The 56,264-nt window shown below is 64.3% G+C and carries 58 protein-coding genes (2 of these 58 running past the window's edge); 39 read left to right on the top strand and 19 right to left on the bottom strand.

Annotated elements, in window-relative coordinates; translation table 11 throughout:
• The 18 genes from NGB94_RS03280 to NGB94_RS03195 all read left to right on the top strand — a co-directional run.
• On the top strand, positions 1-284 hold the final stretch of the coding sequence (locus NGB94_RS03280; RefSeq protein ID WP_325789059.1) for an HAD family hydrolase. Its footprint begins 439 nt before the window's first position; only the last 284 of its 723 coding nucleotides appear in the window; its start codon lies off the left edge, out of view; it ends in the stop codon at positions 282-284.
• Positions 281-1,438 carry a site-2 protease family protein gene (locus NGB94_RS03275; protein WP_325789058.1) on the top strand — a complete coding sequence of 386 codons (1,158 nt, stop codon included), beginning with the start codon at positions 281-283 and terminating at the stop codon, positions 1,436-1,438. Before NGB94_RS03280 ends, NGB94_RS03275 begins: the two co-directional genes overlap by 4 nt.
• A gap of 63 nt (positions 1,439-1,501) precedes the next feature.
• Positions 1,502-2,563, top strand: a complete 1,062-nt coding sequence (locus NGB94_RS03270; RefSeq protein ID WP_325789057.1) for a tRNA (adenine-N1)-methyltransferase — start codon at positions 1,502-1,504, stop codon at positions 2,561-2,563.
• Positions 2,564-2,732: 169 nt separating this feature from the next.
• Positions 2,733-4,445, top strand: coding sequence for a proteasome ATPase (arc, locus tag NGB94_RS03265; protein ID WP_325789123.1), 1,713 nt, complete (start codon positions 2,733-2,735; stop codon positions 4,443-4,445).
• Positions 4,446-4,459: 14 nt separating this feature from the next.
• Positions 4,460-6,052 carry a depupylase/deamidase Dop gene (dop, locus tag NGB94_RS03260; protein ID WP_325789055.1) on the top strand — a complete coding sequence of 531 codons (1,593 nt, stop codon included), beginning with the start codon at positions 4,460-4,462 and terminating at the stop codon, positions 6,050-6,052.
• Positions 6,053-6,102: 50 nt separating this feature from the next.
• Positions 6,103-6,309, top strand: a complete 207-nt coding sequence (locus tag NGB94_RS03255; RefSeq protein WP_325789054.1) for a ubiquitin-like protein Pup — start codon at positions 6,103-6,105, stop codon at positions 6,307-6,309.
• Positions 6,310-6,312: 3 nt separating this feature from the next.
• Positions 6,313-7,137 carry a proteasome subunit beta gene (gene prcB / locus NGB94_RS03250; protein WP_325789053.1) on the top strand — a complete coding sequence of 275 codons (825 nt, stop codon included), beginning with the start codon at positions 6,313-6,315 and terminating at the stop codon, positions 7,135-7,137.
• A 3-nt stretch (positions 7,138-7,140) separates the two neighbouring features.
• Positions 7,141-7,917 (top strand): proteasome subunit alpha, encoded by a 777-nt coding sequence (gene prcA, locus NGB94_RS03245; protein WP_325789051.1) that lies wholly within the window; start codon positions 7,141-7,143, stop codon positions 7,915-7,917.
• Positions 7,917-9,278, top strand: coding sequence for a Pup--protein ligase (gene pafA, locus NGB94_RS03240; RefSeq protein WP_325789049.1), 1,362 nt, complete (start codon positions 7,917-7,919; stop codon positions 9,276-9,278). Before prcA ends, pafA begins: the two co-directional genes overlap by 1 nt.
• Before the next feature lie 154 nt (positions 9,279-9,432).
• Positions 9,433-10,314 (top strand): FKBP-type peptidyl-prolyl cis-trans isomerase, encoded by an 882-nt coding sequence (locus NGB94_RS03235; protein WP_325789048.1) that lies wholly within the window; start codon positions 9,433-9,435, stop codon positions 10,312-10,314.
• Between the two features lie 49 nt (positions 10,315-10,363).
• Positions 10,364-10,759 (top strand): FKBP-type peptidyl-prolyl cis-trans isomerase, encoded by a 396-nt coding sequence (locus NGB94_RS03230; protein WP_325789046.1) that lies wholly within the window; start codon positions 10,364-10,366, stop codon positions 10,757-10,759.
• A 102-nt stretch (positions 10,760-10,861) separates the two neighbouring features.
• On the top strand, positions 10,862-12,862 hold the full coding sequence (locus NGB94_RS03225; RefSeq protein ID WP_325789044.1) for a helix-turn-helix transcriptional regulator: 2,001 nt from the start codon (positions 10,862-10,864) through the stop codon (positions 12,860-12,862).
• A gap of 74 nt (positions 12,863-12,936) precedes the next feature.
• The gene (locus tag NGB94_RS03220; protein ID WP_325789042.1) at positions 12,937-13,269 is read left to right on the top strand and encodes a hypothetical protein; all 333 of its coding nucleotides are present in this window, start codon (positions 12,937-12,939) and stop codon (positions 13,267-13,269) included.
• A 32-nt stretch (positions 13,270-13,301) separates the two neighbouring features.
• A complete protein-coding gene (gene tatA / locus NGB94_RS03215; RefSeq protein WP_325789041.1) occupies positions 13,302-13,595 on the top strand; it encodes a Sec-independent protein translocase subunit TatA in 294 nt (97 codons plus the stop codon).
• 47 nt (positions 13,596-13,642) lie between these two features.
• Positions 13,643-14,428, top strand: coding sequence for a twin-arginine translocase subunit TatC (gene tatC, locus NGB94_RS03210; protein ID WP_325789040.1), 786 nt, complete (start codon positions 13,643-13,645; stop codon positions 14,426-14,428).
• 107 nt (positions 14,429-14,535) lie between these two features.
• On the top strand, positions 14,536-17,385 hold the full coding sequence (locus tag NGB94_RS03205) for a DEAD/DEAH box helicase (protein WP_325789038.1): 2,850 nt from the start codon (positions 14,536-14,538) through the stop codon (positions 17,383-17,385).
• 64 nt (positions 17,386-17,449) lie between these two features.
• Positions 17,450-19,090 carry an amidohydrolase gene (locus NGB94_RS03200; RefSeq protein WP_325789036.1) on the top strand — a complete coding sequence of 547 codons (1,641 nt, stop codon included), beginning with the start codon at positions 17,450-17,452 and terminating at the stop codon, positions 19,088-19,090.
• A gap of 468 nt (positions 19,091-19,558) precedes the next feature.
• Positions 19,559-20,287 (top strand): polyprenol monophosphomannose synthase, encoded by a 729-nt coding sequence (locus NGB94_RS03195; RefSeq protein ID WP_325789034.1) that lies wholly within the window; start codon positions 19,559-19,561, stop codon positions 20,285-20,287.
• A gap of 93 nt (positions 20,288-20,380) precedes the next feature.
• Here the strand turns inward: NGB94_RS03195 and NGB94_RS03190 are convergent, their stop codons facing one another.
• From NGB94_RS03190 to NGB94_RS03175, 4 genes are all read right to left on the bottom strand, one after another.
• Positions 20,381-20,728, bottom strand: coding sequence for an RNA polymerase-binding protein RbpA (locus tag NGB94_RS03190; protein WP_066297768.1), 348 nt, complete (start codon positions 20,726-20,728; stop codon positions 20,381-20,383).
• Between the two features lie 207 nt (positions 20,729-20,935).
• Positions 20,936-21,949: an SPFH domain-containing protein gene (locus NGB94_RS03185; protein WP_325789032.1), complete on the bottom strand. Its 1,014-nt coding sequence runs from the start codon at positions 21,947-21,949 to the stop codon at positions 20,936-20,938.
• A 108-nt stretch (positions 21,950-22,057) separates the two neighbouring features.
• Complete coding sequence (locus NGB94_RS03180; protein WP_325789030.1) at positions 22,058-22,579, bottom strand: NfeD family protein; 522 nt, start codon at positions 22,577-22,579, stop codon at positions 22,058-22,060.
• Between the two features lie 190 nt (positions 22,580-22,769).
• Entirely contained in the window at positions 22,770-23,636 is an 867-nt protein-coding gene (locus NGB94_RS03175; protein ID WP_325789028.1) for a putative RNA methyltransferase, read from the bottom strand.
• A gap of 84 nt (positions 23,637-23,720) precedes the next feature.
• Between NGB94_RS03175 and NGB94_RS03170 the strand changes: the two genes are divergently transcribed.
• Complete coding sequence (locus NGB94_RS03170; protein ID WP_325789026.1) at positions 23,721-25,793, top strand: S9 family peptidase; 2,073 nt, start codon at positions 23,721-23,723, stop codon at positions 25,791-25,793.
• A gap of 74 nt (positions 25,794-25,867) precedes the next feature.
• Here the strand turns inward: NGB94_RS03170 and NGB94_RS03165 are convergent, their stop codons facing one another.
• Complete coding sequence (locus tag NGB94_RS03165; RefSeq protein ID WP_325789121.1) at positions 25,868-26,449, bottom strand: peptide deformylase; 582 nt, start codon at positions 26,447-26,449, stop codon at positions 25,868-25,870.
• 167 nt (positions 26,450-26,616) lie between these two features.
• On the bottom strand, positions 26,617-26,922 hold the full coding sequence (locus tag NGB94_RS03160; protein WP_055241061.1) for a DUF4193 domain-containing protein: 306 nt from the start codon (positions 26,920-26,922) through the stop codon (positions 26,617-26,619).
• A gap of 798 nt (positions 26,923-27,720) precedes the next feature.
• Here NGB94_RS03160 and NGB94_RS03155 point away from each other — a divergent pair.
• The 3 genes from NGB94_RS03155 (at position 27,721) to NGB94_RS03145 (ending at position 30,682) form a co-directional block, all read left to right on the top strand.
• Entirely contained in the window at positions 27,721-28,872 is a 1,152-nt protein-coding gene (locus NGB94_RS03155) for a tyrosine-type recombinase/integrase (RefSeq protein WP_325789025.1), read from the top strand.
• 8 nt (positions 28,873-28,880) lie between these two features.
• Positions 28,881-29,222, top strand: a complete 342-nt coding sequence (locus NGB94_RS03150; protein ID WP_325789023.1) for a helix-turn-helix transcriptional regulator — start codon at positions 28,881-28,883, stop codon at positions 29,220-29,222.
• Positions 29,223-29,404: 182 nt separating this feature from the next.
• Complete coding sequence (locus NGB94_RS03145) at positions 29,405-30,682, top strand: hypothetical protein (RefSeq protein WP_325789022.1); 1,278 nt, start codon at positions 29,405-29,407, stop codon at positions 30,680-30,682.
• Positions 30,683-30,711: 29 nt separating this feature from the next.
• Here the strand turns inward: NGB94_RS03145 and NGB94_RS03140 are convergent, their stop codons facing one another.
• Both NGB94_RS03140 and cmtR read right to left on the bottom strand, forming a co-directional pair.
• Positions 30,712-31,386, bottom strand: a complete 675-nt coding sequence (locus NGB94_RS03140; protein WP_325789020.1) for a cation transporter — start codon at positions 31,384-31,386, stop codon at positions 30,712-30,714.
• Complete coding sequence (gene cmtR / locus NGB94_RS03135) at positions 31,383-31,736, bottom strand: Cd(II)/Pb(II)-sensing metalloregulatory transcriptional regulator CmtR (protein ID WP_325789019.1); 354 nt, start codon at positions 31,734-31,736, stop codon at positions 31,383-31,385. Before cmtR ends, NGB94_RS03140 begins: the two co-directional genes overlap by 4 nt.
• 230 nt (positions 31,737-31,966) lie before the next feature.
• Between cmtR and NGB94_RS03130 the strand changes: the two genes are divergently transcribed.
• Positions 31,967-32,116, top strand: a complete 150-nt coding sequence (locus NGB94_RS03130) for a hypothetical protein (protein ID WP_325789018.1) — start codon at positions 31,967-31,969, stop codon at positions 32,114-32,116.
• Positions 32,117-32,226: 110 nt separating this feature from the next.
• Positions 32,227-33,018 (top strand): SDR family oxidoreductase, encoded by a 792-nt coding sequence (locus NGB94_RS03125; protein ID WP_325789016.1) that lies wholly within the window; start codon positions 32,227-32,229, stop codon positions 33,016-33,018.
• 81 nt (positions 33,019-33,099) lie between these two features.
• Here NGB94_RS03125 and NGB94_RS03120 read toward each other — a convergent pair whose 3' ends face one another.
• On the bottom strand, positions 33,100-34,155 hold the full coding sequence (locus NGB94_RS03120; RefSeq protein WP_325789015.1) for an alpha/beta hydrolase: 1,056 nt from the start codon (positions 34,153-34,155) through the stop codon (positions 33,100-33,102).
• Positions 34,156-34,419: 264 nt separating this feature from the next.
• Between NGB94_RS03120 and NGB94_RS03115 the strand changes: the two genes are divergently transcribed.
• The 4 genes from NGB94_RS03115 (at position 34,420) to NGB94_RS03100 (ending at position 36,970) form a co-directional block, all read left to right on the top strand.
• Positions 34,420-34,566, top strand: coding sequence for a hypothetical protein (locus NGB94_RS03115; protein WP_325789014.1), 147 nt, complete (start codon positions 34,420-34,422; stop codon positions 34,564-34,566).
• A gap of 238 nt (positions 34,567-34,804) precedes the next feature.
• Positions 34,805-35,263, top strand: a complete 459-nt coding sequence (locus NGB94_RS03110; protein WP_325789012.1) for a glycosyltransferase family 2 protein — start codon at positions 34,805-34,807, stop codon at positions 35,261-35,263.
• Positions 35,264-35,351: 88 nt separating this feature from the next.
• Positions 35,352-36,524 carry a glycosyltransferase family 2 protein gene (locus NGB94_RS03105; RefSeq protein WP_325789010.1) on the top strand — a complete coding sequence of 391 codons (1,173 nt, stop codon included), beginning with the start codon at positions 35,352-35,354 and terminating at the stop codon, positions 36,522-36,524.
• Between the two features lie 98 nt (positions 36,525-36,622).
• Complete coding sequence (locus NGB94_RS03100) at positions 36,623-36,970, top strand: UBP-type zinc finger domain-containing protein (protein ID WP_325789008.1); 348 nt, start codon at positions 36,623-36,625, stop codon at positions 36,968-36,970.
• Here NGB94_RS03100 and NGB94_RS03095 read toward each other — a convergent pair.
• Complete coding sequence (locus NGB94_RS03095) at positions 36,967-38,034, bottom strand: lysylphosphatidylglycerol synthase transmembrane domain-containing protein (RefSeq protein ID WP_325789006.1); 1,068 nt, start codon at positions 38,032-38,034, stop codon at positions 36,967-36,969. The two genes, NGB94_RS03100 and NGB94_RS03095, sit on opposite strands and share 4 nt — an antisense overlap.
• Before the next feature lie 165 nt (positions 38,035-38,199).
• Here NGB94_RS03095 and NGB94_RS03090 point away from each other — a divergent pair, with 165 nt between their 5' ends.
• From NGB94_RS03090 to NGB94_RS03070, 5 genes are read left to right on the top strand one after another with little or no spacing between them, the layout of a single operon-like run.
• Positions 38,200-39,345: an ABC transporter permease gene (locus NGB94_RS03090; protein ID WP_325789004.1), complete on the top strand. Its 1,146-nt coding sequence runs from the start codon at positions 38,200-38,202 to the stop codon at positions 39,343-39,345.
• Complete coding sequence (locus NGB94_RS03085) at positions 39,342-40,043, top strand: ABC transporter ATP-binding protein (RefSeq protein ID WP_325789002.1); 702 nt, start codon at positions 39,342-39,344, stop codon at positions 40,041-40,043. Before NGB94_RS03090 ends, NGB94_RS03085 begins: the two co-directional genes overlap by 4 nt.
• A 24-nt stretch (positions 40,044-40,067) precedes the next feature.
• Entirely contained in the window at positions 40,068-40,670 is a 603-nt protein-coding gene (locus NGB94_RS03080; RefSeq protein ID WP_325789001.1) for a TetR/AcrR family transcriptional regulator, read from the top strand.
• Positions 40,667-41,071: a DUF3054 domain-containing protein gene (locus NGB94_RS03075; protein ID WP_325789000.1), complete on the top strand. Its 405-nt coding sequence runs from the start codon at positions 40,667-40,669 to the stop codon at positions 41,069-41,071. Before NGB94_RS03080 ends, NGB94_RS03075 begins: the two co-directional genes overlap by 4 nt.
• Before the next feature lie 34 nt (positions 41,072-41,105).
• Positions 41,106-41,387: an Lrp/AsnC family transcriptional regulator gene (locus NGB94_RS03070; RefSeq protein ID WP_091604742.1), complete on the top strand. Its 282-nt coding sequence runs from the start codon at positions 41,106-41,108 to the stop codon at positions 41,385-41,387.
• Positions 41,388-41,552: 165 nt separating this feature from the next.
• Here the strand turns inward: NGB94_RS03070 and trpD are convergent, their stop codons facing one another.
• On the bottom strand, positions 41,553-42,599 hold the full coding sequence (gene trpD / locus NGB94_RS03065) for an anthranilate phosphoribosyltransferase (protein ID WP_325788999.1): 1,047 nt from the start codon (positions 42,597-42,599) through the stop codon (positions 41,553-41,555).
• A 159-nt stretch (positions 42,600-42,758) separates the two neighbouring features.
• On the opposite strand from trpD, the gene NGB94_RS03060 reads away from it, so the two are divergent.
• From NGB94_RS03060 to NGB94_RS03045, 4 genes are all read left to right on the top strand, one after another.
• Positions 42,759-43,397, top strand: a complete 639-nt coding sequence (locus tag NGB94_RS03060) for a cytochrome c oxidase subunit 3 (RefSeq protein ID WP_082413525.1) — start codon at positions 42,759-42,761, stop codon at positions 43,395-43,397.
• Between the two features lie 76 nt (positions 43,398-43,473).
• Complete coding sequence (locus NGB94_RS03055; protein ID WP_325788997.1) at positions 43,474-44,259, top strand: cytochrome c; 786 nt, start codon at positions 43,474-43,476, stop codon at positions 44,257-44,259.
• Between the two features lie 85 nt (positions 44,260-44,344).
• Entirely contained in the window at positions 44,345-45,370 is a 1,026-nt protein-coding gene (locus tag NGB94_RS03050) for a ubiquinol-cytochrome c reductase iron-sulfur subunit (protein WP_152227889.1), read from the top strand.
• 2 nt (positions 45,371-45,372) lie between these two features.
• The gene (locus NGB94_RS03045; RefSeq protein WP_325788996.1) at positions 45,373-47,067 is read left to right on the top strand and encodes a cytochrome bc complex cytochrome b subunit; all 1,695 of its coding nucleotides are present in this window, start codon (positions 45,373-45,375) and stop codon (positions 47,065-47,067) included.
• A 92-nt stretch (positions 47,068-47,159) separates the two neighbouring features.
• On the opposite strand, the gene NGB94_RS03040 is transcribed toward NGB94_RS03045, so the two are convergent.
• From NGB94_RS03040 to NGB94_RS03010, 7 genes are all read right to left on the bottom strand, one after another.
• A complete protein-coding gene (locus NGB94_RS03040; protein ID WP_325788994.1) occupies positions 47,160-47,717 on the bottom strand; it encodes a hypothetical protein in 558 nt (185 codons plus the stop codon).
• A 23-nt stretch (positions 47,718-47,740) separates the two neighbouring features.
• Positions 47,741-48,535 carry a GntR family transcriptional regulator gene (locus NGB94_RS03035; RefSeq protein WP_325789120.1) on the bottom strand — a complete coding sequence of 265 codons (795 nt, stop codon included), beginning with the start codon at positions 48,533-48,535 and terminating at the stop codon, positions 47,741-47,743.
• A 216-nt stretch (positions 48,536-48,751) separates the two neighbouring features.
• The gene (locus NGB94_RS03030) at positions 48,752-49,153 is read right to left on the bottom strand and encodes a cytochrome c oxidase subunit 4 (protein WP_325788992.1); all 402 of its coding nucleotides are present in this window, start codon (positions 49,151-49,153) and stop codon (positions 48,752-48,754) included.
• Entirely contained in the window at positions 49,150-50,877 is a 1,728-nt protein-coding gene (ctaD, locus tag NGB94_RS03025) for a cytochrome c oxidase subunit I (RefSeq protein WP_325788991.1), read from the bottom strand. The genes NGB94_RS03030 and ctaD overlap by 4 nt, the downstream gene beginning before the upstream one ends.
• Before the next feature lie 18 nt (positions 50,878-50,895).
• Complete coding sequence (gene coxB, locus NGB94_RS03020; RefSeq protein ID WP_325788990.1) at positions 50,896-51,741, bottom strand: cytochrome c oxidase subunit II; 846 nt, start codon at positions 51,739-51,741, stop codon at positions 50,896-50,898.
• A gap of 185 nt (positions 51,742-51,926) precedes the next feature.
• Entirely contained in the window at positions 51,927-52,316 is a 390-nt protein-coding gene (locus NGB94_RS03015) for a HesB/IscA family protein (RefSeq protein WP_055241041.1), read from the bottom strand.
• A gap of 108 nt (positions 52,317-52,424) precedes the next feature.
• Positions 52,425-53,831, bottom strand: coding sequence for a dipeptidase (locus NGB94_RS03010; protein ID WP_325788989.1), 1,407 nt, complete (start codon positions 53,829-53,831; stop codon positions 52,425-52,427).
• Positions 53,832-53,960: 129 nt separating this feature from the next.
• Here NGB94_RS03010 and NGB94_RS03005 point away from each other — a divergent pair, with 129 nt between their 5' ends.
• Positions 53,961-54,563 carry a DUF3043 domain-containing protein gene (locus NGB94_RS03005; protein WP_325788988.1) on the top strand — a complete coding sequence of 201 codons (603 nt, stop codon included), beginning with the start codon at positions 53,961-53,963 and terminating at the stop codon, positions 54,561-54,563.
• A 93-nt stretch (positions 54,564-54,656) separates the two neighbouring features.
• Here the strand turns inward: NGB94_RS03005 and NGB94_RS03000 are convergent, their stop codons facing one another.
• The gene (locus NGB94_RS03000) at positions 54,657-55,730 is read right to left on the bottom strand and encodes a quinone-dependent dihydroorotate dehydrogenase (RefSeq protein ID WP_325788986.1); all 1,074 of its coding nucleotides are present in this window, start codon (positions 55,728-55,730) and stop codon (positions 54,657-54,659) included.
• A gap of 78 nt (positions 55,731-55,808) precedes the next feature.
• On the opposite strand from NGB94_RS03000, the gene NGB94_RS02995 reads away from it, so the two are divergent.
• Positions 55,809-56,264: the 5' portion of an alpha/beta hydrolase gene (locus tag NGB94_RS02995; RefSeq protein ID WP_325788985.1), read on the top strand. Its footprint extends 600 nt past the window's final position; 456 of the gene's 1,056 nt are visible here — the first part of the coding sequence; it begins with the start codon at positions 55,809-55,811; its stop codon lies off the right edge, out of view.

Here is a 56,264-nt window from a genome sequence, read left to right as displayed (position 1 = left end):
GGGAGATGGTCGAGCGAGGGAAGCCGCATCCGGACCCCTACCAGCTGGCCTTCGAGCAGCTGGCCGCCGGTGTCCCAGGTCTTGAGAAAGAGCGCTGCGCGGCCCTGGAGGATTCCTTCCCCGGTTATACCTCCGCCCACGCAGCGGGGTTGTCCGCCGTGGCAATTCCGCATATCACGGCACTTCCGGCAGATCCGCAGCGCGTCCAGTGGGAAACCCTGGCCGGCCGGACCATCCGGGACCTCGAAGCCCTGGTTTCGGCAGGGGAAGGAGCCGCACGTTGAGCCAGGACCCAACACGGACCCGGCGCAGCGAAGGCATCCCCCTGGGCAGGATCGGCGGGGTACCGGTCACCTTGGCCTGGTCCTGGTTCGTCATCGCGGCAGTCATCGTCTTTCTCTTTGGTCCGCGGGTCGCCGCGGCGGTCCCCGGCCTGGGCACCGCGTCTGCCTACGCCGTCGCACTGGGTTATGCCCTGCTCCTGCTCTTTTCAGTCCTGGTGCACGAGCTGGCCCATGCGCTGACCGCGAAGGCATGGAACTGGCCCACCCCCAGGATCGTCCTGACCCTTTGGGGCGGCCATACCCAGTTCGGCGACGTGCGTGCCACCCCCGGGAAGTCACTCGTTGTGGCGCTGGCCGGACCCGCCGCCAACTTCCTGCTCGCACTGGCCGGGCTTGGGCTCCTGGTGTTCCTGGATCCCGGTACCGTGGGCCGGCTGCTGGCAGACATCTTCGTTTGGGCCAACCTCCTGGTCGCCATCTTCAACGTCCTTCCCGGACTGCCGCTGGACGGCGGCAGGATCGTAGAGACAATTGTCTGGAAAGCCACCGGGAGCCAGGACCGCGGAACGCTAGCCGCCGGCTGGGCCGGGCGCATCATCGCCGCCGCCCTGGTGGCGGCAATCGTCATTCCGCCGTTCCTCCAGGGCAGGACTCCGGACTTCAGCCTGCTGCTCATCACCGCCCTGGTGTCCGGATTCCTCTGGATGGGGGCCGGAGCGTCCATCACCAATGCCCGCATGCGGCTGCGGCTTCCGGCTGTCTCCGCCGCAGCACTCATGGAGCCTGCGGTACAGGTTCCCGCGGGTACGCCCGTCACTGACGTGCGGCAGGCCGCGGCAGCAGCCGGCCCCGGAACCGCACTGGTTCTGACTGCACCCACGGGGCAGCCGGAGGCGATAGTCGATCCCGGTGCGCTTTCCGCCGTACCCGAACATCTCGCCCCGCAGACCCCCGCCCACGCCGTCGCCCGCGCCCTGGCTCCCGGCGCCTACATTCCCGACGCCGCCAACGGCCAGGAACTCGTCGCCTACCTTTCAAAGCTGGAGGGCAGCGAGTACGCCGTAATCAACCGCGAGGGCACGGTCGTGGGACTGCTCCGGCAGGAAACCGTGGTTGCGGCCATCACCGGCAGGACCCCGCGCCGCCGTCCCTGACCGCCCCGGGCGGACAAACCAGATAAACCAGACAAACCCGTCAGACACGAAGGACAGCCACTCATGAACAACCCGGGTACCCCCGAAACACCAGCTGCGCACGGCGCGGAGATGCGCCGCGGCCCGCTGCGGCCCGGCGAACGCGTCCAGCTCACCGATGAAAAAGGACGCCGCAACACCATCACCCTGACCGAGGGCGGCGCGTTCCACACCCACCGCGGCTACCTTCCGCACGAGTCGGTCATCGGTGTTCCCGAAGGCACAATCGTCACGAACACGACCGGCCACCAGTACCAGGTACTGCGCCCCCTGCTCTCCGACTTCGTGCTTTCCATGCCCCGCGGCGCAGCGGTGGTGTACCCGAAGGATGCCGGCCAGATTGTGACGATGGCCGATATCTATCCCGGAGCCCGGGTAGTGGAGGCCGGCGTCGGTTCGGGCGCACTGAGCATTTCCCTGCTCCGCGCCGTGGGCGACAACGGATCGCTGCACTCCTACGAACGGCGCGAGGAGTTCGCTGATATTGCCCGCGGGAACGTGGAGACCTTCTTTGGCGGTCCGCACCCCGCGTGGGACATCACGCTCGGTGACTTCCAGGAGGAAGTTGTCCGGAACCAGGAGCCGGGCAGCGTAGACCGGGTGGTGCTGGACATGCTGGCGCCCTGGGAGTGCACCGACGCCGTCGCAACCGTCCTGGCCCCGGGCGGCGTGTGGATCTCCTACGTCGCCACCGTCACCCAGCTTTCCCGCACTGCCGAAGCCATCCGCGCCGACGGCCGCTTCACTGAGCCGGAGGGCTGGGAATCAATGGTCCGCGGCTGGCACCTTGAAGGCCTGGCTGTCCGCCCCGACCACCGCATGGTGGCCCACACCGGCTTCCTGCTCTCCGCCCGGCGGCTGGCAGAGGGAGCCACCGGACTGGTGGCCAAGCGGCGCGCCTCCAAGATGGACTTCAGCCAGGAAGACCTCAATGCCTGGACTCCCGCCGCTGTGGGGGAGCGCGAAGTCTCCGACAAGAAGCTCCGCCGGGCCGCCAAGGACGCCAGCTCCACCATCCAGCGCGGCGCACTGGCCAAAGCCGAACGGTTCCAGGAGGAGCACGGCAGCACCGGTCCGCAGGACTAGCCCGGCCTTACCCCGCCCCCTTATCCAGGCCGCGGCGAAACACAAGATGCCTCGCCCGGTGTATTGCGTGCGTCACTGCGTTATCGTCAAACGAAGGGACCAAAGCGATAAGGGTGGTCGAAAAATGGTTGATGCGGAAAACACCAGCGGGGCCTCAACGGGCGGCGGAATGGACGGCGGATACGGTAATGACGGCACTGAATCGCGGCAGCTGAACGTCCTTCGGGACAAGCTGCGGAACCTTGACCGCCAGCTCGCGGCGCTGACCCACAACAACGCCCGGCTGGTGGCCATGCTGGAGACGGCCAGGGCGGAGATTGTCCGCCTCAAGGACGCCCTCGAAAAAGAGGGGGCTACACCGTTCAGCTTTGGAACAGTGATTGCCGTCAATCCGCGGACGGAAGCGGCTCCGGGGGTGACCACCGCGGCCACCGTGCAGGAAAGCGTGGACATCATCCAGTCCGGACGCAAGCTGCGGGTGTCCGTGAGCCCCCTCCTGGACCTGGGGCAGATTGTCCCCGGCCAGGAAGTGCTGCTGAACGAGTCGCTGACCGTCGTCGCCGGACTCGGGTTCGAGAAGGCCGGGGAACTCTTCACCGTCCAGGAACTGCTGGAGGGAGACCGCGCCCTTGTAGTGGGGCGGGCCGACGACGAGCGGGTGGTCAGGCTCAACGGCCCGCTGGTCAAGGAAAAGGTGCGCGTAGGGGATGCCCTCACCGTCGATACGAGGATCGGCTACGCGCTGGAGAAAATCCCGCGCAGCGAGGTGGAGAACCTGGTCCTGGAAGAGGTCCCGGACATCTCCTACTCGGACATTGGCGGCCTCGGCCCGCAGATCGAACAGATCCGCGACGCTGTGGAACTCCCGTTCATGCACCCGGACCTCTACCGGGAGCACGGGCTCAAGGCACCGAAGGGCATTCTGCTGTATGGTCCTCCCGGCTGCGGCAAGACCCTGATCGCCAAGGCCGTGGCCCATTCCCTGGCCGCCCGGGTGCTGGAACAAACCGGGATGCCCGGCACACGCAGCTACTTCCTGAACATCAAGGGCCCGGAACTGCTGGACAAGTACGTGGGGGAGACCGAGCGCCACATCCGGCTCATATTCTCCCGGGCACGGGAGAAGGCTTCGGACGGAAGTCCCGTAGTGGTCTTCTTCGATGAAATGGACTCACTGTTCCGCACCCGCGGCACCGGTGTCTCCTCCGACGTCGAAACCACCATTGTTCCGCAGCTGCTCAGCGAGATCGACGGCGTGGAGAAGCTCGAGAACGTGATTGTGATCGGTGCCTCCAACCGGGAGGACATGATCGACCCCGCGATCCTCCGCCCGGGCCGGCTGGACGTGAAGATCAAGATCATGCGGCCCGACGCCGAAGGCGCGGGAGAGATCTTCGCCAAGTACCTCACGCCGGACCTGCCGCTGCACCGTGACGACCTCGCGGAGCACGGGTACGACCCGGTCGCCACGGTCAAGGAGATGATCCGCCGGACCGTGGAGAAGATGTACGCCGAGGACAAGTCCAACGAGTACCTGGAAGTCACCTACGCCAACGGCGACACGGAGATGCTCTACTTCAAGGACTTCAACTCCGGCGCCGTGATCCAGAATGTGGTGGACCGCGCCAAGAAGTACGCGATCAAGGACTTCCTGACGCTGCACCAGCGCGGCCTGCGCATTGAACACCTGATGCGCGCGGTGGTGGATGAATTCCGTGAGCACGAAGACATGCCCAACACGACCAACCCGGACGACTGGGCACGCATCTCCGGCAAGAAGGGCGAACGCATCACCTACATCCGGACGATCATCCAGGGCAAGGCCGGCCAGGAACCCGGCAGGACCATCGAAACTGCAGCCAACCCGGGACAGTATCTGTGACGGTCCGCAGGGTAATGGGCACGGAGACGGAGTACGGCGTGCTCGCTCCGGCCCTGCCGAACGCGAACGCCACGGTGCTCTCCAGCCAGGTAGTCAACGCCTACGCCGCCAGCGTCCGTGCCGGACTGGGCAACCTCACCGGCACGCGCTGGGACTACACGGACGAGGCACCCCTGAACGACGCCCGCGGGTACACAGTGCCCCGCACAGCGGCCGACCCTACCCAGCTCACGGACGCCCCGCCGGTGCTGGACGCCGAGCAGATTGCCATGGAGGGCGGAGGACCGTCGGCCCTCTACGGAGAGACGGAGGACAACTCCGTCCTGATGAACATGGTGCTGGGAAACGGCGCCCGGCTGTACGTGGACCATGCGCATCCCGAGTACTCCTCGCCGGAGACTACCAATCCGCATGACGCAGTGCTCTGGGACAAGGCGGGCGACGCCGTGGTGCTGACGGCAATGCGCCACATCGCGGCCACTCCCGGGTTCGCTCCCGTTCATCTGTACAAGAACAACACTGACAACAAGGGTGTTTCGTACGGCGCCCATGAGAACTATCTTGTCCCGCGCAGCGTGCCGTTCACCCGGCTTGTTGCCGGGCTGCTGCCGTTTTTCGTCTCCCGCCAGGTGATCTGCGGTTCCGGCCGCGTCGGGATCGGGACCAGCAACCAGCGCCAGGGCTATCAGCTGAGCCAACGGGCGGATTTCTTCGAAACCGAGGTGGGCCTGGAAACCACGATCCGGCGGCCCATCATCAACACCCGCGACGAACCGCACGCCGTCGCGGAGAAGTACCGCCGCCTCCACGTGATCATCGGCGACGCCAACCTCAGCGAGGTCTCGGCGCTGCTGAAGATGGGAACGACGTCGGCGGTCCTGTCCATGATCGAGGACGGCGCCGCGCCGCAGATCGAACTCCGCGATCCGGTAGGTTCCCTTCAGGCAATCAGCCACGACCCGACCCTCACCGCCCTGGTCGAGCTGAAGGACGGCAGGACCGTCACTGGGCTGGACCTGCAGGAAATGTACCTGGAGGCAGCGGCCGCCCACGCACGCAGGGAAGGCGGAGCCGACGCCGCTACGGAGGACATCCTGAGCCGCTGGACGTCGGTGGTGGGAACCCTCAAGAGGGATCCAATGTCCGCTTCCGCCCAGGTGGACTGGGTGGCCAAGCTGAGGCTGCTGGAGGCCTACCGGGACCGCGACGGCCTGGCGTGGAACGATGCGCGGCTGAACCTGATTGACCTGCAGTATTCGGACATGCGGCCGGAGAAAGGCCTGTACTACCGGCTGGCGGCCCGCGGACAGATGGAACGCATCCTGACCGACCAGCAGATCGCCGCCGCGGTGGCCCACCCGCCCGAAGACACCCGCGCCTACTTCCGGGGCCGGTGCATCACGCGTTTCCCCGCCGAGGTTATCGGGGCAAGCTGGGACTCGATTATCTTCGAGCTCCCGTCCCGCCGGCGGCTGCAGCGCATCCCCACCAGGGAACCGCTCCGTGGAACCAAGGAGCTTACGGGGGAGCTGTTCGATGTTTCCGCCGACGCGGAGGATTTTGTGACCCGTCTCCTGACCGGTCCGGAACCTACCGTGGCACCATAGGACCTAGGACACATTCCTCAGCACGGCGTCAGCCGGAAAGGGCAGGCATCATGGCAACCCAGGACCGCAGGAATACCGGATCACGTCCGCAGGAGGTGGAGGAGACCGAAGAGACCGCGCCTCCCGCCGCAGAGCCGGCGGAGCAGTCATCGGCCCAGACCGAAGGTGTTGACGACCTGCTGGATGAGATTGACGGCGTGCTGGAGAACAACGCCGAAGAATTCGTCCGCGGGTTCATCCAGAAGGGCGGTCAGTAGCGGATGGTGCCAACGGATCCTGCACGCACGGTGGCCGCAGAGGCGGGGTCATCCTTCAGCGAACACCTTAGCCGCCACCACCCCGAGCTGCTGCCTTCAGCCCGCAGGCTCGGAACAGCCCCCGCAGGATCGGCGTCGGCGGCAGCGCCGCAGGCCACCACCATCGTCTCGCTGACGTACGCCGGCGGTGTGCTCATGGCGGGGGACCGGCGGGCGACCATGGGCAACATGATCGCCAGCCGGCATATCCGCAAGGTCTTCCCCGCGGACAGCTATTCAGTTCTGGGCATCGCCGGAACCGCAGGCCTGGCCCTGGACATGATCCGGCTCTTCCAGGTCGAACTGGAGCACTACGAGAAAATCGAAGGCACGCCGATGAGCCTGGACGGCAAGTCCAACCGGCTCGCCGCCATGGTCCGCCAAAACCTTCCGCTGGCGCTGCAGGGCCTGGCGGTCATTCCACTCTTCGCCGGGTTCGACCTCGAACGGCACATCGGACGCATGTTCTCCTACGACGTCACCGGCGGACGCTACGAGGAGTATGAGCACCACAGCGTCGGCTCCGGCTCGGTCTTCGCCCGGGGAGCGCTGAAGAAGCTCTGGCGCCCCGGGCTGGACCAGGACGAAGCGGTCCGGATCGCCGTCGAATCGCTGTATGACGCCGCCGACGACGACTCCGCCACCGGAGGTCCGGACCTGGTCCGGCAGCTCTGGCCGGTGGTCTACGTGGTCAACGCTGCGGGCATGCGCGAGATCCCCGAACGGGAGCTGCACCAGCTCGCGGAGGACCTGGTCTCGCGCCGGTCAATCGCAGGACGGGAGGCGTAGGAGATGACACAGCAGTTCTACGTCTCGCCCGAACAGCTGATGAAGGACCGGGCCGATTTTGCCCGCAAGGGGATCGCCCGGGGACGGTCTGTGGTGGTGCTCACGTGCCGTGACGGGATCGCGTTCGTCGCCGAGAACCCCTCGCCGTCACTGCACAAGCTCGGTGAGATCTATGACCGGATCGGCTTCGCAGCGGTGGGAAAGTACAACGAGTTTGAGAGCCTGCGGCAGGCGGGCGTGCGCTACGCCGACGTCCGCGGCTACTCCTATGCGCGCGAGGACGTCTCCGCCCGCGGCCTGGCCAGTGTCTACGCACAGAGCCTTGGGTCCGTCTTTACCGCTGAGGGCAAGCCCTTCGAGGTGGAACTCGCCGTTGCGGAGGTGGGCGCGGAACCGTATTCCGACCACCTGTACAGGCTGACCTATGACGGGTCCATCGCGGATGAAAGCAACTACGTGGTCATGGGCGGCCAGGCGGAGATAGTCAACGACTCCCTGGCCCGGACCTGGTCGCCGGACACGACATTCAGCGAGGCAATCAAGGTGGCAGTCCGTGCCCTTGCAGCCACCCGGCGCCCGGCGGAGGCGGCGGGAACCCAGGGCAGCCAGGCAGCACAGGACCCGGAGCCGGTGCAGGGAACCGAACTGCTCGGCGCGGGCCTGCTGGAGGTCGCGGTCCTGGACCGCGATCCGCTTTCAACCCGGGGAACCGTTCGGGCGTTCCGCAGGATAGGAACCGTTGAGCTGGACCGCTTGCTTTCCAGCGCGGAAGGAGACTGATGGAACGCAGGATCTTCGGCGTCGAAACTGAATTCGGCATTGCCTACTCGGGACCCGATTCACGTCCGCTGTCCCCGGAGGAGGTGGCACGGTACCTGTTCCGGAAGGTCGTGAGCTGGGGACGTTCCTCGAACGTTTTCCTGACCAACGGGTCGCGGCTCTACCTGGACGTGGGTTCACATCCGGAGTATGCGACCGCCGAGTGCGATGACCTCGCACAGCTGATCGCACACGACCGTGCAGGGGAACTGATCCTCGACGACCTGGTGGACGAGGCCGAGGAACGCCTCGCGGCCGAGGGCTTCAACGGCAGCGTCTACCTCTTCAAGAACAACACCGACTCCGCGGGGAATTCCTACGGCAGCCACGAGAACTACCTGATTCCGCGCCGGCTGGAGTTTTCCCGCCTGGCAGACATCCTGATTCCGTTCCTGGTGACCCGGCAGCTGCTGGTTGGCGCCGGGAAGGTCCTGCGGACCCAGTCCGGCTCGCTGTACGCGTTCTCCCAGCGGGCGGACCACATCTGGGAAGGTGTTTCGTCCGCGACCACCCGTTCGCGGCCCATCATCAACACCCGCGACGAACCGCACGCCGACGCCGAGCATTACCGCCGCCTGCACGTGATTGCCGGCGATTCGAATATGTCCGAGACCACCTCGATGCTCAAGATCGGGTCCGTGGACCTCATGCTGCGGATGATCGAGGCGGGGGTGATCATGCGTGACCTGCGCCTGGAGAACCCGATCCGCAGCATCCGGGAGATTTCCCACGACCTCACCGGCTCCGCCCCGCTGAAGCTGGCCAACGGTTCAACGATGACGGCGCTGGAACTCCAGCGCCTCTACCTTGACCGGGTGCAGGACTTTGTGCAGGACAACGGGGCACACAACCGCCACGTACCGCGCATCCTCGACCTCTGGGAGCGCGCGCTGGACGCCGTGGAGTCCGGGGACATTTCGGGCATCGATACAGAAATCGACTGGGCCATCAAGAAGAAGCTCGTTGACCGGTATGCCGAGCGCGGGGGACTGGACATGGGGTCGCCGCGGCTGGCCCAGATCGACCTCACCTACCACGACATCTCGCGCCGGCGGGGCCTCTTCTACCTGCTGCAGTCCCGCGGTGAAACCGCTCGGGTTGTGGACGACAGCGCAGTCAAGGAAGCAGTCGACGTCCCGCCGCAGAGCACCCGGGCCAAGCTCCGCGGCGATTTCGTGCGCCGCGCCAAGGCCGCGAACCGCGACTTCACCGTTGACTGGGTGCATTTGAAGCTCAACGACCGGGCGCAGCAGACCGTACTGTGCAAGGATCCCTTCGCTGCGGTGGATGAACGCGTCGAGGCCCTGCTCTCCACGCTGTAGGGCGCACGGGCCGGCAGCCGTTCCCGGTGAACCGATCTAGGAACCTTTCAGGTCCAGGCGTTAGGGTTGGTCTTGCTGCCCGGAGAGGGTGCGGGCATGCCCGTACTTTCTTGCGGCCGGCAGAAGACATTTGTCCGCCACTGAAAGAAGTACTGTGCGAAAAGTACTAGCCCTGCTCCTGCCCGCCCTTCTGCTGCTCACTGCATGCACCGGCGGCGGCAGCAGCGATCCGCTCTCCTCCGTCAAGGTCAGTTCCAATGGTGACGGCGCCGTTCCCACGGTTGAGTTCGACACCCCGCTTACTGCCGAGGAGCCGACCCTGGTACGGGTGAACGACGGCGACGGCGAGGAGCTCACCGAAGGCCAGACTGCTTCCGTTCGGCTGGTAGTCATGGATCCCGAAAGCGGCGAAGCAGGCCAGGAAACCTACACTGCCGAGACCGCCGAAGACATTGCCGTGGACGACACCCTCAAGCAGGGCAACGAGCAGATGTACAGCGCGCTGGTCGGCGCTCCTGTCGGCTCGGACTTCGCCTACTATGTGCCCGGCAACGAAGAAGCCGGAACAGCCACCCAGTTCATCGTCTTTACGCTCACCGGCGCCCGGGATATCCCCACCCGCGCATGGGGCACCGACGTCGACCCGGTCGAAGGCCAACCGGCCGTGACCCTGGATGACGACGGCAAGCCCTCCATCACCATCCCCGAGGGCGATGCACCCACCGAACTGGTTGCCCAGGAACTCAAGAAGGGCGACGGGAAGGTCGTTGAGGCCGACGACACCGTCACTGTGCAGTACCACGGCGTCAAGTGGTCCGACGGCTCCGTCTTCGACTCCAGCTGGGAACGGGGCGCACCCACGTCCTTCGGCCTGAACCAGGTCATCTCCGCCTGGACCGACGGCCTGGCCGGCAAGACTGTTGGATCCCAGGTCCTGATCGTCGCACCGCCTGCCACTGCCTACGGTTCAGCTGAGGGCAACGAGCTCCAGAACGAAACCCTGGTCTTCGTCGTCGACATCCTCGAGGCCAAGTAGCCGTCCAGTCCGGATAAGATAGCAGGCAGTCCCAAAACGAAGGAGTCCCATGTCATTCGGAAAGCGCGAATACGACCGCCAGAAGCCGGAAATCGATTTCCCGGAGCACGATGCCCCGACCGACCTCGTCATCGAAGACATCATTGTCGGTGACGGCGCCGAGGCGAAGGCCGGAGACACCGTCTCCACCCACTACGTGGGAGTGGCTTTTTCAACCGGTGAAGAGTTCGACGCTTCCTGGAACCGCGGCGCACCGCTGGACTTCACGGTCGGCATCGGCCAAGTTATCCAGGGCTGGGACCAGGGCCTGCTCGGCATGAAGGTCGGCGGACGCCGCCGGCTCGAAATCCCCGCACACATGGCCTACGGCGACCGCGGAGCCGGATCGGCCATCGCGCCGGGTGAGTCCCTGATATTCGTCGTGGACCTGCTCGGGGTCCGCTAGGCGGAATCACTGCTGTTCACAGGGGGCGGCCCTTCGGTCATCATCGATCCGGAGGGCCGCCCTTTTGCGCGCATGGGGGAGCATCGCCTGTAGATTAGCCGTGTGTCTCCGAAATCAGCCGAAAAGCGCACCGAGCGCCTGCTCAACCTGGTCATAGCCCTGCTCTCTTCCCGGCGGGGTTTCACCAAGCAGGAATTGTTCGAGGAAATCGAGCTCTACTCCGAAGCGGCAACACCCGAAGCCCGCGAGAAGCTCTTCGACCGGGACAAGGCATTCCTGCGCGAGCAGGGCATACCGGTGGAGTCCTACAGCGACGACCCGCTCTATGAGCAGGACAACTCGCTGCAGCGCTACCGCATCCGAAGCGAAGAGTACCGGCTGCCCGAGGTGTCCTTCACACCCGCTGAGTCCGCCGTCCTGGCCCTGGCAGCACAAATGTGGGAGCAGGCTGCACTTGGCTCTGCTGCCGCACGTGCGCTGCGCAAACTCAGGGCACGGGGCGTCCTTGCCGAAGACGCCGCAGCCAGCCCGGTTCATCCGGCTATCCGCACCTCAGACCCGAACTTCGCCCGGGTCTTCCGTGCCGTAACCGACAGGACTCCCATCAGCTTCGGCTACCGGGCCTCGTCCGGTGAGGACTCAACCCGCACTGTCCAGCCCTGGGGCATGGGATCACGCTACGGCCACTGGTACCTCGTGGGCTGGGACACCGGCCGAAACGCTGAGCGCTGGTTCCGCCTGTCCCGGATGACCACCGAGGCAAAGCCGGGCAAGGGCAGCTACACCGTGCCGCCGGATTTCAACATTCATACCTCCCTCGCATCCCTGGACTCCGTTTTTGCCCCTCAGTCCGCAGCAGTGGACGTACGTGCCGGTGCAGGCGCTGAGCTGCGCCTGCGTGCCGCCGGGCAGGCTGATCCCGGCGCTGCACTGGACGCCCCGCCCGCGGGCTGGGACCGGCTCTGGTTCGCTGTCACAGACCTCGACGCCCTCGCAGCCGACGCCGCCGCCCTCGGAACCGCTGCCCGTGCAGTCCATCCTCCCGAGCTGAAGGAGGCGGCAGGTGCCGCCCTGTTCCGTGCCCTTGGTTTCCAGGCCGAACCGGTACCGGAGTACAACGCTCCGGCGCCCGCCCGCGGCGCGTCACCAAAAGCGGCAGGCGCGCAGGAGAGGCTCAGCAGGCTCCTGGACCTGGTTCCCTACATCCTTGCCAACCAGGGGGCCGGCATGGCGGAAACCGCCGACCGCTTCGGCGTCAGCCAGGAACAGCTGGCGTCGGACCTCAACCTGCTCTTCGTCAGCGGTCCGCGGTATTACCCAAACGGCCTCATGGACGTGAACTTCGAAACCGGCGAAATCTACATCGACAATGCGGAGAGCCTCAGCCAGCCGGTGCGGCTTTCGATGGATGAAGCCGCTGCCCTCGTAGTCGGGCTGGACACCCTGGCCGCGCTGCCGGGCGCAGCACCTACGGACGCGGTCGCCGCCGCGCACGCCAAGCTCACTGAGGCCGCAGGCATGGCTGCTGCCGCGGGCACCTCCCTCGCCGCAGAACTCCTTCCGGCCGGAACGCCCCCGGACATGCTCTCTGTGCTGCAGAAGGCAGTCACGGGCAGACGCCGCCTGGCCATCCGCTACGTTGTCCCGAGCCGCGACGAAGTCTCCGACCGGGTGGTCGATCCGCGGCGGATCTTTTCGGACAACAACACGTGGTACCTGGATGCCTGGTGCCACCGGGCGCAGGCAGGACGGTTCTTCCGGGTGGACAGGATCCTCTCGGCGAAAGACCACGGTGAGGCGGCGAACGATCTCCCCGATCCCGACCCGCAGTTCCCCTCCAGCCTTTTCACCCCGGGTGAGTCGGATGAGTTTGTCACAATCCGCCTTCTGCCGGACGCCTCATGGGTGGCCGACGCGTACCACGCCGAAGCGCGGGCCATGCTGCCGGACGGCAGCCAGGCGGTGGTCCTGAGAACCGCCAGCACAGGCTGGATTCCGGGGTTTATCGCCCGGTTAGGAGGCTCCGGAGCGGTCCTCGAGCCCGCCGGGCTTAGAGCAGAAACGTTGTCCTGGCTGAGGGCCGCCCGGGAAAACTATGCGTAAACAGCGGGTGAACCCCGCCACCGGCACACCGTATGTGGCCCGGGTTTCCCAAAACCCTCCACTATGCTGGGAACATGCCTTGGTGGTCGTGGATTCTGATTTGGGTTGCACTCGCAGCAGTGGCCCTGCTGCTGTATGTCCTGATCGGCTACCGGGTCTTCCGCAAGTTCATGGCCGTACTGCGCGAAGTCCAGTCAGCCGGAGCCCGGCTGTCCTTTGCCCAGGCGCCCGTTCCACCGGCTCCTGCCACGGAGCCCAGGGCCGCTGTCTTCTCGGATCCGGCAGATGAACGCCGCCGGTACGACGAAGGCAAAGCGGCCAGGAAAGAGGCGCGGAGGGAACGCCGTGTCCAGCGCCGGATCCTTCGCGGACAACCGCGGGCCTGGCGCGATATCCCCGGACTCTGACATAAAATGCACTTAAACGAAAGGACACCGGCATGCGCCTAGAAGGCTGGCACATTGTCATCATCATTGTTATTGCGATCCTGCTCTTTGGTGCACCAAAGCTGCCCGGGCTTGCGCGAAGCGTGGGGCAGTCCCTCCGGATCTTCAAGTCCGAGGTACGCCAGATGAAGGATGAGAACACCTCCTCCAGCGCTGACGGCGACCCGGTCGAAGGCCGCGTAGTCAACAACCCCGGTCAGGCGACGCCGCAGCCGGGCCCGGCAGCGGGACACACACCGCCTTCCGGCCCCAACACCGGCAGCGGTAATCCGCCCGCCAATCCGTAGCGGCTGTGGCGCTTAAACGGGGGCGCAAATCCAACCCTGAAGGGCGGATGGCCCTCAAGGAGCATCTGAAGGAGTTCCGCAACCGGCTGTTCAAGGCTGCCATCGCAGTGGTCCTTGGCACCGTTGGCGGGTTCTTCCTCTACATGCCCGTCTTCAACGAGCTCACCCGGCCGGTTCGGGAACTTTCCGAAGAGCAGGGACGCCTGGCCACGATCAACTTCGACGGCGTAGCCACCTCGTTCGACCAGATGATCCAGGTCTCGGTCTTCATCGGCGTGCTGATCTCCAGTCCGTTCTGGCTCTACCAGCTCTGGGCGTTCATTACTCCCGGACTGAAGACCAAGGAACGCCGTGCCGCGCTGGGGTTCCTCTCCGCCGCGGTGCCCCTGTTCCTTGCCGGCGTGTACCTGGCCTGGCTCATCCTGCCCAACGCCGTGGGCGTCCTGACCGACTTCACCCCTGAGGGTGCAGCAAACGTCATCACGGCCTCCGTCTACCTTGCCTTCGTACTGAGGCTGCTGCTTGCCTTCGGTATTGCGTTCCTGATCCCGGTGGTCATGGTGGGCATGAACCTGCTGGGCCTGCTGAGCGGGAAGACGATCGTGAAGTACTGGCGGATCACCGTCTTCATCATCTGCCTGTTCGCTGCCATGGCGGCACCCGGCGGCGACGCACTCAGCATGTTCTACCTGGCTGCTCCGCTGCTCGTGCTGTTCTCGGTAGCCGTCGGCCTGTGCTTCCTCAATGACAGGCGGCGCGCCCGGCGCAATGCAGCCCGTGAGGAAGCGGTCAGCGCCGAAGCGGACAAGGCATCCACCATTCCTGACGTCTAACTGCGAACGGCACCTCAAGGTGCACCGGAAGTACCCGCCCGCGATTACGGGCGGGTACTCCGTGCCGGAAGAACGAACCCGCTCCGCCAAGCGTCTAGGCTGGAGATATGACTTCCCCGTCTGAACGGTATCTTGCCGCCAAAGAACGCACCGGCCACGCACGGACCCGCCTGGGAGTCTTCGAGCAGTCGCTGGGCTTCGATCTTGACCCCTTCCAGCTGGAAGCCTGCCGCTCAGTGGAAGCAGGCCGCGGCGTCCTGGTAGCAGCACCAACCGGAGCCGGAAAAACCGTCGTCGGCGAATTTGCCGTCTACATGGCCCTTGAACGCGGGCTTAAGGCTTTCTACACCACCCCCATCAAGGCCCTGAGCAACCAGAAGTACACGGAGCTGTCTGCGTCCTACGGCTCGGCCAACGTAGGCCTGCTGACCGGAGACACGAGCATCAACCCGGACGCTCCCGTGGTGGTCATGACCACCGAAGTGCTGCGCAACATGCTCTACGCAAACTCGGACACCCTCGATGACCTTGGCTACGTCGTCATGGACGAAGTCCACTACCTGGCCGACCGCTTCCGCGGAGCAGTCTGGGAAGAGGTCATCATCCACCTGCGCTCGGACGTGCAGCTCATTTCGCTGAGCGCCACCGTGTCCAACGCTGAAGAGTTCGGAGCGTGGCTGGATACCGTCCGCGGCGACACCGACGTCGTCGTTACCGAACACCGCCCCGTCCCGCTCTGGCAGCACGTGATGGTGGGCCGGGACATCCTGGACCTCTTCGCCACGGACGTTTCCTTTGACGAGACCGCCGGCGCAGAGAACGGCCCGGCCGGCGCCCGGGACAAGGTAAAGGTCAATCCGGAGCTGCAGGAACTGGCCCGCAGCGAATCCCGCCTGAACCAGCGCGGCCGCTGGGGCGGTCCGCGCTCGGGGCCCGGCGGACGCAAACCCGCCAACGCCCGCAGGGGGCCGTCCGGCTCCAACGCCCTGACACGTACACCGCGTGCCTCCCGCCCGCAGGTGATCAGCCAGCTGGACAAGCGCGGGCTGCTGCCTGCCATCACCTTCATCTTTTCCCGCAACGGCTGCGACGGCGCGGTGCGCCAGTGCGTGGATGCGGGCCTCACCCTGACCAGCGAGGCCGAACGCGCCGTCATTGCCCGGACCGTCGATGAAGCCGCCCGGGACATCCCTGAAGACGATCTGGAAGTATTGGGCTTCTGGACCTGGCGTGAGGGACTCATCCGCGGTTTTGCCGCCCATCACGCCGGCATGCTTCCCACCTTCAAGGAAGTCGTCGAGAAACTCTTCGCGGCCGGTCTCGTCCGCGCCGTCTTTGCCACTGAAACGCTGGCACTGGGCGTCAACATGCCTGCCCGCTCCGTGGTCCTGGAAAAGCTGGACAAGTTCAACGGCGAAGCCCACGTTGACGTTACGGCGGGGGAGTACACGCAGCTCACCGGACGTGCCGGCCGGCGCGGAATCGACGTCGAAGGCCATGCTGTGGTGCTGTGGCAGCCCGGCACCGATCCGGCCGCAGTGGCGGGTCTCGCCTCGCGCCGGACGTACCCGCTGAACTCGTCCTTCCGTCCCACTTACAACATGAGCATCAACCTGATCGCCCAGTTCGGGCGGGACCGTGCCCGGGAGATCCTCGAATCCTCCTTCGCCCAGTTCCAGGCGGATCGCTCCGTGGTGGGTCTGGCCCGGCAGGTCCGGTCCCGGGAGGAATCCCTGGCCGGGTACGAGAAGGCAATGACCTGCCATTTGGGGGACTTCACCGAGTATGCCGCGCTGCGGCGCCAGCTGTCCGACCTCGAAAACAACGCTTCCCGGAGCAAGGCACGCAGCCTGCGCAGCGCCGCGGCCGCTTCGCTGGAAACCCTTCGGCCCGGAGACATTGTTGACGTTCCCGGCGGACGCAGCCCGGGCTTCGCCGTCGTGCTTTCGCCCGACGCAGCCGCGCGCGAACCGCGCCCGGCCATCCTTACGGAAGACAAGCAGCTCCGGCGCCTCCACGTGCAGGACCTCGACGGACCCGTGAAGGTTGTCTCCCAGATCCGCATCCCGAAGTCCTTCAATGCGCGCACCCCCAAGGACCGGCGCGACCTGGCCTCGTCACTGCGCAATGCCCTGCGCGAGCACCGTCCGCCGCGTCCGGACGGAAACCGGGGCGCCTCCCTCCATACCGGCGGCACCGAGCGTCAGGAACAGGCAATTGCCGAGCTGCGCCGGAAGATGCGTGCGCATCCCTGCCACGGCTGCAGCGACCGGGAGGACCATGCCCGCTGGGCCGAACGCTGGTGGAAGCTGCGCCGCGAAACAGATGCCCTCGCCGCCCAGATCCGCGGCCGCACCAACACCATCGCCAAGACCTTCGACCGCGTGAGCTCCGTGCTGGAGCACTACGGCTACGCAGCTCCTGACGCCGACGGCGCCCTGCGCGTGACCACGGCGGGCAACAAGCTGCGCCGCATCTACGGTGAAAAGGACCTGCTGGCTGCCCTGGGGCTGGAGAACGGAGCGTTCGACGACGTCGATGCCGTGGAGCTTGCCTGCCTCGCCACCGCGCTGGTCTACCAGCCGAAGCGGGAGGAACGCGGCCTGCGTCCAAAGATGCCCAGCGCTGTGCTGGACGGGGCCGTGGACATCCTGATCCGACAGTGGTCCGAGCTCACGGACCTGGAGGAGGCAGAAAAGCTGCCCGTCACGGGGGAACCCGAGCTTGGGCTGGTCTGGCCCATGTACAAGTGGGTCAGGGGCAAGCACCTGCAGGTTGCGCTCAACGGCACTGAACTGGCTGCCGGGGACTTTGTCCGGTGGTCCAAGCAGGTCATCGACCTGATCGACCAGCTGGCAAAGGTTCCGGAGATATCAGCTGACCTCCGCCGCCGCTGCCGGGAGGCGATCGACCTGATCAAGCGCGGCGTCGTCGCCTACTCGGCCGTGAGCGAATAACTTCAGGCCCGGCAGCGTTCCCTTCCACGAGAACTTCGAAACAAATCACAGAACAGGTGAGTCCTTGAACAGCACGGCCCCGGCCAATGCCCTGACCCTTTACCGCAACGGCTCGGTCTACAGTTCCGCAGATCCGTTCGCCACGGCCATGCTGGTTGACGGCGGGACCGTCGCGTGGGTCGGCTCCGAGCAGGCAGCGACCTCCATCCAGGACGACAAGATGCAGGTGGTGGACCTGCAGGGTGCTCTTGCCGCCCCGGGCTTCGTGGATTCCCATGTGCACCTGACGGAGACCGGCCTCGCGGCGTCATCCGTGGACCTCTCCGGCGTCCGCAGCCTCCCTGAGATGCTCGACGCGGTGGCCGCGGAAGCGGCCCGGACTACCGGGCTGATCACCGGTCACGGGTGGGACGAATCAGGCTGGTCCGACCGCAGGGTGCCCACAGCCGCTGAGCTGGACCGCGCCTCGGGCAACCGGAGCGTCTACCTGGCGCGGGCGGACGTTCACTGCGCCGTGGTTTCCGGAACCCTTGCGGCCGAGCTCGGCCTGGCGGCCCTCGACGGCTGGGAAGACGGCTTTGTGATCCGGGACGCGCACGAGGCGGCTCGGACGGTCTCCCGCAGCCTCTCCCTGCCGGAGCGTGCCCGCTTCCAGCGCGCCGCCCTGGACCTGGCGGCATCCCAGGGCATCGTTGCCGTCGCGGAGATGGCAGCACCCCATATTGCCCCGGCGGAGGACCTGCGGCAGCTGCTGGGACTGGAGGGGAGCCTTGGCGATGCCCCCGCACCGCAGATCCTGCCCTACTGGGGCCAGCTTGCCCAGAGCGCTTGGGAACTCTCCGACATCGTTGACTCCTTCGGCGGCCGCCTGCTGGGGCTCGCGGGCGACCTGAACATCGACGGCTCGATCGGTGCCCGGACGGCCGCACTGCGCGCACCCTACGCGGATGCCCCCGACACTACGGGCAGCCTGTACCTCAGCGCGGAACAGGCCGCGCGGCATCTGGAGCTGGCAACGAGCGCCGGCCTGCAGGCCGGATTCCACGTTATTGGCGACGCCGGGCTGGACACGGTTATCCAGGCACTGGACCTCGCTGCTGCTTCCGTCGGAGAACCGGCGATGCGGGCGGCCCACCACCGCCTGGAACATCTTGAGCTCAGTGACGACGCCGCCGTCGCGGACCTGGTGCGTTTCGGAATCACTGCAAGCATGCAGCCGGCCTTCGACGCACTCTGGGGTGCGGAGGGCGGGATGTACTCCCAGAGGCTGGCGGAGCGCAGCACAACGATGAACCGCCTTGCCGCCCTGTTCTCCGCGGGAGTGCCCGTCGTGTTCGGTTCGGACGCTCCGGTCACGGCACTCGATCCGTGGCGCGCCGTCCGCGCTGCGGTGATGCACCACAACCCCGCACAGCGGATCTCGGCCCGTGCCGCGTTCATCGCGCACACGCGTGCCGGCTGGCGTGCCGCCGGAACCGGCAACCCGATGCTGGGACAGCTGGCCCCGGGAACGCCGGCGTCCTTCGCTGTGTGGGAAGCCGATGAGCTGATGGTGCAGACTCCTGACGCTTCAGTGGCTTCCTGGAGCACCGACCCCCGCGCCGGAACTCCGCTCCTGCCTGCACTGGATACCGAAAAGCTACCGCGCTGCCTGCAGACCGTCCACCTGGGCACCGAACTGTACCGGGCGGACGATTTTAGCTAGGCACCCGAAAAAAACTGCGCGCCCAAAGGTCCTGAATTACCCCCCTGACCTGCGTGAATGCAGATTAAGGCCTAGTCAGGAAACATGTTGACACTTCCGGCTCAGGACGTAGTCTAGACAGACCGCGGCACGGACCGGCTCACGCCGGAACCCAGCTGCCCCGGCCCGGGCACGTATGTGTGGGGGTGATGGTTCTCCACCCGGATACGGTGCAGGGCCATCTGCAGCAACCCAGTTGCGCACCTAGGGACAGGTTCAACCGTCAGTAGAAAACAGGTCCGGAGCCTCCGGAACTGGCCCGAAGACGGCGGAGCCTGTCCCTTTGTGTGCCGGCAGGACGGGCGGGGGAGAATCTGCTCCAGGCCGGTGCCGCCCGCTGTCCCATATACTGGTAATCCTGCCTCCGTCCGCAGTACCCCCTTCCGAGCCGCGATCAGCGCGGCTCGTGTTCGTTGAAAGGCCTTTTGAGTGCGCGTCCTCACCATCATCCCCACCTACAACGAGATTGAGTCGCTGCCAAAAACCCTGCAGCGGCTGCGCGCGGCTGTACCGGACTCGGATGTGCTGATTGCAGACGACAACAGCCCGGACGGCACCGGTGCCTACGCAGACGAGCAGGCTGCACTGGATCCGCAGGTCCACGTCCTGCACCGCAAGGGCAAGGAAGGCCTGGGGGCGGCCTACATCGCCGGGTTCAGGTGGGGGCTTGAGAACGGCTATGACGTCCTGGTTGAAATGGATGCTGACGGTTCCCACAAGCCCGAACAGCTGCCGCTGCTGCTCGAGGCCTCGGCTGCCGGTGCGGACCTCGTCATCGGGTCGCGCTGGGTTCCCGGCGGCTCGGTGGTTAACTGGCCGCTGCGGCGCAAGCTTCTTTCGCGCGCAGGCAGCACGTACTCCCGGCTGATGCTGGGGATTCCCGTACGGGACATCACGGCCGGGTACCGGGCGTTCCGGCGCAGCACCCTGGAGAAGCTGGATCTTTCAGCAGTTGAATCGGTGGGCTACGGTTTCCAGGTGGACATGACCTTCCGCGTGGCCCGGCTGGGACTCAAGATCACCGAAGTGCCGATTACCTTCGTAGAGCGTGAATTCGGTGCCTCCAAGATGAGCGGCAACATTGTCTTCGAAGCCATTGCCAACGTAACCAAGTGGGGTATGGCCGCGCGCTGGCAGAAGCTGACCAAACGGAGCTAACCGGTTCCCGGCCCATCCAGGCCGCACACAGCAGACGGCGAAGGCCGGCAGCCATGGCTGCCGGCCTTCGCCGTCTGTAAATCCGCTGAGGAGCTAGGAAGCTGTGCGCTCTCCCCGGCGCTCACGGAGCTTGTCCAGGCGATCCTGGAGAATAACTTCGAGCTCTTCAATGCTGCGGCGCTCCAGCAGCATGTCCCAGTGCGTACGCACGGGCTTCTCGTTGCTGGTGTCCGGCTTCTCACCGTCAACCAGCAGGGCTTCCTTGCCGGTCTTGGAAACCCAAACCGGCGGAACCTCTGCCTCGGCAGCGAAGGTCACGAACACGCGTTCGCCGTCCTCGCAGCGGTACTCGACACGCTGGCGGGGAGCCGGCTCAACGCCGGATTCCGTCTCCATGCTCTGCGCACCCAGTCGCATACCCCGCAGGCTACGATCGCTCATTTCTTCTCCCTCATCAGTTTCGAAAGACCCAACGGCCCATCAGTAATGCCCGCTGCCCGTGAGGGCAGCCGCTAAAAGCTCATGCCGGCTGCGCCGGATATCTCTTCCGGTTCAACGCCGCGGACGCGAATCCTGTTCCCGGCGAACGCCTGCACCCCGGCAAACAGTCAATTATAGCCGCAGCCGGGCACGACGGCGACAGGCGGCTTACGGAACGGCGTCGCCGGATCCAACGCGCAGGCTGGCAGGGGAGTCCGCGGGGGCTGCTGCCGGCACAGCTGTTCCAGTGCCCGCACCGGTGGATGTCCCGGTGCCGGCAGCTGCGGCATCAGGCTTCGCATCGGGCAGGAAATCGCCCAGCGCGGAACCGACGCCGCGGAGGGCTTCGCCAAGTTCGCTCGGGATGATCCAGAGCTTGTTCGAGTCGCCTTCTGCGAGCTTGGGCAGGGTCTGCAGGTACTGGTAGGCCAGCAGCTTCTGGTCCGGGTTGCCCTTGTGAATGGCGTCGAAGACCTTCTGGATGGCCTGCGCTTCGCCGTCTGCGCGGAGGATGGCGGCCTTGGCATCACCTTCGGCCGCGAGGATGGCCGCCTGCCGGCGGCCTTCGGCAGTCAGGATCTGGGACTGCTTGGTGCCCTCGGCCGTAAGGATGGTTGCCCGGCGCTCTCGCTCTGCGCGCATCTGCTTTTCCATCGAGTCCTGGATGGACAGGGGCGGTTCAATAGCCTTGAGCTCAACGCGGGAGACACGGATGCCCCAGCGGCCGGTGGCTTCGTCCAGCACGCCGCGCAGCTGGCCGTTGATCCGGTCCCGGGATGTCAGTGCCTCTTCGAGGTTCAGCCCGCCCACGACGTTGCGGAGCGTCGTGGTGGTGAGCTGTTCCACGGCGTGGATGTAATTGGCAATCTCATAGGTGGCAGCGCGTGCATCGGTGACCTGGAAGTAGACCACGGTATCGATCGAGACAACCAGACTGTCCTCGGTGATCACCTGCTGGGGCGGGAATGAAACAACCTGCTCGCGCAGGTCCAGCAGCGGGAGCAGCCGGTCCACGAAGGGAATGAGGATATTCAGGCCGGGATTCAGGGTCCGCAGGTATTTGCCGAGGCGTTCAACGACGCCGGCGCGTGCCTGCGGAATGATCCGGATGGATTTGACCAGGACGACCAGGACAAAAATGACCAGGACAGCCAGGATGACTAACAGGACGGTGGTTTCCATATTCCCCCTCGCATTGTGGCCGGATTAAGCTGTGGTCCGGCCTCGTTCTTGCCCCGTGTCACGGAGCATCGGGAACCCTGCCTGCTGACCGGGTTCCCGTGGTGGTATTTACGGGCGGCCGGACAGTCCGCCGTCTTCATCGCGGGGATCGTCCGCTGCCCGGGTTTCCGTGGTGCGCAGCGGTTCAACCACCGCGGTGGCGCCTTCAATGCGGGTGACGGCTACCTGCTCTCCGGCGGGAAGCAGCGACCCGTCTCCGGTGCGCGCGGTCCAGGTGTCCCCGCCGATCTTCACCGTACCGGTGCGGGACCCCACTGGTTCCAGGGTTACCGCTGTGTCCCCGATCAGGCGCTCGATGTTTGACCGCTGTTCCTTGCTGCCGGTTTTCAGGTGTTTCAAGGCTGCCGGCCGCACCAGCACAATCATCAGGAGCGCAACGACACAGAAAACAACCACCTGCAGGAAGAGCGGCGCGGAGAGGACGGCGGCCAGCATGGCTGCGAGGGCGCCCGCGGACAGCATGGCAAAGAACAGGTCCAGCGTGAGGGTTTCGATGGCCGCAAAGCCCAGGAAAAGCACCAGCCAGAGAACCCAGCCGTAGTCTACGAGCCAGTTGTACAGTTCCTGCATGATCTTCCTCCGGCTCCGTCCAACCCGGTGCCGGGTGCTGCAGGGCCGTCCAGCGCCGGGCGGAGTGGTTAGTTGCGGGCTTTCGGCTTATTCTGCCTGATAAACGGCGGTTTACCTAGGCGAACCAGGTTACAGGCGAGCCACGATTCGGCGCCGGCGCCTGCCGGTGCGGGGCGGATTCCGGGGAAAGTCAGGCCGGCCCGGGCGCTGCAGCCCTGAACTCCTGCAGCGAAAACGCGGCGCTCACCGGCAGGGGGAATTGCAGGCGTCCGAGCATGTCCCCAAGGGCGCCGGCGTCGATATGGTGCGCGGAGGGACCCATCAGCACGGCGTTTTCCACATCTTTCCTGCTGAGGGACATTCGGTACTCGAGATGCTGCGCAGGTCCGGCAGTAAACAGCGGCTCCAGGGAATGGGCTACGCGGGTTTCCTTTTCGCCGCCAATCTCCAGCATGCCGGTCCGGGCACGGATTTCCCGGAGATGGCCCGGCAGGGGAGTGACTACCAGCAAACTGCCCCCGGGCGCCAGCACCCGGCGGAATTCAGCGGGATTGCGGGGAGCGAAGACGTTGAGCAGGACATCCACCGCGGCGTCGGCCAGCGGAAGCGGCCGCCAGACATCCCAGACCAGCGCGAAGCCGTCCGGGAGTGCCCGGGCCGCCCGGCGCAGCGCGAACTTGGAAATGTCCAGGGCAACAGCGGCTGAGGCGCCTGTCTCCTGCTGGACTTTGGCCAGGTAGTATCCCGTGCCCGCTCCGGCATCAGCGACGACAGGACGGGAACCGGTGCCAGTGCCTCCGCCGGCGGCCATGGACGCCAGCCGCCGTGCCAGCGGTTCGTAGTGTCCGGCGGCGAGGAAGTCGGTGCGGGCCTGGACCATCGGTGCCGTATCCGCCTTGAACTTCGTGCCGGCGCCGGTGAGCAGGTTGAAGTAGCCCTGTTTGGCCGCATCAAAGCGGTGGCCCGAAGGACAGCTGAGCCTGGTGCGTGCGGCGTCCGGTTCAAGGTCACCGCCGCAGTTGGGGCAGGCGAGGAGACGGCGGTTTCCGGAGGACATACCTCCAATCTTAGGGCTGCTTCCCCTTTGCCTTCCTCCGCAGTCCGCGCGGGGACGCCGGGCAGTATTGCTAGGCTCGGTTCCATGAAACCCAGTGATTTGGATCTCCTGAACTCCGTCTCCGAACCCGCCCTCAACCCGGACGGGAAGCGTGCCGTCGTCGCCGTCAACCGCCCCGACTTCGCTGCAGATGCGTACGTGGGCCAGCTATGGAACGTGGATCTGGACGGCTCAGCTCCCCGCAGGCTTACCCGCGGATTCAGCGATTCCGCCCCGCAGTTTTCCCCGGACGGCACGGTGCTCGCGTTCCTTCGCTCCGCGCCGGGCGGACGTCCGCAGCTCTATGCCATGCCTGCCGGCGGCGGCGAGCCCGTCCAGCTTACGGACCGGCATCTGGGTGTTTCCTGGTTCCGCTTTTCGCCTGATTCAGCGCAGATCGTCTTTTCCTCGCGGGAACCGGAGCAGGGCCGTTACGGAACGCTCGACGGAGTTTCCGCCGGTGCGGAAGACCCTCGCCTGATCACCACGCTGAACTACCGGATGAACGGAGCCGGCTACACCCGCGACAAGTTCGTCCAGGCGTATGTCCTGGAACTGCCTGACCTCACCGGTGAACCCTTTGTTGAACCCGTGGGCCGGGCCGCTGAAGCAGCCCCGAAAGAGGACAAAAAGTCCGCCGGCCTGCCCCCTGCCCGGCAGCTGACCGGCTGGGACGCCGATGTCACCAATCCCGTCTTCACCGCAGACGGCACCTCCATCCTGTTTACGGCAGCCCTGCACCAGGACGCCGACACGGACTTGGTGACAGACGTCTACGAACTGGATCTGGAGTCGGCAGGGGAGCCGCGCCGGCTGACCAACCTCAGCGGCGGCCGCTTGACGGTCTCCTATCCGGTACAGAGCGCCGACGGCGGCTGGCTCTACTATCTGGGACAGGATGTCTCAGCGACCGGCCTGGATTTCGTGGCCCGCAACACCGCACTCTATGCGGCTCCCATGGCCGACCCGTCCGCCGCAGCAAGGCTGACCGATCCGGAGAACATGGATCTCGCCGGGGGCGGCATCGTTCCTGCCGGGGACGGCGTGCTGGTCTTCAACCTGGCCCGCGGCGCCTGTGAACTCCTGCGCATCGACCGAACGGGTGCACAAAGCACCCTGGTGTCCGGACCGCGGGTGGTCACCGGGGCCGCGGAAGCCGCCGGCGCCGTCGTGGTGACGTTCACTGACCAGCAGACCAGCGGCGATGTCGCCGTGGCTGATCCGTCAGGGCCGGAGAACCTGACGGTGCTGACGGACTTCTCGGCGGGCTTCCGGGAGAAAGCCGGAGTGCTGCCGCTCCGCGAAGAGACGCATCCCTCCGCGGACGGCTACCCGGTGCACGGCTGGGTGGTCCTGCCCGAGGGCGAAGGCCCGCACCCGGTGCTCCTGAACATCCACGGCGGCCCGTTTTCGCAGTACGGCTGGGGGCTGTTCGACGAGGCGCAGACCTACGCCGCTGCCGGCTACGCAGTGCTGATGTGCAATCCCCGCGGTTCATCCGGCTACGGCCAGGAACACGGCCGCGCCATCAAGGAAGCCATGGGAACCCTGGACCTGCAGGATGTCCTCGGCTTCCTGGAAGGTGCGCTGAACGCGCATCCGGAGCTCGACGGAGCACGGCTCGGCGTTATGGGCGGATCCTACGGCGGCTACCTCACGGCCTGGACCATCTCACAGGACCAGCGGTTCACCGCGTCGATCGTTGAGCGCGGATTCCTTGACCCGTTGTCCTTCATTGGCTCCTCGGACATCGGCTGGTTCTTCTCCGCTGCCTATACAGGCGATGACCCGGAAAAGGTGGCAGCCCAGAGCCCCTATGCGCAGGTCGGGAAGGTGCGCACACCCGCGCTGGTGATCCACTCCGAGGAAGACCTGCGCTGCCCCGTGGAACAGGCACAGCGCTACTACACGGCACTCAAGCTGCAGGGGGTGCCGACGGAACTGCTGCTCTTCCCGGGAGAGAACCATGAGCTCTCCCGTGCCGGAACACCGTGGCACCGGCGCCAGCGCTTCGAGCACATCCTCCGGTGGTGGGCGAAGTGGCTTCCCACGCCTGCCAACCCGGACCAGGACGGACAGCTAAACCAGGTGGGCCAGCCCGTTGAAGCCGGCGTCTAGGAAGGTGCTTCTGCTGCGGGGCCGGCTCCGCAGCAAAAGCCCGTTCGGGGCGGGTGCCCGTCGGAGCGGCGGAGCTAGAACCCCAGAGTGCGCCTGGCGTCCTCTATGTCCGCAGAAGCCCAGCGCGGGTATTCGGCGTTGGAGCTCAGTGAACGGGTATAGGCCTTGTCCACGTAGACGATTCCGTTGAGATGGTCGGTTTCGTGCTGGACGATCCGCGCAGGCCAGCCGGAGAAGGTGCGCTGCTGAGCCTGGCCGTGCTCGTCTTCGTAGTCCAGGCGGACTGAGCGGTAGCGGTCCACCACCGCCTGGTACCCCTCAACGGACAGGCAGCCCTCGTAGAAGGACGCGGTCCGGTCATCCATCGGCTCGTAGCGGGGGTTGATGATCGTGAAGAAATCCAGCGGCGTGCGCTCCCGCAGCTCGGGGCCGTCCGGATCCGCTGCATAGGTGTCTTCGAGGACAGCCAGGCGCAGCGGAATGCCGATCTGAGGCGCTGCCAGCCCGACGCCGGGGGCGTGGTGCATGACCCGGCGCATCAGTTCAATGAGGGTCTGGAGCTCGCTGGCTTCCAGCTGGCCTTCATAGGGCAGGGCGGGGCGGCGCAGTACCGGGTGTCCGAGCTGCACGATGGGCACGAGTTCCTGTTCCAGCATGGGAAGGACCAGGGAGCGGATGGCTGCGGGAGACTCCGCTGCACTGGGTTCGTAGATCACGGCTCCATCTTAGTGTCCGAGGGTATTTATCCAGGCAAACAGCGGAAGGTCCCGGGCATCGCTGCCCGGGACCTTCCGCTGTTTTGTCTATGCGTGGGGGAGAAGCGCTAGCCTTCGCAGTCCACGCAGTACTTGTCGCCGTTCTTCTTCTCCAGCGCAATCTGGGAGCGGTGACGGACAAGGAAGCAGGACATGCAGGTGAATTCATCAGCCTGCGCCGGAACAACCTTGATCAGCAGTTCTTCACCGGAAAGGTCCGCACCGGGAAGGTCGAACCCGTCGATAGCGTCGGATTCCTCGACGTCGATAACCGCCGTCATCGCTCCGCCGCGCTGCTGGGCCTTCAGCCCCTCCAAAGAGTCCGTGGGCTGGTCTTCTTCTTTGACGCGCGGTGCATCGTAATCGGTAGCCATGTGTAGTGCTTTTCTCCTGAAATTGTGGGGGGTTCGAGCGTAGATCATATAGGCGAAGCCGCATAACACACCAAACGGCATCTGAATAGGTCTTTTTGCGGCTAAGCCGCAGAATCCGGATGGACCGGTCAGGCAGTCCGCCTGCGCACGGGTGCCGGGCGGCCTTCTGGCCGGGAGGATCGGCAGCCGGACGGAGTGCCGCCGGGGAGCTCAAATCCCCGCAGAATCCGCTTCACTGCAGGTCAACGCCCGGTACAACGACCAACCTCGGGGATTTGTTCCCTGGGGGCACTGGCGGCATTATGTAAACCTGCTGAGCGGGTCCCGCGGGCGGTGGGGGACATTATGTCAACCCAAAACCGAACAGCCTGCACCGTCGAACATGAGCAAAAACACGTGAGGTACCTTTTCCGCTGAGGGCTTCCCGGCAGCCGGTCAATCGACCCGGCGCCTCCGGCGGCGACGTGCGGCACCGGCGGAAGCGTCGGGCGTCATCCGGGCGGCAGCCGGCAGCGGCATCTGCGGGGCTTGGTACAAACGGCCTGCAGGGGACCCTCTTCCACGCAGTTCGCATGCGCCGATAATCTACATTATGTCAAGTAGAAGACGGCACATTCCCGGAAAGTGCGAATACGCCGGTCCCCTCACACTTGCCCCGTTTGGCGCGTGAATCCGCGGAACAAGGCGTAATGACAGCCCGAAGAAGAACGCCGGATGACTCTTCATCGGAGCGGACGGCCTGCCCTAAACCAGCGTCTGACTACGCGTTTTAGTAAGACGATTGACCAGATTCGCATAATGTGCGAAAGTTTCGCACATGACGCAGAGGCGAATATGACGGGTTTACCGCCCGGGGTGGTCCCCCTTCATCTGGCCCAGGGCCTGCCGGTACTCCATCCCGAGGAACTTGTGTGGGTAGAGATGCTCAATGGCTGGCGAAACCAGCAGCTGGGCCGGAACCTGTCCTTCACGACCATCGACCAGCGCATCGCGAACATCGAACGGTTCAGGCGGTTCACGGAAAAGTACCCGTGGCACTGGGAGGTGACAGACATGGATGACTTCTCCCTGGAACTTCGCGGGGTCCGCGGTGTTAGCCACTCAACGATGCTCAACTATCAAGGATCAGTCCGGCTCTTCATGGAGTATGTGACTGATTCAAGTTACGGCTGGGCTGAAGAGTGCCTGAAGCGGTTCGGAACCCATCCTGCGCAAATAGCCTTCGAATGGAACACGGCAAGGCATCGCGAAGACTCTATGGGCGGTCCGAAGAAGCGCCCCTACACGCGGGAAGAATTGCAGGTCCTCTTCGACTGCGCGGACGACCATGTCGTGGCTGCCCAGCGGTCCGGCCACAAAGGCTGGGCAGCCTGGTTCAGGCTCGCAACGATGATGAAAACTGCCTACGCATGGGGCCTGAGACGCAATGAGGTCCGGCAACTTGAGCTGGCGGATTTCGGACGCAACCCGGCCGCCAAAAGTTTCCGGGGTTTCGGGATGGTTTACGTGCGCCATGGGAAAGCCAAGGCCGGATCGCCGCCCAAGCACCGAACGGTCGTCACCGTGCCCCAAGCAGATTGGGCAGTCGACTGTCTCCGGGACTGGATCGATGACATCAGGCCCCGAATCGGCTCAGCGCAGACCAACGACTACGTATTCCCATCCGAGCGCAACGGAGCGATGACTGCTGATGCCCTCAGCCGGGCATTCACCGTCATCCGGAGAGAAGCAGGCCTTGGCGAGGGCCTGGACTTCCACTCACTGCGCCGCTCCTACGTCACACACCTTATCGAGGACGGATACGACGCGTTCTTCGTGCAGCAACAGGTCGGGCATGAACATGGTTCCACCACGTCGATCTACACTGGCGTATCCCCCGACTACCGGAACCGCGTGGTGCAGCAAGCCTTCAACCAAATGGCTGCCGAACTAGGCCAGACAGCGGAATGAGGCAGAAAATGAATCGGCGTATCGAATACAAATGGCGGCTCCGGGAGATCATGGCAGCCAGGGGCCTGAACAACATTTCAGACCTGCTCCCCTTGCTCACCGACCGCGGCATCACCTTGTCGGACTCACAGATATACCGGCTGGTCGGGCAGAAGCCCGAACGTATGTCGTTGGCACTGCTGGGGGCGATTACCGATGCTCTGGAATGCTCCGTCGAAGATCTGTGCCACTTCGAAGCAGTATCATCCAACAGCCGGCTCCGACGGGTCGTCGGCAGCACGGCCGAGCCCATATCGCTGAATGAAACCGTCCGGCCACGGCGTGCCCGGGTCCGCCCCACTGACGGATGAGCAGCAGTCCCCGGACCTGCGCCCGCTGCACCCGCACAGGGGTGAAGTTTGCCGTGACGTGGCCGGAAGGCAGCATCTGCCGGCGCTGTCATCAACGAATCACACGCATCCACGGGGTCTGCCCCGGCTGCGGGGTACAACGGCTCTTGCCAGGCCTCTCCCCCTCCGGGGAGACGGTTTGCGTGGATTGCGCCCAAATCCCGGCAAACTTTCACTGCGCCAGGTGTGAAGAAGAGGATGAGCCGGTCCGGTCAGGTCTCTGCGCGCGTTGCTGCCTGAAAGATGACCTCGGTGATCTGATACGCGATGAGCACGGCGGCATCGCTGAGCATATGCTCCCGCTTTACCAGGCCCTAACGACGCAAGCGAACGCGCGCAGTGCCCGGGTCTGGCTGATTACCAATAAGCCGGCGAAAGAGCTGCTGCGCACCCTGGCGACCGACACCGCTTCCCTCACACACGAAACATTCACTCAGCACCAGACACCGGGAAAAGTTCAGCATCTGCGCAAACTCGTCATGAGTCTGGGAATGATCGAGGAACGCAACGGGCGCATCGAACGGTACGAAACTTGGCTCGACCAGAAGTTGCTGAAAGTCCCCTCCCCAAAGCACAAGCGGCTCATCGCGCAATTCGCGAGGTTCGTCCACTTGAACCGGATGCGCCATCTGGCCAGCCAGAACAGCCTCAAGGAAGGCACCCTGCTGAGCGCTCGTCAGTCCACCTCGACGGCCATCGAGTTCCTCGGGTTCTTGGACGGGCGCGGAAAGGGCCCCGGAGAATGCACCCAGCAGGACATCAACGATTGGCTGGCGGGCGGACCGACAACCCGAAGCCTCGCCCGCACATTCGCCAGATGGGCCATGGGCGCCCGGCACATCCCTAAACTCGACTTCCCGTACCGCGTACCCAAGACGCTTCCCCGGCTTAGCCAAGACCGTCGTCTGGAGTTGATTCACCGTGCCCTTGACGATCATAAACTTGACCCCGGCGACCGCGCTGCATGCCTACTCATGCTCCTCTTTGGCCAGCCCCTCACACGAGTCGCCGCCATGAAGACAGAGCAGTTTTTGCACTCCGACGACGGTGGTTTGCAGGTCGTTTTCGGCGAGGACCCGATCGAAGTCCCAGCTGTTTTCAGCCCAGTCTTCAAGGACTACCTCGCCAACCGGCCAAATACGAATACTGCATCCAACCCAGGCTCGCCCTGGTGCTTTCCGGGATTCAGCCCGGGTGAGCACATTAGCGCGAACCGCCTCATGACTCGATTGCGTGAGGTGGGAATCGATTTGAAGGGAGCAAAGAATGCAACCCTCCAGGAACTTGTCCTGCTGATGCCGCCGGCCATTGCAGCCGATGCCTTGGGCTACAGCTATCAGGTGATGGACATCCACGAACAGCGCGCCGGTGGTCGCTGGAAGGCATACCCCGAACTGGTGAGATCCCAAAGCAAGGACTAATCAGGCGGGGGCATCAGGATGCCTCGCAGTCAGTGTGAGGCAGCTTCCTCGTCATCATCGTCATGCAGGTCTTCGAGCACTTCGAACGGAGATTCAACATCTCCCCGCCAGGCTTCAATGCCTTCACGGACTGCAAGGGCGGCGACTACCAGGGCAGCCACGGAATCTGCCCATGCCCACCCAAACAGTGTGTTGAGAACCAAGCCAATCAACACGGTGCCGGAGAGATAGATGCACAGCAACAGCTGCTTGGCGTCAGCCTGCACGCTCTTCGAGCCCAGCTCACGCCCAGTCCGGAACTCAAACCATGCAAGCACGGGCATGATGATCAGGCTCAGCGTTGCAATACCGATTCCAAGGGGGCTGTGATCGACTTTTTCAACGCCAGACAGAGCCAGAACGGCATCTGTCGTGACATAGGCTGCCAACGCGAAGAAAGCGATACCGATCGCGCGGACAGTCGCCTTTTCCCAGCGCTCCGGATCTTTCCGGGTGAACTGCCAGGCAACCGCCGCCGCAGACAGCACTTCGACGATGGAATCGAGCCCGAACCCGATGAGCGCAGCCGAGGAAGCAAGTGAGCCGGCCCATAGAGCGACGATGGCCTCAACGACGTTATAGGTGATAGTGAACCCGACGATGAGCCTTACACGGCGATGCAATACTGAACGGCGCTCCACAGAGAGCGCGACAGGCGCGGTCATCGGGCACCCTCGCAGCAACCTGGCACTGGACAGGCCGGATCGATGCATGGTTTGTTCTCATCCACGGCAAGCGTGACGTCAACCAGAGCCTGAAGGGCCTTCGCCAGATGCGGGTCAGCGATTTCGTATCGAGTCTGCCGACCTTCAGGCTCCGCAACCACAATTCCGCAGTCGCGAAGGCACGTGAGGTGATTCGACACGTTTGAACGCGTCAAATTCAGGGTCCGGGCAAGGATGGCGGGGTAACTCGCCCCCTCCAGCAGGGCCATAAGAATCGACGACCGGCTCGGATCGGCCATAGCGCGACCGAGTCGATTCATCACATCCAATCGGGAAGCAATAGTCAGCATGAGCTGACCATACAGTAATCACTGACCAATCTTCAAAGCGAAGAAGGACGCCCGGAGATACCTCCCTCATCCGCTTTTAGTAAGACTGACTCAGCCATCCTGGCGCCTCCGGAAGCGAAGAATCGGACAGAAGTGGTAGGAATTGGCCGGTTAGGCACATGCCGGGTTACCAGTAGCGTTTCGGAAGCGGTCCCCTGTGCCGGGAAGCGGCTGCACTGCAGGGTCCCTCCATGGAATCAGCAGGGTTCGCCGTTCGGGAGCTTCGTGCAGGTGATGCAGCGGCGCTGGCACGGCTCCACGTTGCCTCCTGGCAGGACACATATACAGATCAGTTGCCCGCCGGCTTCACGCCGCAGTTCCTGGAACAGATGGTGAGGTAGCGGACAGGCCGGACCGTGTGCCGCTGCGGACAATCCCGATAGTACTGCCCCGGGTCCGGCATCAGGAGGACCCCCCTATACCACGCCTTCAGCGGGAGTAATCTCGAAGTATGACTACACGTACTTATATCGTCACAGGATCCGCTTCCGGCATTGGGGCAGCAACGGCCCAGCTGCTCAAAGAACGCGGCAACACCGTCATTGGCGTTGACTTGCGCAACGCTGAAGTGGAAGCCGACCTCAGCACCCCCGAGGGACGCCAGATCGCTGCTGACCGCGCGGTTGAACTCGCCGGCGGCACCGTGGATGCCGTGATTGCCTGCGCCGGAATCTCCGCTCCCGTTCCGCTGACGGTTTCCGTGAACTTCTTCGGAGTAACCGAGTTCCTGGACCGGCTCGCTCCGGTGCTGGCACGCAGCGAGGCGCCGCGCGCCGTCGTTGTCAGTTCCATGGCTTCCCTGCAGCCCAACTCCCCCGAGCTGGTGGATGCCATGCTTGCCGGTAATGAGGCCCTGGCACGCCAGATCGGCCAGAAGCTTGCGGACCAGGGACCGCAGATCGGTTACCTCAACTACCCGTCATCCAAGCGCGCGCTCAGCCGCTGGGTCCGCCGCGCCTCAGTCAGCGACCTGTACGCCGGCAACGGCATTCCGCTGAACGCTGTTGCCCCCGGCACCGTCCTGACCGCCATGACCAAGGAACTCCTGGCCACGCCGGAAGGTGTCAAGATGGTCGATGAGAACGTTCCGATGCCGCTGAACGGCCACTCCGAGCCCGTGGTCATCGCCCGCCTGCTGGCCTGGCTTGCCAGCGAGGAGAACTCGCACCTGGCCGGCCAGACCATTTACTGCGACGGCGGCGCTGACGCCACCCTGCGCGGCGACGACATCTGGCAGTCCTAGCGCCGGGACCCCTGCAAACGAAAGTGCCGGCCCGCTGAGCGGGCCGGCACTTTCGTCCGTTCAAGACCGGTTTGTGCCCGGCTAGGCAGTGGCTTGAAAATCGGAACGCACCGGGGCCGGAGATGCTCCGGTGACCGCATCCAGGAAGTTAAGCGTGTCGGCCAGGACCATCCGGGCGTCCTTGAGCTGCAGTTTGAACTGGAATTCATGGCCCAGTGCGGGCTTATGGTCCTTTGGCCAGAACCGCTGGACAACCGGAACCCCCAGCTCCTTCAGCCTTGCCGCCAACGGCCTGGACTGCTGGTCGGTGAGGTAGTCGGCATTGCCTCCGGAGATGTACGTCGGAGGGAAGTTCTCCCCCACATGTTCAAGAATGGACATGTGTTCAGCCGCGGGCGTGGAAGCCCAGTCCTTTGAACCTGAATAGGCCCACAGGGCGGTCCGGAACCCCCAGCCCAGCGGCCCCTTGAGCTTTGCCATCGTTTTAAGGTCGTAAACCCCGCAGAAAAGCAGGGTTCCCCGCAGGTGCTCGGGTGCCGCAGCCGCAGTGACCCCGGTCCGGGCGGCGTATGCGGGGTCCGTGATGATCAGTGCCAGCTGCGCAGCGAGCTGCGCCCCGGCCGAGTCGCCGGCGAGAATAATCCTGTCGGGATCAATGCCGTACTCCCCCGCATGTTCGCGCAGGTAACCCAGCGCCTGGTTAAGTTCGGTCACAGCCTGGGGATAGCTGGCTTCAGGTGAGATGGAGTATCCGACACCCGCCACCGCGTAGCCGTGGCCTGCGAGGATCTCGAGGTAGGGAGCCACGTTCTCCTTGGACCCGGAAATCCAGGCGCCGCCGTGCACCCACACAACAACGGGATGCGGACCGTCTCCGGAGCCGGTTGGAAGGAAAACGTCCATGGACTGGCGCGGGTGCTTGCCAAGATAAGGAAGCGAACGGTGTGCCAGCACTCCCCCGGACGGTACATGCTTGCGCAGTGTGCGCAGCTGTACCTTCCCTCCGCTGGAGAACACACCGCGGATAAACAGGGCCGAAGGTCTTGGATCTTTATGGATAGCAGTTGCGGCCAGTGTTCCGGCTGCGGCTACGGCTGAAGCCATGAACCCTGCTGCCGCAAGGGGCAGTATTTTCATTTTTTCAGGGTAGGCCGCGCCCCTGAACAGACCCCGTCCGTGCCCGCGCCAAATCGGGCCAGTGGGAGTCCCGGCGTGCGCAGTTTCACCCCCTCCTGTGCCGCGGCTGACAGCCCGGCGTTCCCACCCGACGCACCGGTATCGCTTTCCACACAACGGTGAGCAGCGAGAATCACGGTCCGCGGGTTGGCGCCACTGCAGCGAAGCAAAGCAGACTAAAACTGCTTACGTTGTCGAGCCCCCAGGGAGAAGGGACACCGCACCGTGCGCAAGATCAATGCCCGCCGCAACTGGCTGATGCACCAGGTTCCGGGCGGATTCCTCGGACGGACCGCCCGGCTTACCAAACCGGTACAGGGAACCCTGCTGGGTCTGCTGGCCGCAGCAGCAGTCCTAGTCCAGGTGCTCTGATGCCCTCCCGTCCAGCTATGAGCGCCCAAGTACGCGCAGAGCCGCCCCCTGACCACTCGTACTGCACGCCAAAACTCTGGACTGCGTCCAAATTCGAGCATTTCCTGCGGGAAACTTTCGATTACTCGAGTATTTCGCCTGCAAGGATTGCCAATGCAGACTGCAGAAGCGGTGAGGCTGGAGAGGCCTGGAGGAAGGCTCAATGATCACGGATCGGGAAATACCCCACGCCGAGTACTTGAAAGTAGTACAGCGGAAAGTCGTAGAAAAATCGTCCGAACGGGCAACCATTGCCTGCGTAATTCCGGCGTACAACGAAGAGGACACCATTGTCGACGTCCTCAACGCAATCCTGAAGCAGACCCGGTTGCCGGACGTCATCCACGTAGTCATCAATAACACCGATGATGAGACGTTTTACCTGGCCAGAGAGTTCGCCGGACCCCATGAACACACCTACCAGGACCTCACCTACCAGACCGAGGTGTTTGTCCACGACATTGGCGTCAACACTGACAAGAAGGTGGGCGCCCTCAATAACGGGTTCAGCCAGGTCTGCAATGAGTACGACTATTTCCTGGGCGTTGACGGTGACACCATCCTGGATAAACACGCCGTCGAACACCTCGAAAAGGAAATCCTGAGCGACCCTCGGGTTCGGCGGCGTTTCAGCAATCTACACTGTCGCCGAACCTAAAAAGGGATTCATTTCAAAATTCCTCACGACAAAACAAAGAGCACAGTTTGCGGCATTCAATATGGACAACCTGCTCAGAGGGCGGAACATGGCCGTCCTCGGCGGCCAGTGCTCCATCCTGTCGATGGAAGCCCTCAAGAACGTTATGGTCGACAACCGGCAGGCAACGCCGTGGGTCAAGGACTCAGAGGTGGAGGACTCTCTGCTCTCACTGCAGATCAAGAGCATCGGCTATGCCACGAAGATCTCCGCCCAGTCACGAGCCTCGGTGGGAGGCATGGAGACCCTTCGGGCATTGGACGGCCAGCAAGTGAAGTGGAACTACGGTGCCATCGACCTGATGTGGCCGGGGCAGCGGAGCAACACCCCGGGCCAGCCCCTCCACCCAAACCTGAGGCTGCGCTGGAGTGAGAACATCTCCATGCTGTTCAACATCGTCACCCGAATGGGCTTCCTTCTGCTGCTCACCGCCTCGCTGAGCATAGGCGCCTACGTCTTCTACTGGTTCTGGCTCATCCCGCCCCTGGTTGCTGTGATCCTCAACCTCCGCATCGCGCTGTCGATCAGGGACCGGAGCGCACGGGACATCGCTTTCGCGTTCTTTGCCTTTCCGGCTGCGCAAGGCACTGCGCCGGCACAGAGGGTTCAAAGTATGACCGGCGTACACTGCAGCGCTTCCAGAACCGGACGCATCATCGGCGCGGCAGCCGTCCTGGCACTCATGCTGGGACTGCAGGCATGTACTGTCCCCGGGTTTCCCGGCAGCAGCGAAGCCGGGGCAAGCTCCGAAGAAACCCGGGTACCGGGTCCCGCAGCCGAGAACGATCTGGCCGAAGGTTCCACCATCCACCGCTTGGGAGCAGCTTCGCATACTATGGTGGTCGACTACTGGACAAACGAATCCCCGGCCGAATGGACGCCGGATTCTTCACCCATTATTAACGTCAGCGTGAAGATCGACGGCGAGTCCTCCCCGGGGGCCGTCCGGGTCACCCGCTTCAACGCCCGGGTAGATGCACTGGGCGTGGAGCTCACGAACGATCAGGGAAGCTTCGCCCCGGAACCGCCGTATGCCTACACCTCCGGCTTTGCGCTCCCCGCCAATCCCTCGGCCACAAGCACCACCGTGCTGTTCACCATCGACCTGCTGACCGAAACGGAACCGGACAGCGGGGTGTTCACCCGGCAGACTGTCCTGGACACGCTCACCGTTGGCTATGCAGGTGAGGCGCACGGCGCCGGCATCCCGCCGGAGGGATAGCGCGCGCCGCCGTCGTTCGTTTTCCCTGAAGCGCTTCTGGGCGCCACCGGGAGTAGCTACTGTGGTGGAACTCCAGCCGTTTGTCAGAGGAGGCCGCCATGGAATCCGTACCAGGAATCGATCCCGCTGTTCCGCCCACAGGGCCGGGCTGTGTGGAGTGCACTGAGGCCGAAGGATGGTGGTTCCACCTGCGACGGTGTGCTGAATGCGGCCACATCGGCTGCTGCGACACTTCCCCGGGCCAGCACGCCACGGCGCACGAGCAGGCCACCGGGCATCCGGTGATCCGCAGCTATGAACCGGGTGAAGACTGGTTCTACAGCTACCCGGAAGAATCGGTGTTCCAGGGTCCGCAGCTGGCCCCGCCACAGGCCCATCCGGCGTCCCAGCCGGTTCCGGGTCCGGCCGGACGTGTCCCGCCGGACTGGATGAACCTGCTGCACTAGCCGCGGGACACGCGGCCGTCCCCCGGGGTTCCCCGCACAGCGGGCTTCCGCAGCACCCCAAGGCGCAGCGAGAGCCAGGCCAGACCGCCCACCGGGATAGGCAGCCAGAAGTTCAGGATCCGCCAGGACAGCACCGCCAGCAGCGCGGCTGAACTGGGGGCTCCGAAGCCCGCCAGGGTAGGAACCAGCACGCCCTCCACAAGTCCTACGCCTCCGGGCGTCAGCGGAGTCAGTGCCACGAGGTTCGCCAGCGAGTAGGCGATGAGCAGCTCACCCGGCGCCGGAGTGTGCCCAAAGGCGGCAAGGAATGTCGCCAGGCAGGCGGCGTCGAAACCCCAGTAGCAAATTATCAGAAACAAGGCCAGGACCAGCCGCCGCGGATCCCTGCGGAACATCGCGGTTTCCGCCGCCATGGTCCGGACGAACCTCTCCGTCGATGCAGGTTTGAGGAACCTCACCAGCCGTGCCGTCCTGCGCGCCGCCCGGACTGCGGCTTCCAGATGCCGGTCCAGCACCGACAGAGCCGCCAGGCTCAGCGCAAGCAGCACCAGCACCGCGATGCCCGCGGTGATGAAATACCGGTTAATCCGCACCTCGCCAAGTGCGGTGAGCACCCCAGCCCCGAAGAGGACCCCGAGAACGAGGTTGGCGCCCACAACCTGAACCATTGCTGCGCTGAGTGCGTCCTGTGGACGTACGCCGGAGCGGGTAAGGAGGGCATAGCGGACTGCTGCCGACGTCGTACCTCCCCCGGGCACGACGTGGTTGACCGCCAGGTCACTGAGGTCGATCCGCAACAGCGTGAAATACCGGGGTTTCCTGGTTCCCGGAAGCACCACCATGGTCAGCGCGCTGTAGCAGCACAGGGACAGCGCTTCGAATGCGGCCGCTAACAGCACGAGTATCGGAGGAAGCCCCCGAAGCGCGGCCAGAACGTTCCCGGAGCCAAGAATCTGGGGCAGCACCACGTACTCGACGATGAGCAGCATCACCACTGCAAGGCTGATCCAGCGGACCAGCCGGGAACGCCGCAGCCGGTGCCAGCCGTCCCGCAGGAGAGTCATCTGCCAAGCACAGCAGAGCCGGGCGGTCCCCGGTAGGCGCGCCGTTGTTCCCGGGCAGGGATGAGTGAAGCCGGTTTGTATCGCGGATATCATGGTGACATGATGTTGGTATGTTACTGACTAGATGTCAGCAACTTTACATACCCAACAATCGAGGGGTTTCCCATGTTTCTAGCGCTGCGTGAGCTGCGTTTCGCACGGGCCCGGTTCGGACTAATGGGCGGCGTCATCGCCCTCATTGCCGTCCTGATGGTCCTGCTATCCGGCCTGTCTTCCGGCCTCGTCAACGACGGCGTGTCCGGCCTCAAAAGCATGCCGGCCACGGCCTTCGCGTTCAACGAAGGCACCAAAACCGACAACGCGTTCTCCCGCAGCGTCGTCGATCCTTCCCAGGCCGAAGCCTGGAGCACCCAGCCCGGTGTCGAGGACGTGACACTGATGGGATCCACGATCGTCAACGGTGCCACCGAAGACGGGACCCAGGTGGATCTGTCCCTGTTCGGCGTGGAGACCGATTCCTTCCTCGTCCCCGCAGTCGGTGAGGGCCGGGGCATCGAAGCGGTCAATGAGATCGTAGTCTCCCCCACTGCCGCAGATGCCGGCGTGAACATCGGCTCCACCGTCACCCTGGACCGGCTCGACGTCGAGCTCACCGTTGTCGGCTTCACCGAGGGCCAGGCGACTTTCGGCCACGTGGACATGGCCTACCTGCCGCTTGAAACCTGGCAGCTGATTGCCAGCGGCCAGTCCCAGCCGGGCGCACCCACCGAGGCGCAGACCGGCGCCCTGGAGTTCGACACCGCCAGCGCCGTCGCCATCAAGGCCGAAGACGGTGCAGACCTGGACTTCGCTGCCGGAGACTCCGCAGCCGGCACCGTTACCTCCACACTGGAAGAATCCTTCGGCGCCTCCCCGGGCTACACCGCAGAAACAATGACCCTGGAAATGATCCAGGTTTTCCTCTACGCCATCTGCGCCCTTGTGGTTGGTGCGTTCTTCACCGTATGGACCATCCAGCGCAAGCATGAACTGGCCGTCCTGCGCGCCGTTGGTGCTTCCACCGGCTACCTGCTGCGCGACGGCATCTTCCAGGCCGTAGTCATCCTGGTCCTGTCCACCGCGGTCGGCGTAGCGGCAGGCCTGGGCATGGGTGCATGGCTCTCCGGAAGTGCCATGCCGTTCGCGCTTGAGGCCGGTCCCATCTCAACCGCGACCGCAGTAACGATCCTCATGGGCGTCCTTGGTGCCGCGATCGCCATCGTCCGCATTTCCCGGGTTGATCCCCTGGCTGCCCTAGGAGGACAGCGATGAGCACACAGACCAGCACCTCCGGCACTAAGGTCGGCACCCGCGGCCTGCGCATCGAGAACGCCAACATGGCCCTGGGCGACGGCGAAAGCACTGTCCAGGCCCTGGACAACGTGTCCCTGTCGGTTGAACCGGGCGAACTCGTCGCAGTCGTAGGCCCCTCGGGCGCCGGCAAGTCATCGCTCCTGGCTGTCGCCGGTGCGCTCGCCACACCGGACAGCGGGCTGGTAAGCGTGAACGGCACCGACATCTCCACCCTGAGCAAGGCTGCGAAGGCCCGCTTCCGGCTGGAGAACATCGGTTTTGTGTTCCAGTCCGGCAACCTGATCCCCGCATTGACCGCTTCCGAACAGCTTGAGCTGATTCACCGGATGGCCAAGATGAAGGGGAAGTTCAACGCCAAGCAGCTGCTCGACGCCGTTGGCATGGGCCACAAGCTGGACAGCCGTCCCGACCAGCTCTCCGGAGGTGAGCGCCAGCGCGTAGGCATTGCCCGCGCACTGGTGTCAAAGCCCTCCCTGCTGCTGGTGGATGAGCCCACTGCCGCCCTGGACCGCAAGCGCAGCCAGGACGTTGTGGAGCTGCTCGCCAGGGAAACCCATGAGTTCGGGGTTGCTACTGTTATGGTTACCCACGACCACGACGTCCTCCACCACTGCGACCGGGTCGTAGAGATGGTTGACGGACGGCTCGCAAGCTAGACACTGCACGAACAGGAGGGCTCTTTGCCCCGCATTACCGCGCCAACGGTGGCCGAACACCGTGCCGCACAGCAAAGGGCCCTCCTGGACGCCGCAAGGACGCTCCTGGCCCGCACCGGCGAAGCACCCAGCATGGCTGAGGTGGCCGCCCTGGCCGGGCTCGCAAGGCCCAGCGCCTACCAGTACTACAAGTCCCGCACCGACCTGCTCAACGCGCTGGTGATGGACGTCTTTCCCCGCTGGGCACAGCGGGTGGAAGACGCCATGAACGCCGAACGCGAACCGGCTGACCGGATCCTTGCTTACGTCCTCACGAATATTGCCCTGGTGGCAGAAGGCGAGCATGCCGTGGGCAGCGCCCTCGCTACGGTGGCGCCCAGCGAAGAACTCGACGCCCAAAGCTCCCGGATGCACCAGGCACTCCTGGACCCGCTGGTCGGCGCCCTCGAGGACCTTGGCACCGAGGACCCGCGCAGCACCGCCGAGCTCATCAACGCGATCGTGCACACCGGGACCCGGATGCTTGAATCCGGCACCGGCCGGGAGCAGGTCGAACGGCTCGTCCGCGAACTGCTCGGCCCCTATGTCCGCGAACACGGCGGCAGCACCGGAAAGAAAGACCAGTGACCCGCAGCGCCAGGCTCTGGCCCGCCCAGCTGGCCGCCGACGTCGTACTCATCATTGTTTTTGCCGCGCTGGGCCGGGACACCCACGCGCACGGGGTTGATCCCGCCGGTGTCCTGCTCACGGCTTCTCCCTTTATTGCCGCACTGCTGGCCGCCTGGGCACTGCTGCGGCTGTGGCGCCGCCCCGTTTCCCTCTGGCCGCACGGCGTCATCCTGTGGCTGGTCACCGCGGGAGGCGGCCTGGCCCTTCGCGCCCTTGCCGGAGGCGGCACGGCCATCAGCTTCCAGCTGGTCACCTTCGGGGTCCTGGGAGCCTTCCTGCTCGTGCCCCGCCTGGCCGCATCGCTTGTCACGCACAGGCGCTCCCGGCGCGATTCAACTAGGCTCATGGACAGGGCCTGACACCGGAGCCCAGCAGGAGAAGGAAAGGCAAGCCATGATCACCGCTTTCGTACTCATCCAGACCGACTCGGCCCGGATTCCGGAGTGCGCGGAGGAAATCTCCGAGATTGAAGGCATCAGCGAGGTCTACTCGGTCACCGGAGAGTGGGACCTGATCGCGATCGCCCGCGTACGCCGCCACGAGGACCTGGCCGATGCCATTGCCAACCGGCTCTCCAAGGTCCCCGGCGTGATCGGCACCACCACCCAGATTGCCTTCCGGGCTTACTCAAAACACGACCTCGACGCTGCGTTCTCGCTGGGCTTCGACGGGTAGTTAGGCCCGTAAAACACTGATTTTGCAGGTTCGCGGAAGGCCAGGCGCAACGTTTGGGTAACGAATTTTGCCTGTAATCCGCGTCATTCAAGTCCCTATTGAGGAGGGAGACGGACCGCACGGTCCGTCTCCCTCCTTTTTAGATTTTCGGGGCCTGCCCGCGGCTTAGCGGGTGACTTCCACCCAGCGGTCCAGCGCCTTGCGCGCCTGGCCGCTGTCCACGGATTCCTCGGCCCGGCGCAGGCCTGCCTTCAGCCGATCGGTCAGGGTTCCCTCTGCGCTGGGGTCCAGTGCCACCAGTGCGGCCGCGGCGTTCAGCAGCACGGCGTCCCGGACCGGGCCGCGGTCCCCCGCCAGCACACTGAGGACGACGGCGGCATTCGCCTTGGCGTCTCCGCCCCGCAGATCGTCCAGGGTAGCCCGGGCTATCCCGAGATCAAGGGGATCCACTGTTGAGCGTTCTACGGCCCCGTTACGGACCTCCCAGACGGTGGAACTGCCTGTAGTCGTCAGTTCATCCAGGCCGTCCCCGCCCCGGAAGACCAGGGCACGTACCCCGCGGGCAGCCAGGACGCCGGCAATCAGAGGTGCCAGCCGCTCATCCGCCACACCAATGGCGGAGGCGGACGGGCGCGAGGGATTGGTCAGCGGACCCATGAAATTGAACGCGGTGGCGACGCCCATGTCGCGGCGGGCAGCGGCAGCGTGGCGCATGGAGGGGTGGAACACCTGCGCGAAGCAGAAGGTAATCCCGGCTTCGACAGCGGCGCGGGCAACGCGGTCCACCGGCAGGTCCAGGCGCACGCCAAGTGCCTCGATGACGTCTGCGGAACCGGAGGACGACGACGCCGCGCGGTTGCCGTGCTTAACGACCTTTGCTCCGGCACCGGCACACACCAGCGCGGCCATGGACGAAATGTTGACAGTGTTGTGCCTGTCTCCGCCCGTGCCCACGATGTCCAGTGTTTCTCCCGGGATATCGATGGGCCGGGCGTTTTCGAGCATCGCCTCGACCAGGCCGGTGAGTTCTTCGACACTCTCGCCCTTGGACCGCAGCGCAACCAGGAACCCGGCAATCTGGGCGTCGGATGCCTCTCCGGCCATGATGGTGTTCATCGCCCACCAGGTCTGTTCGGAACTCAGGTCCTGCCCCGCAATAAGCGCGGTAATAAGCGACGGCCAGGTGTGCTCGGAACTCGAAAAGGTACTCACACGCTCTAGGTTATCTACGAATCGTAGAAAATGCTGATTTGTTTCCGGACGGCAAGTTCCGCGCCGTTGCTGGGAAGTGGGCGGTTTGGGAACGAACCGGACGCGCCGTTCGTCTGGTTCTGTTGGTGAACTGGGCAGTTTTACGGCCATAATGTCTATGTGACAACAGCGACCCATGCCCCCAGTACCCCGGCTCACCCCACGCTGAACCGCCCCAATATGGTCTCCGTAGGGACCGTGGTGTGGCTCTCCAGCGAACTCATGTTCTTTGCTGCGCTCTTCGCGATGTACTTCACACTCCGCTCAACCTCGGGCGAGATGTGGGAGATCGAGACGGCCAAGCTGAACGTGCCTTTCGCTTTCGTGAACACGGTGATCCTTGTTTCCAGCTCCTTCTCCTGCCAGTTCGGCGTCTTCGCCGCTGAGCGGCTCCAGCCGCGCCGCACCGGCGGGCTCTTCCAGATTGCCCGTTGGGGAATGGTCGAGTGGTTCTACCTGACCTTCTTCCTCGGCGCCATCTTCGTAGCCGTCCAGGCCTTCGAGTACGCAGAACTCGTATCCCACGGGATCTCGCTCTCCTCCAACGCCTACGGCTCCTCGTTCTACATCACCACCGGTTTCCACGGCCTGCACGTGGCCGGCGGCCTGATCGCATTCCTGTTCATCATCGGACGTGCCTACGCCGCAAAGCGGTTTGGACACTTCGAGGCGACCTCCGCGATCGTGACGTCCTACTACTGGCACTTCGTCGACGTGGTCTGGATTGCCCTCTTCGTCATCATCTACTTCCTCAAGTAGTCCGTCAGGGCAGCACCACAGCAATATTCAAAGTGGCACGAGTAACCAAAAGACCACACAAGTTAGGAACCACTAAGTGAAGGCACTATCGCAAAGGCGACGTCATCCCCTTGCAGCAGTAGCACTGCTGCTGCTGGGCCTCATCGTTACCGGCGGCATCTACGCAGCTGCTTCCGGAGCGAACGAAGCCCAGGCCGCCACTACCTACACTGCCGATGATGTGCAGCAGGGCGAGAAGCTCTTCATTGCGAACTGCGCCACCTGCCACGGCATGGAGGCCAGCGGAACCGAGAACGGCCCCTCCCTGGTAGGCGTTGGCGCCGCCTCCGTCGACTTCCAGGTTGGCACCGGCCGTATGCCGATGGCCATGCAGGGCCCGCAGGCCCAGCAGAAGCCCCAGCAGTTCAACGAAGAACAGACCGCACAGATGGCCGCGTACGTCGCGTCCCTGGGCGCCGGCCCCTCCGTTCCGGAGGAGCAGTACCTGGAAACCACCGGCGACGCCGCTGCAGGCGGCGAGCTGTTCCGCGTGAACTGCGCCATGTGCCACAACGCAGCCGGCGCGGGCGGTGCCCTGACCCGCGGCAAGTTCGCCCCGGCCCTGGAAGGCGTCAGCGAGCAGCACATCTACGAGGCCATGGTCACAGGCCCGCAGAACATGCCCGTCTTCTCTGATGCCAACCTCTCCCCCGAGGAGAAGCAGGACATCATCACCTTCCTGAAGAACATCGAAGCCAACGGTTCCCCCGGCGGAGCCGAGCTCGGTTCACTCGGTCCGGTCTCTGAAGGCCTGTTCATCTGGACAGCCGGTCTTGGCCTGATCATCGCTTTCACCATCTGGTTGACCTCCCGGTCTTCCTAGTCATCGCCGCGCTCACCCCCCGGGGTGACATCACAGTTACACATAGGTCTACTAATGCAGTTTCAAGAGAAGGATGAGGGGGATCATGGGCGACCATAGTCACGGCAGTCCGAACACCTCGGGCACCGTTGCTACGGCTGGCCAGGGCGAAGAAGGGGAGTTCCAGAATCCTGGGCTTCCCCCGCACCGTCCTCGCCTGGCCGACACGGATCCCCGGGCTGAGAAGCGGTCCGAGAAGCAGGTGGCGATCCTTTTCGCCATCTCGGCTCTCGGTACGCTCCTGTTTTTCTACGGATATTTCTTTATCCGCCTGGATGAGAGCATCGGGACGCTTCGCGTCCAGAACCTGTTCCTGGGCCTGGGCACCGCCTTCGCGATGCTCGGCATCGGCGTCGGCATTGTCCACTGGGCCAAGACGCTCATGCCCGACCACGAGGTCATCGAGGAACGCCACGAGATCCGTCCGGAAGAGGACCGCGTAGTCGCCGAGAAGATGATCGGCGACATCATCGAGGAAACCGGCATCAAGCGCCGCCCGCTGATCCGCAACACCCTCCTGGGTGCCATGGCCCTGGCTCCGCTTCCCGCCATCGTGCTGTTCCGCGATCTCGGCCCGCTGCCCGGCGACGTCCTGCGCCACACGATGTGGGACAACGGCGTTCGCCTGACGCGTGACCCGAGCGGTACCCCGATCAAGGCTTCCGACGTCACCCTGGGCTCTGCCTTCCACGTGATCCCGGAAGGCCTGAACGACGCCGAGCACAAGCTCGAGGAAAAGGCCAAGGCAGTTGTCCTGCTCATGCGCCTGGATCCCTCCGAGCTGAACCCCTCCCCCGGACGCGAAGACTGGTCCGTGGACGGCATCGTTGCCTACTCCAAGATCTGCACCCACGTTGGCTGCCCGGTGGCACTGTACGAACAGCACACGCACCACCTGCTGTGCCCGTGCCACCAGTCCACCTTCGACCTGACCCAGGAATGCGCTGTCATCTTCGGTCCGGCCGTCCGTCCACTGCCGCAGCTGCCGATCGCCGTTGACGACGAGGGTTACCTCATCGCCACCAGCGACTTCACTGAACCCGTTGGACCGAGCTACTGGGAGCGTGGCTGATCATGAGTGCTACCTCTGTATCCGGCACCTACGAGCCGAAGACCAAGCTCGGGCGCATCACCAACTTCGTCGACAGCCGCGTAAGCGGTTCGATGATGGTCAAGGAATTCGGCCGCAAGGTCTTTCCTGACCACTGGTCCTTCATGTTCGGTGAAGTGGCGCTCTACAGCTTCGTCATCCTGCTTCTCTCCGGAACGTTCCTGACGTTCTTCTTCGATCCGTCCATGGCGGAAACCCACTACGAAGGCAGCTACGTTCCGCTCAAGGGCGTAGAAATGTCCGTTGCCTACGCTTCGTCGCTGGATATTTCCTTCGACGTGCGCGGCGGACTCTTCATGCGCCAGGTCCACCACTGGTCGGCCCTGCTGTTCGTTGCCTCCGTGTCGGTGCACATGCTGCGTGTCTTCTTCACCGGCGCGTTCCGCAAGCCCCGTGAACTGAACTGGGTTGTGGGCGGCGTGCTGCTCATCCTGGCCCTGGCTGCCGGCTTCACCGGCTACTCGCTCCCCGATGACCTGCTCTCCGGCAACGGCCTGCGCATCATCGACGGCGTTATCAAGGCTGTTCCGGTAGTTGGTACCTACATCAGCTTCTTCCTGTTCGGCGGCGAATTCCCCGGCACGGCTGTGATTGGCCGGCTTTACGTCCTGCACATTCTGCTGGTTCCGGCCCTGATCCTGCTGATGATCGCGATCCACCTGTTCATGGTGGTCATTCACAAGCACACCCAGTGGCGCGGCCCGGGACGCACCAACAACAACGTTGTCGGCTACCCGGTTGGACCGGTTTACGCGGCCAAGGCCGGTGGATTCTTCTTCATCGTCTTCGGCATCGTCGCCTTCATCTCCGCCGTGTTTACGATCAACCCGATCTGGAACTACGGCCCGTACGACCCCTCCCCCGTGTCCGCAGGCACTCAGCCTGACTGGTACATCGGCTGGGTTGACGGTGCGCTGCGCCTGATGCCGGGCTGGCTGTTCGGCTTCCCGTTCGAATGGAACATCCCGTTCCCCTGGGGCGTCAACACGCTGTCCCTGAACGTCCTGCTGCCGGCCCTGGTACCCGCAGGCATCGTGTTCGGCCTGCTCTTCACCTGGCCGTGGATCGAAGCCTGGGTCACCAAGGACAAACGGATCCACAACCTGCTGGACCGCCCGCGCAACGCTCCGACCCGCACCGCCATTGGTGTTGCCGGCGTTATCTTCTACTGCGTCATGTGGGCAGCTGCCAGCTCCGACCTCATCGCCACGCACTTCCACGTGTCGCTGAACGACGTGACCTACTGGCTCCGTTTCCTGTTCTTCTTCGGACCGGTTATCGGATTCATCGTGGCCCGCCGCATCGCCCTGGCACTGCAGCGCAAGGACCGCGAGATTGTCCTCCACGGCGTGGAAAGCGGACGCATTGTCCGTCTGCCGCACGGTGAGTACATCGAGGTCCACGAACCGCTCGACGAGTTCAAGCGCTACAAGCTCGTCGCGTTTGATTCCCCCGAGGTCACTCCGGCCCAGCCGGATGCCAAGGGCAAGATCAGCCGCAGCGAAAAGCGCCGCGGAGCTCTCTCCCGGTTCTTCTTCGAAGACCGCGTCGCTCCGGTGACTCCGGCCGAGCTGGAAGCAGCGCACCACCACGAACCGCATGCCGAAGTTGAGGCAAGCGAAGTAGATGACGCTCCTGCTTCGATCGAGAAGCACTAGCACCAAACGCTAAGAAGCCCCCCGTCCTGTGGACGGGGGGCTTCTTTGTGTCTGCGTGCTCTGTGTGCCGCTTACCGCGCTTTGCGGCAGGCCTAGAGTTCGAACGGAACCTTCGAGGGCAGCGGATACCTGCGCACCGGGTGGTCCAGGTCCGCGAACGGCGCCGAACCGATGCTCAGCTTGGTGAAGTCCAGGCGGGACTCCCTGATGACCACCTGGATACCTTTCACGGCCAGCTTGATGTCCGGGACGAGGCAGAGGATGTTCAGCTTGTACGGGCTGAAGCCTGTCTCTTCGACCGACCCCAGTCCGCGCCAGGAGAAGTAGGTGCCGATTGCGGTGGCTGCCTTGTGTTCCAGGTACCTGTCCCGCTCGGTGCCGTCCCTGGACTTCAGCGCGTACTGGGCAATGACCCAGTGCTGCTCCTCCTCGGGGATTTCCGCATAGCCCTCCCCCGCGGCAGCCTCAGCAAACTCCTCAAGCAGCTTCTCCGCCTGGCCGGCGTCAACGTCTTCCCGTACGGCCACGGCGCCTTCGTGGCCTACCCTGCCCTTTGTGGTCATGAGCGAAAGATCCTCGGGCTCATAAACGGCTTCCTTGAACAGCATCCCGCGCGGGGGGTCCTGCTTGTACATCCTCAGGATCTCCATTCGGCGATCCCTCCATTCTTGGTTCAGGTCGCCTGATGGCGTCCGGGGTGGTAGGTGCGCGGCGTCCGGATTCCGGGCCGCTGAAGCGGCACCCAGAGCTTGTAGCGGTCGGCCCGGTAATAGGAGACCGAGTAGTCGACCATGGAACGCGAAACATAGGCGTGGCGCTGGATCTTCAGCAGCGGCGCGCCGAGGTCAACGTTCAGCAGCCTCGCCGTCGAAGCCGTGGCTGCTGTCGCCTCGATGGTGTCCTCACCCCATTCAATGACCATGCCGTAGCGCTCGCTCAGGACACGGTAGAGCGACGTCGGCGGCTCTTCCTCCAGCATGCCCGGCACATGCCAGGCCGGAATAAAGTTCTCATCAACACTCATTGGCTCGCCGTCTGCGAGCAGCTGCCTGCGGAACCGGACCACTGGCTGGCCGGGATCGATCTGCAGCTCCCTGGCTACCAGATGAGACGCAGGCACCTGCTCGAACGTCAGCACACGGGCATCGGGCACCATGCCGCGGCGGTGCATTTCCTCGCTGTAGGAGGTCAGCTTGATCTGCAGGTCCATCTTGGGCCTGGCCACGAAGGTGCCCACGCCTACGACCCGTTCCAGGACTTCGTCGGCAACGAGGGCGTCAATCGCCTGCCGCACCGTCATGCGGGCGACCTTGAAGTGTTCGGACAGCTCCCGCTCAGAGGGAACGGCAGTTCCGGGCGGGGCGTGCCGGGCGACGAACCGCCGCAGGATCTCTTCCAGCTGCCGGTGCTTGGCCACGCCGGACTCCGGGTCGATGCCTTCCGGGAAGGCCCTCAGGGCGCGCTTTATCACGGCGCAGTGGCCTGCCGCGCAGGCAGCGGTTCGGACATGGGCGGGGCGGGACCTTCCTTGGGTGGAGTGCTCCTCCAAGGATACCGGGAACCCGGTTCCTTCCCGGCAGCCGAAGCTCGTCCGTAACTGCATGCGGCAGCCGTTAAAAACCGGAGGGCCCGCAGTTTCCTGCGGACCCTCCGGTCAACTGATCTTTAGTTGTGGCTCGAAGGCCTAGTGCGCGTGGTTACCGCGGCTGTATTCGTAAACCCAGCCGATCAGCCCGACGACGGCCAGGCCGGCGCTGATGAACAGCACCCACCAGCCCACTGCGAGGCCGAGGAACGCACCTGCGCAGGCGGTCGCCAGGACCAGCGGCCACCAGCTCCACGGGCTGAAGAAACCCTGCTCGCCGGATCCTTCGTGGATCTCGGCATCCAGGCGGTCCTCCGGACGCATGCCGACCCGGCGGGCCGTGAACATCAGGTAGTACCCGATCATCAGGGACATGCCGGCGGTCAGGAACAGCGCCAGGAAGCCAACGGGTTCCATCCAGTCCACGAGGTAGCCGTAGACAACGCCAACAACTGCGAAGAACGGAGCCATCAGAAGGAAGAGCTTTGCCTCGATTTTCACTGGACGCTCTCCTTGCGGTCAGCCGAACCGTAGACCTTGCCCGGTGCGGACTCGTTGGTGACGGTCTGCTGCAGTTCCGGGTGGTGCAGGTCCAGGGCCGGACGCTCCGAACGGATACGGGGCAGCGACGTGAAGTTGTGGCGCGGCGGCGGGCAGGAAGTCGCCCACTCAAGCGAGGCACCGAAGCCCCACGGGTCATCAACTTCAACCTTCTTGCCGTGGCGCCAGGTGATGTACACGTTCCAGAAGAACGGAATCAGCGAGGCACCCAGGACGAAGGAGGCAATCGTGGAGAACTGGTTCATTGCGGTGAAGTTGTCCTCCACCAGGTAGTCCGCGTAACGGCGCGGCATGCCCATGACGCCCAGCCAGTGCTGGATCATGAACGTGCCGTGGAAGCCCAGGAACAGCAGCCAGAAGTGGATCTTGCCGAGGCGTTCGTTGAGCATCTTGCCGGTCCACTTGGGCCACCAGAAGTAGAAGCCTGCGAACATTGCGAAGACGACGGTACCGAAGACCACGTAGTGGAAGTGTGCAACCACGAAGTAGGTGTCCGAGACGTGGAAGTCCAGCGGCGGAGCCGAGAGGATGATGCCGGTGAGGCCACCGAAGAGGAACGTGATCAGGAAGCCGATGCTCCAGAGCATCGGAGTTTCAAAGGTGATCGATCCGCGCCACATGGTGCCGATCCAGTTGAAGAACTTCACGCCTGTCGGTACTGCGATGAGCATGGTCATGAAGGCGAAGAACGGCAGCATAACGGCGCCGGTCACGTACATGTGGTGGGCCCACACGGTGACGGACAGGGCAGCAATGGCGATCGTTGCGTAGACCAGGCCCTTGTAGCCGAAGATCGGCTTACGGCTGAAGACCGGGAAGATCTCCGAGACGATGCCGAAGAACGGCAGGGCGATGATGTACACCTCCGGGTGGCCGAAGAACCAGAACAGGTGCTGCCAGAGCACTGCACCGCCGTTTTCGGGATCGAAGATATGTGCACCGAAGCGGCGGTCAGCGCCGAGGGCGAACAGTGCTGCAGCCAGCGGGGGGAACGCCATCAGGATCAGGATGCCGGTTACCAGGGTGTTCCAGGTGAAGATCGGCATGCGCCACATGGTCATGCCGGGGGCGCGCATGCAGATGATCGTGGTGATGAAGTTGACCGCACCGAGGATGGTGCCAAAGCCGGACAGCGCAAGGCCGAAGACCCATAGGTCACCGCCGACGCCTGGCGAGAATGTCGTATTCGACAATGGCGCATAGGCGAACCAGCCAAAGGACGCGGCGCCCTGCGGGGTGATGAACCCGGATACGGCGATGATGCTGCCGAAGAGGAAGAACCAGAAAGCCAGCGCGTTCAGACGCGGGAAGGCAACGTCGGGAGCACCGATCTGCAGCGGCATCATCACGTTGGCGAAGCCGGAGAACAGCGGGGTTGCGAACATCAGCAGCATGACAGTGCCATGCATGGTGAACAGCTGGTTGTACTGTTCCTTGGTCTGCAGGATCTGCATACCGGGTTCAAACAGCTCGGCACGGATGACCAGGGCCATCACGCCGCCAAGGCAGAAGAAGATGAATGACGCGATCAGGTACATGTACCCGATGGTCTTGTGGTCAGTGGAGGTGATCCAGTTGACGACGATGCGTCCCTTGGAGACCGGCACGACGCGCGGGGCAACCCGCGTGCCTGATTCCTCCGAAGTGTATTCCAGGGTAGTCATAGCTTTCCTCCTACCTCCTTACTTCGTCGGATTCAGGTTGGTGTTGCGGTCGTATTCTGCGCCTAGCTGGCCATCGTCCAGCGTGGCCAGGTAGGCCTCGTACTCGGCCTCGGAGACGACCTTCACGTTGAAGAGCATTTCAGAGTGGTACTCGCCGCAGAGCTCGGCACACTTGCCTTCGAAGGTGCCCTCCTGCTGCGGGGTGAGGGTGATGTAGTTCGTGCGGCCCGGGATCATGTCCCGCTTCTGCAGGAACGCCGGCACCCAGAAGGAGTGGATGACGTCACGGGAGTTCAGCTGGAGTTCAACAGACTTGTTGACCGGCAGGTACAGGGTCGGGAACTCGTCCTGCGTCTTTACCTCGCCGTCCAGGTTCACCTGGACACCGCTGTAGTACTTGTCTTCCTTGACGTAGTTGAAGTCCCACGCCCACTGCTTGCCGCGGACGTCCACAATGACGTCCGGATCATCAACGCGGGCATCGAGGGCCCGGATGTCGCGGTCGGTGAAGAAGAAGAGCACCAGGACCATAAACAGCGGGATCGCCGTGTAGAAGATTTCCAGCGGCAGGTTATAGCTGAGCTGGCGGGGGTAGCCGGTCTCGTTCTTCCGGCGCCTGTAGGCGATGATGCACCACAGGATCAGTCCCCAGGTGAGGATACCTACGGCCAGCGCGGCAATCCATGAATTGACCCAGAGGTCCATGATGCGGCCGGTGTGGTTGGTGGTGTCCCGTTCCGTGGGCAGCCAGCCCTTTTGGACATCTGATGAACAACCCGATAAAAACAACGCGCCGGCCGACGTTACGGCTGAGATCTTTAAGATCCTGGCGCGTCGGCTGCTGGTTCGGTCCTGCGAACTCACAGACGGCCCTTCCTCTTGTTACGTGCAAGTGCGGCACAGCGGACAGAAAAATCCCCCAGCTGCGCACGATCAGTTTTACTACTACGTGTAGAGCTTACCCCGGACGCGGTGCTGTCCAGTGACAGACCGCACCGCGTGCCGGGCAGAATACCCTCTATTACGGCCCGAGAGCCGCGGTTCCTGGCCTAGTGGAAGGAGTCTCCACAGGCGCAGGAGCCACCGGCGTTGGGATTGTCGATGGTGAAACCCTGCTTGGAAATCGTATCTTCGAAGTCGATCGAGGCCCCGGCCAGGTACGGCACGCTCATCTTGTCGACGATGACCTCGACGCCGTCGAAGTCGCGTACCGCATCGCCGTCGAGCACACGCTCGTCGAAGTAGAGCTGGTAGATCAGGCCCGAGCAGCCTCCGGGCTGAACGGCAACCCGCAGCCGCAGGTCGGTGCGGCCCTCCTGCTCAAGGAGGGAGCGGACCTTGCCGGCAGCAACCTCGGAAAGCATCACGTCGTGCGTGGGCAGTTCTTCAGCGGCTTCGGTTCCAACCAGGCCAGCGTTCTCACTCGTGGAAGTGCTCATTGCTTCTCTCTTTCCGTCCGGGCGTCCGATTCGTCAGCAGCTTCCCGCTGACGGTCCGGTGCCAGTTCACTCAATGGTACGTCGGCGCACCCCATAGGCAGTAACGGCCTAGGCGGTTTCCTGCATTCCCAGGCGGGCCAAAAGAAGTGCCTCGGCCAGAATGGCCTTCTCGAAGTCACCCAGATGCAGGGACTCATTGGCGGAGTGCGCACGCGAGTCCGGATCCTCCACGCCGGTGATCAGGATCGATGCCTGCGGGAAGACCTCCACGAGGTCCGCGATGAAGGGAATTGAACCGCCTACGCCCATTTCCACCGGGGTGGTTCCCCACGCGGCTTCAAGTGCCCACAGTGCTGTCTGGGCAGCAGGCGCCGCCGTGTCCGTCGCGAACGCGTTGCCCCGCTCCCCCGGAGTAAACGTCACTTCGGCACCAAACGGTGCGTTGGCTGCAAGATGCCGGGCCATGGCATCCATGGCTGCTTCCGGATCCTGTCCCGGGGCCAGCCGCATGGAGAACTTGGCGCGGGCGGAGGGCTGGATGGTGTTGGAGGACATTGCCACCGACGGGACGTCGATGCCGATGATTGAAAGCGCCGGCTTCGTCCACAGGCGCGAAGCAATGGATCCCTCCCCCGCGAGCTGCACCGAATCGAGGACTGATGAGTCCTGCCGGAAGTCGTCCTCCGGGTAGTCCACTGCGGCGTCGTCGAATCCTTCCAGGCCTTCGATGGCCAGGTTGCCGCGCTCATCATGGAACGTGGCGATAAGGCGGGCCAGCAGCGTGGGTGCATCCAGCACCGGTCCCCCGAACATTCCCGAGTGCACGGCATGGCCCAGCACACGCACCTCGAAGGTTCCATCTACGAGGCCACGCAGGCTGGTGGTCAGCGCAGGCGTGCCGACCTTCCAGTTGCCCGAATCTGCGACCACAATCACATCCGCGCGGAGCAGGTCGCGGTGGGTTTCGAGGAAGGTGCGGAAGGTCGGAGACCCGGCTTCTTCCTCCCCTTCGATGAAGAAGGTGACGCCCACGCCCGCCTCGTCGCAAAGGACTTCGTTCAGTGCACGGAGTGCCGCCGCGTGCACCATGATGCCCGCCTTGTCATCAGCGGCACCGCGTCCGTAGAGCCGGCCGTTGCGTTCGGTGGCGGTGAACGGTTCGGTTTCCCAGAGCGCCGGGTCCCCGGGCGGCTGGACGTCGTGGTGGGCGTACAGAAGAACTGTCGGCTTCCCGGGCGCAGCCGGGCGGCGGGCGACGACGGCGGGCCCGCCGGGCTTGCCGTTGTTGTCCACCCGCAGGATCTGAACGTCGTCCAGGCCCGCTCCGCGGAGGAGCTCGGCGACTGCTTCGGCTGAGCGGTCCAGGTTCGCAGGGTCGAATGAGTCCCAGGCGATGCCGGGAATGGCTACCAGGCGGGTCAGGTCTTCAAGCGTGCGGGGAAATGCCGCCGCTACGCTCGCGCGCAGCGCTGCTTCGTCCGGGACCGTACTGGAAGTGTGGGAAGAGGAAGTCATAGGCCACACCCTACAACTGCGCACCCGGGTCTTCGAGGTCCGGGGCCTGCGGCGATGCCGGATTCAGCCATGGCCGGGGCGTCCCGTAACTGCCGCGCAAGCCACCGGCGGTTCAGGTATCCTTGATGAGTGTTCGGACGAAAGAAAGAAGCGCCCACCGCGCAGGAAACTGTGGACCAGGCAACTGCGGCCCAGGCCGGGTCACCGAAGTCGGGCGGCTCTGCCGGCAAGGGTGCTCCCACCCCGCGGCGCAAGGACCAGGTAGCTGCTCGCCAGCGCCCGCTGGTTCCCAATGACCGCAAGGCCGCCCGTGAAGCCAGCCGTGCCGCCATGCGCGAGGAACGCCTCAAGACGCGAGCCGCGCTGGATACCGGCGATGAGCGCTACCTGCCCCTGCGGGACAAGGGCCCCAACCGCCGCTTTGTCCGCGACGTAGTGGACGCCCGCTGGAACGTCGGCGAGTTCGTCATGATCGCAGCCGCCGTCTTCGTGGTGGCGAGCTTCATCCAGAACCTCACCGTTCAGAGCTTCATTCTTATGGCCTTCTGGGCCCTGATCGTCCTGGTAATCGTGGACAGCATCCGCATTCGCTTCCTGCTGCGCCGCCGCCTCACCGAAAAGTTCGGCGGACCCAACCAGGGCGACGTCTGGTACGGAATCTCCCGTGCCCTGCAGCTGCGCCGGTTCCGCCTGCCGAAGCCGCAGGTGCGCCGCGGCGAGAAGGTTTCCTAGCGGCTCCGCTCCGCCTCCACGGATAACGACAGAAAAGAAGGGACCGGCCGAACCGGTCCCTTCTTCTGTGTCTTCTTCCCTTGCTCCGGCGGCTCAGCCCCGGCGCTGCAGCTTCTGCAGCCGCCGGTTGATCCGGCCCGCCCAGAAGGGACCTTCGTAGAGAAACGCAGTGTAGCCCTGCACCAGGTTGGCTCCGGCGTCGAGCCGTTCCTTAACGTCGTCCCCGGTTTCAACGCCGCCTACCGAGATGATTACCGGCTCCGGGCCCAGTGCTGCACGCAGGCGGCGCAGCACCTCCAGCGAACGCTGCTTCAGCGGTGCACCGCTCAGCCCGCCCACACCGGCGGCAATGATGGTTTCGGGATCGGTCACCAGTCCTTCGCGCCCGATGGTGGTGTTGGTGGCCACGACGCCGTCGAGCTTCAGGTCAAGCGCCAGGCGTGCGACGTCGTCAATGTCCTCATCGGTGAGGTCCGGGGCGATCTTGACCAGCAGCGGCACGTGCCGGCCGGCGGTCTCGTCGGCGGTCTGTCCCACGGCGGTGAGGAGCGGACGCAGCGAGTCGATGCTCTGCAGCTGGCGCAGCCCAGGCGTGTTCGGCGAGCTGACGTTGACTACCAGGTAGTCGGCGTCGGCTGCGAGCAGCCTGGTGCTGGCCAGATAATCCTCGACGGCGTCTTCGAGCCCGACCTTCTTGGTCTTGCCGATGTTCACACCGACGATCGGGCGGTTGCGTCCCCAGCGGCGGTACAGGCCATCCACCGCCTTCCGCACGCGGGGGGCGACGGCGGCGGCGCCGTCGTTGTTAAAGCCCATGCGGTTGATGACGGCGCGGTCCTCGACCAGGCGGAACAGCCGCGGCTTGGCATTGCCGGGCTGCGCCTGGGCCGTCACGGTTCCCAGCTCGACGTGGCCGAAACCCAGGTTCGCCAGCGCCACGACGGCGGAACCCTCCTTGTCGAAACCTGCTGCCAGGCCAAAGGGCGACGGAAAGGTCAGGCCGAGGGCTTCCGTGGCCTGGTCGGGTGCTGGACGGGTGAGGGCACGCAGCACAGGTGCGGCCGGCGTATAGGCAATGGCTCGGATGGCTTCGTAACCGATCCGATGGGCTTTTTCAGGATCCATTCCGGAGAAGACAATCCGGAAGAACGTGGGATAGACGCGCATAATTAAATGCTTCCACTCGCGGTGTCCTGCACCAAATCACGGTCAGGCGAGCACGTCAGGTTCGTGTATTTTCGATACATGGGGCAGAACTGGCAACCTGACAGGCTAGGCGACGGGTATCGTGCCCTCACACTGGACCTCGGCGAAGACGATGAAGGGCCGGTTGCTGCGACCCTGGTGTCCTACACCCCTGAGCCTCCCCCGCCGCCAACGTTCAGCGGGCGGCTGCGGGAGCGGATTGCCCGGCTCCGCGGGCCCGTGGAGCCGGCCCCAGTGAATGCCGTGGTGTACATCCACGGCTGGTGCGACTATTTCTTCCAGACTGAACTGGCGGATTTCTGGGCCGAGCGCGGGGTTGCCTTCTACGCACTGGACCTGCGCAAATACGGCCGGAGCCTGCGCCCCGGACAGTCGGAGGGGTTTATTACCGACCTTTCCGAATATGACGCGGACATCGAGGCGGCCCTGGCCGCTGCGGAGGAAGACGTCCGGGCAAGCCGCGGAGAGCAGACGCCGGTGCGGCTGACGATTATG

It is taken from the genome of Arthrobacter koreensis, from assembly GCF_035792275.1.
GTDB classification, from domain to species: Bacteria; Actinomycetota; Actinomycetes; order Actinomycetales; family Micrococcaceae; genus Arthrobacter_B; species Arthrobacter_B koreensis_A.
This window is presented reverse-complemented; position numbering and strand designations above follow the sequence as displayed.

Bases quoted from the DNA above. Each gene is read 5' to 3' on its own strand.
- NGB94_RS03270 (WP_325789057.1), top strand. From the start codon at position 1,502: ATGAACAACCCGGGTACCCCCGAAACACCAGCTGCGCACGGCGCGGAG.
- arc (WP_325789123.1), top strand. From the start codon at position 2,733: ATGGACGGCGGATACGGTAATGACGGCACTGAATCGCGGCAGCTGAAC.
- dop (WP_325789055.1), top strand. From the start codon at position 4,460: ATGGGCACGGAGACGGAGTACGGCGTGCTCGCTCCGGCCCTGCCGAAC.
- NGB94_RS03255 (WP_325789054.1), top strand. From the start codon at position 6,103: ATGGCAACCCAGGACCGCAGGAATACCGGATCACGTCCGCAGGAGGTG.
- prcB (WP_325789053.1), top strand. From the start codon at position 6,313: ATGGTGCCAACGGATCCTGCACGCACGGTGGCCGCAGAGGCGGGGTCA.
- prcA (WP_325789051.1), top strand. From the start codon at position 7,141: ATGACACAGCAGTTCTACGTCTCGCCCGAACAGCTGATGAAGGACCGG.
- pafA (WP_325789049.1), top strand. From the start codon at position 7,917: ATGGAACGCAGGATCTTCGGCGTCGAAACTGAATTCGGCATTGCCTAC.
- NGB94_RS03230 (WP_325789046.1), top strand. From the start codon at position 10,364: ATGTCATTCGGAAAGCGCGAATACGACCGCCAGAAGCCGGAAATCGAT.
- NGB94_RS03220 (WP_325789042.1), top strand. From the start codon at position 12,937: ATGCCTTGGTGGTCGTGGATTCTGATTTGGGTTGCACTCGCAGCAGTG.
- tatA (WP_325789041.1), top strand. From the start codon at position 13,302: ATGCGCCTAGAAGGCTGGCACATTGTCATCATCATTGTTATTGCGATC.
- tatC (WP_325789040.1), top strand. From the start codon at position 13,643: ATGGCCCTCAAGGAGCATCTGAAGGAGTTCCGCAACCGGCTGTTCAAG.
- NGB94_RS03205 (WP_325789038.1), top strand. From the start codon at position 14,536: ATGACTTCCCCGTCTGAACGGTATCTTGCCGCCAAAGAACGCACCGGC.
- NGB94_RS03190 (WP_066297768.1), bottom strand. From the start codon at position 20,728: ATGAGCGATCGTAGCCTGCGGGGTATGCGACTGGGTGCGCAGAGCATG.
- NGB94_RS03185 (WP_325789032.1), bottom strand. From the start codon at position 21,949: ATGGAAACCACCGTCCTGTTAGTCATCCTGGCTGTCCTGGTCATTTTT.
- NGB94_RS03180 (WP_325789030.1), bottom strand. From the start codon at position 22,579: ATGCAGGAACTGTACAACTGGCTCGTAGACTACGGCTGGGTTCTCTGG.
- NGB94_RS03175 (WP_325789028.1), bottom strand. From the start codon at position 23,636: ATGTCCTCCGGAAACCGCCGTCTCCTCGCCTGCCCCAACTGCGGCGGT.
- NGB94_RS03170 (WP_325789026.1), top strand. From the start codon at position 23,721: ATGAAACCCAGTGATTTGGATCTCCTGAACTCCGTCTCCGAACCCGCC.
- NGB94_RS03165 (WP_325789121.1), bottom strand. From the start codon at position 26,449: ATGCTGGAACAGGAACTCGTGCCCATCGTGCAGCTCGGACACCCGGTA.
- NGB94_RS03160 (WP_055241061.1), bottom strand. From the start codon at position 26,922: ATGGCTACCGATTACGATGCACCGCGCGTCAAAGAAGAAGACCAGCCC.
- NGB94_RS03155 (WP_325789025.1), top strand. From the start codon at position 27,721: ATGTGCGAAAGTTTCGCACATGACGCAGAGGCGAATATGACGGGTTTA.
- NGB94_RS03150 (WP_325789023.1), top strand. From the start codon at position 28,881: ATGAATCGGCGTATCGAATACAAATGGCGGCTCCGGGAGATCATGGCA.
- NGB94_RS03140 (WP_325789020.1), bottom strand. From the start codon at position 31,386: ATGACCGCGCCTGTCGCGCTCTCTGTGGAGCGCCGTTCAGTATTGCAT.
- cmtR (WP_325789019.1), bottom strand. From the start codon at position 31,736: ATGCTGACTATTGCTTCCCGATTGGATGTGATGAATCGACTCGGTCGC.
- NGB94_RS03130 (WP_325789018.1), top strand. From the start codon at position 31,967: ATGGAATCAGCAGGGTTCGCCGTTCGGGAGCTTCGTGCAGGTGATGCA.
- NGB94_RS03125 (WP_325789016.1), top strand. From the start codon at position 32,227: ATGACTACACGTACTTATATCGTCACAGGATCCGCTTCCGGCATTGGG.
- NGB94_RS03120 (WP_325789015.1), bottom strand. From the start codon at position 34,155: ATGAAAATACTGCCCCTTGCGGCAGCAGGGTTCATGGCTTCAGCCGTA.
- NGB94_RS03105 (WP_325789010.1), top strand. From the start codon at position 35,352: ATGGCCGTCCTCGGCGGCCAGTGCTCCATCCTGTCGATGGAAGCCCTC.
- NGB94_RS03100 (WP_325789008.1), top strand. From the start codon at position 36,623: ATGGAATCCGTACCAGGAATCGATCCCGCTGTTCCGCCCACAGGGCCG.
- NGB94_RS03095 (WP_325789006.1), bottom strand. From the start codon at position 38,034: ATGACTCTCCTGCGGGACGGCTGGCACCGGCTGCGGCGTTCCCGGCTG.
- NGB94_RS03090 (WP_325789004.1), top strand. From the start codon at position 38,200: ATGTTTCTAGCGCTGCGTGAGCTGCGTTTCGCACGGGCCCGGTTCGGA.
- NGB94_RS03085 (WP_325789002.1), top strand. From the start codon at position 39,342: ATGAGCACACAGACCAGCACCTCCGGCACTAAGGTCGGCACCCGCGGC.
- NGB94_RS03070 (WP_091604742.1), top strand. From the start codon at position 41,106: ATGATCACCGCTTTCGTACTCATCCAGACCGACTCGGCCCGGATTCCG.
- NGB94_RS03050 (WP_152227889.1), top strand. From the start codon at position 44,345: ATGGGCGACCATAGTCACGGCAGTCCGAACACCTCGGGCACCGTTGCT.
- NGB94_RS03045 (WP_325788996.1), top strand. From the start codon at position 45,373: ATGAGTGCTACCTCTGTATCCGGCACCTACGAGCCGAAGACCAAGCTC.
- NGB94_RS03040 (WP_325788994.1), bottom strand. From the start codon at position 47,717: ATGGAGATCCTGAGGATGTACAAGCAGGACCCCCCGCGCGGGATGCTG.
- ctaD (WP_325788991.1), bottom strand. From the start codon at position 50,877: ATGACTACCCTGGAATACACTTCGGAGGAATCAGGCACGCGGGTTGCC.
- NGB94_RS03015 (WP_055241041.1), bottom strand. From the start codon at position 52,316: ATGAGCACTTCCACGAGTGAGAACGCTGGCCTGGTTGGAACCGAAGCC.
- NGB94_RS03010 (WP_325788989.1), bottom strand. From the start codon at position 53,831: ATGACTTCCTCTTCCCACACTTCCAGTACGGTCCCGGACGAAGCAGCG.
- NGB94_RS03000 (WP_325788986.1), bottom strand. From the start codon at position 55,730: ATGCGCGTCTATCCCACGTTCTTCCGGATTGTCTTCTCCGGAATGGAT.